Genomic DNA, 56,529 nt, shown 5'->3' with positions numbered 1-56,529 from the left:
AGGCGCTGACCGGCTTGGTCGTCGTGTACATCAGCCGATACATCGGGTGGTTCTGCAGGTTCTGACCAACCTCGTAACGGTCGGCGGCAACCTTGATACCGAGGCGTTGCAAGCTGGCCGCGTTGCCCACGCCCGACAGCATCAGCAATTGCGGCGAGTTGACCGCGCCGCCGCTGAGGATCACTTCCTTGACCGCGCGCGCCACCCGAGGCCGCCCCTCATGAACGAACACCACGCCAGTCGCGATCCCCGCCTCTATCACGACCCGCTTTACCGGCGCATTGACGATCAATGTCAGGTTAGGCCGCTTCAGCGCCGGATGCAGGAATGCGGCAGCCGTACTCGACCGTCTGCCACGGCCTATGGTCAGGTCGACATGGCCGAAGGCTTCGGCCGCATTCTTGTTGAGGTCATCGGTCAGCGGCAGGCCTTCCCCGGCCGCCGCATCGAGGAACATGTCGCAGACGGGTGCGGTGCCCTGCCCCTTGGAAACCTGAAGTGGCCCCTTGTCGCCATGGATGTCGTTGGCGCCACGCTCGTTGGTTTCGGATTTTTTGAAATAGGGCAGGACGTCGTCATAGCCCCATCCATTGTTGCCGAGCGCCTTCCACCTGTCATAGTCCCGACGGTGGCCTCGCATGTACATCATGCCGTTGATCGAGCTCGACCCGCCGACGATCTTCCCCTGTGCCCAGTAGAGCTTGCGGCCGCCCAGCGCTTCCACGGGCTCACTTTCGTAGCTCCAGTTGTAGGCCGGATGCGTGCCGGTCACGATATTGGCGCCGGGAATGCGGATCAGCATGCTCTTGTCCAGCCCGCCGGCTTCGATCACCGCGACCCGCACATTGTGGTCCTCGGACAGCCGGGCAGCGAGCACGCAGCCGGCCGCACCAGCGCCAACGACGACATAGTCGAATTCGAGGTCGCTGAACGTCACGTCCTTGCCCTGAAGTCTCGCCGCGCCACGCCCTTGGGCCACGGCAGGCGCGCGTGCTCCTGGGCAAGCCTTGTCAGCGGATCGGCCACGGCAGCCTCGACGATCCTGGCTGCCTTGCGCAGCCGCAGGTCGACATGGATCGACAAGCCTTCGACGGTCGCCGCACGATAGTTCTGGTCGACATTCCACAATTCATGAAAATGGTGGACGCGCTTGAGGTCGGTCCACAGCACGACGCTGCGTGCTTCAAGCCTTGCATCAGGCATCAACTCGCGCTCGTACCGAACGCTCTTCTCCAGCCGGAAGAAGCTGAAACTTGTGCGCCTGATATAGTCGTCATGGATGCCGAAGACTTCGAACAGGTCGCTTTCGGCGGTGTCGAAGACATGGTCGTACCAGGACACGTTCATATGCTGGTTGACGTCGAGCCAGCGCGGCTCGACCTTGCCCCGGAAACTGATGTAGGGGCGTGGCCCGCCTTCAGGGTCTCCGGCATTCGCACCCGAAACCTCGTCGCTGACCACGCCCTCGTCATTCATCGCTGTTACTCCGCCGCGTCAGCCGGAGCGTTCAGCTTTTCGTCCAGTTCGGAAGCGAGGCAGGAGAACTTCACCTGACCGCGCTCGATGATCATGGCGCGGTCGGCATAGGGCGCGGTTACAGCCAGATGCTGCTCGACGATGACAACCGCCGTGCCGGTCTGCGCCCAGCGACGCAGGAAGGCGAGGATCGGCGGCAACAGCGCCTGAGCAAGACCCATCGACGGCTCGTCGCAGAGCAGCACCTTGGGCTGGGCAATGAAGGCCTGTCCGAGCGCCAGCATCTGCTGCTGGCCGCCCGAGAGATCACGGGCGTAGAGTTTCTGCTTCTCCTTGAGGATCGGGAAGACCGAGTAGATCTCCTCGACCGCATTGTTGAAGCCCGCGCGATCACCGCGTCGGGCCGCGGCCCCCATGCGCAGATTGTCGAATACACTGAGTTCGGGAAACACCCGATGCCCGTCGAGCACCAGCCGCAAGCCCGACTGCGCGATCTTTTCAGGGGCCTGCCCGCCGATCGACTTGCCGTCGAGCTGGATCTGGCCGCTGTCGGGTTTGTTGAAGCCGGCGATAGCCCGCATCAGCGTCGACTTGCCAGCGCCGTTTTCACCGCCGACGAGCAGGATTTCGCCCGCCTTGGCAGTCAGCGACACATCGCGCAGCACCGGGATGGTGCCATAGCCTGCAACCAGATTCTTGACCTCAAGCATGGCGCGACCCCACGAACATATGTTGCACTGCCGGGTCCTTGGCGACCACGTCCGGCTTGCCAGATGAAACCACGCGGCCCTGTTCCAGCACCGTGATGGTGTCGGCAATGCCCCACACCAGGTCGAGATCGTGCTCGACAAGGATGACGGTCTTGCCCATCTGGCGGCTCAGGAACTTGACCAGATTGGCGAAGTTGGTGCGTTCGCTCTGCGACAGGCCAGCGGCCGGCTCGTCGAACAAGACGATGGTCGCTTCCTTGAGCACCGTGCGCATCACTTCCACCAGACGCCGCTGGCCATGCGAGAGAAGGTTAGCGCTGTCCTGGCCAAAGCTCTCCTCCATCGCCTTGGCGAGTGCGGTAACATCGGCGCTGGCAGGGCCGACACGAGCGTCCATGCCGATCTTCAGATTGTCCCACAGAGACAGCTGGGTGAAGATGCGCGGCGCCTGGAAGGTGCGGCCGAGGCTCATATTGGCGATGCGGTCGGCGGCCAAGTTGGTGGCGTCGACGCCATTGATCATGAACGAGCCGGTGTTCAGGCGCGACAGGCCGCTCAGCACATTGAGCAGGCTGGTCTTGCCCGAGCCGTTGGCGCCGATCAGCCCATGGACCTCACCCTTGCGGACCTTGAGGTCGACGGCGCTGACGGCCACCACCTCGCCGAACTTCTTGGTGCCGTTGCGCACCTCGACGGCGATTTCCTCGCTCGGTTCGCGCAGCGTCTTGCCTGCCTGCAGGTCGGCCAGAAAGCCGTCGATGCGGAAGGCCTGCTCGCCACCGCCTGATTGCTTGCGCTTGGCGCGCAGGCGCTCGACGGAGCCGACGATGCCATCGGGGAAAGCCATCACGGCGAGAAGCGTCAGGCAGCCATACATCAGCAGGCGGTATTCAACGAAACCAGCCAGCAGGATGTTCGGCAGGATGTAGACGATCCAGATACCGATGATGGGCCCGAGCATCTGTCCGCGTCCGCCGACGACCACGGCGAAGAAGAAGACGAAGGACAGCTCGATGTTGAAGCCCTGGGGGCTGACGAAGGCCACCGTCGGCAGGTAGAGGATGCCGCAGATGCCGGTGCCGATCGACGCGACGATGAAGGCAAGGAAACGCATCACGCCCGGCTTGATGCCGAGTGAACGTGCTGCCTCCGGGCTCAGCGCCGCTACAAACATGCTGCGGCCGAGCTTCGAACGGCGGATACCATAATGCGTGAACAGCGCGATCATCGGGAACACGGCGACTGCGATCGCCAGCGGCGACATGCCGAATATGACGGGGTTGGTCAGCGCCGGAACCGTGACGCTGATGCCATTGATGCCGTTGGTCCATTTGTCGAGCGTCACCAGCAGTTGCGGGAAAACGATCGCCGCACTCATGGTGACGAAGCCCAGGTGGAAGCCCTGGACGCGCAGCGCTGGCAAGGCAAACAGCAGGCCGCCGAGCATGGCAGCGACGATGCCGCCCATCGAGGCCGCGGCAAACGACCAGTCATGCAGGCCGTAGAGGATCGCCGCGACATAGGCGGCGAGGCCAAGGATGGCGCCCTGCCCGAACGACTTCTGGCCGGCATCAACGAACAGCATGTTCTGGAAGATGGCGGCGGCGATATAGATGTTGACCAACTGGAAGGTGTGGATCCAGTAGGAGTTGCCGGCGATCACCGGGCCGAAGCCGGTGATCGCGATCAGCGCCACGCCGATCCAGACCTGTGTCAGATCGGAGTTAAAGCGGCCTTTCGGCTTGGTTTGAGCCATGGAAACAGGTCCGGTTTGTACGTTTGCGGTCGCCTGCATGGTCACACCCGCCTTGCGCCGACGCGCCCGAACAGGCCTTGCGGCCGGAACATCAGGATCAGCACCAGCACCAGCAGCGACGCCAGGTCCTGATAGGCGCCGCCGACCTTGTAGGCCGTCAGCATCGCCACCACACCCACGAGCGGCCCGCCGATCAGAGTGCCGGCGTTGGAACCGATGCCGCCGACCACGGCAGCGACAAAGCCGTTGAGCACGTATTTCAGGCCGGCGTCGGGGCTGACCGAGATGACCGGCGCCACCAGGAAACCGACGGTTCCGACCATCAGGCCGCTGATCGCAAACGAGATGAGCTGCAGTCGGCGCACCGGCAGGCCAGCGGCGCGCGCGGCGTCGAAATCCTGTGACAGCGCGCTGATGGCAAGGCCGATGAAGGTGCGGCGCAGGAAGTAGCGCAGCGCGAAAAACCAGAAGAACATCGCGCCAATCGCCAGCGCATAGGCACCCGGCGTGCGCGTACCAAGGACACGGAAGCTCGGAACGATGCTTTGCACCGAATAGGCGAATGGCCCCTGCGTGATCATCAGCAATGCTGCGACAATGACCGACACCGACACTGTAGAGATCAGCCAGCTGTCCTGCTCGACGGACGAGCGCAGCGGCAAAAGCGTGATGTAGCCCTGGAAGGCGACGATTGCGGCAATGCCGAGCCCCGTCAGCAGCAGCATCAGGCTCCACTGGCCGAGCCCGACCTGATTGGCCAGGAAATAGGCAGCGAAACCGCCGAGGATGAACATGTTGCCCTGGGCGAAGTTGAAGATGTTCGTCGCGCCATGGACGATATTGAAGCTCATCGCGATGGTAGCGAAGATCGACCCGATGGCCATTCCGCGTATCACGATGATCAGTATTTCGCTGAGCATAAGCTCGCCTCCCTGACTTCACTTATGAACCCGCCTTGCCTGCACTGCGGGCAAGCCCGGCACACCGACGAGGAGGGGTATTTTGAGGTCAGCTTATGCGTGCCAGTGGCGGCCGCAACATCGTTCGAACGGACTAACGACAATTGCAGGCAAACGCAGCTTCCGGCTGCCGTTCCAAGGGTCTGGATGGGGTTGGTCGACTGCAACACGACCGCCACCATCGAGCGCCAGATTTCAATGCGACGGCACCTTCAGGAAAAGCAATCTCTCGCCGTGTCGAACGACGTTCCTGCCGCCTCATTCAGGCTGAGAGCAGCAAGGTCAGGCGAGATCACCTCCACACTGAACGGGACGGAGACGCCCATTGCTTCAAGCGTCGCCGCGAAACCTGCGAGGTCGAAGCCACCCTGCCCGCAGAGCCTGCGGTTCATGGTCTCCGTCGAGGGTTGGCCGATCGGCATCCTGTCTGCGTCGTTCACCTGCACGCACAGGATTTTGTCGGCGCCTATCCGCCTGAGATCGGCCAACGCCACGCCGGCGCGGAAGATGTGCCACGAATCGATGACCAGCCCAGCATTGGGAGCGTCGCCTATGATCGCCACTGCAGTCTCCACGTCCCGGACATTGCCCCAGGCCACCAACTCCAAAGCGATCGTCACGTCATGTTCGGCCGCCCGGCCGCATAGCTCGCGGAATTTCTGCTGCATGGTCGCAAGCGAGATGCCCCGCTCGCCGAGATCGGGCCCGACATTGACCACCTTGGCGCCGAAGGCGGTGGCCGCCCGAAATGCCGTCTCCTCGTTGCGGCGCGAGATGAGTCCCGCCTCGCCGTCCATGAACCAGTCGGTCAGGAACTCGACCGACACATGCTTCATGCCATGCGCATCCAGGATGGCACGAAGCTCACCGTCGCCGAATCCGCGTGCCCGCTGCTCGGCATAGTCGCGGAAATGCAGGCACATGCCGGTGTAGCCGGCCGCAGCACAGGCCTCGACTCGCTCGACAAAGCCATGGCGCGAAGCAACGGGGTTGCCTGGCATGACGCCGCTGATCGTGTGCGAGCTGCAGATATATTCGCGCGTCTTCATTGGTCGTCCCGAGGCTGGCTGCAATCGGCCCAAAATGTCCTTGCGGCATCAGGCATACAGGTCCATTCGGACTAGGCGCGAGATGCATGGCGCCTGAAACGAAAAACCCCCGGCATAACCGGGGGCTTTCCTTGAACCGCGAGACGTCTCGCCGCCGTCATCGATCCGCTTACTGCGGCAGCTTGTCGTCCACGCCCTTGACGTAGAAGTTCAGGCCGAGCAGCACCGAATCTTGGGCCACTTCGCCGGCCTTCAGCCATTCCGTGCCGTCCTGCTTGGTGACTGGGCCGGTGAACGGATTGAAGGAACCCGACTTGATCTTGGCTTCGGTTTCCTCGGCCAGCTTCTTGGTCTCGTCCGACATGTTGGCATAGGCCGCCATGACGACGTGGCCTTCCTTCATGCCGCCCCAGACGTCGCTCTGCTTCCAGGTGCCGTCGATGACTTCCTTGATGCGCTCGATATAGTACGGACCCCAGTCGTCGACGATCGAGGTCAGCTGCGTGGTCGGCCCGAACTTGATCATGTCGGAAGCCTGGCCGAACGCCTTGATGCCGCGCTCGGTCGCAACCTGCATCGGTGCGGTCGAGTCGGTGTGCTGGGTGATGATGTCGACGCCCTGGTCGATCAGCGCCTTGGCAGCGTCGGCTTCCTTGCCGGCGTCGAACCAGGTGTTGGCCCACACCACCTTGACCTTGAAGTCGGGGTTGACCGACTGCGCGCCGAGCATGAACGAGTTGATGCCCATCACCACTTCCGGAATCGGGAAGGAGGCGATGTAGCCGGCAACACCGGTCTTTGATTCCTTGGCGGCGATCACGCCCTGGATATAGCGGCCTTCATGGAATTTCGAGTTGAAGGTCGCGACATTCGGATGCTCGCGCTTGTAGCCGGTGGCATGCTCGAACTTCACGTCGGGGAACTTGCCGGCGACCTTGTTGAGCGGGTCCATGTAGCCGAAGGACGTTGCGAAGATGATGTTGCAGCCCGAACGCGCGAAACGCTCGATGGCACGCTCGGCGTCGGCACCTTCCGGCACGCTTTCGAGATAGGCGGTTTCGAGTTCGTCGCCAAACTTGGCCTTGGCTTCCAGCAGACCCTGATGGTGCTGGTAAGAGTAACCGAAGTCACCGATCGGACCGACATAGATCCAGCAGGCCTTCACCTTGGCCTCGGCCGCCACGGTGCCGAACGACATGACGGCGGCAGCCGCTGCCAACGACAGAATTGTCTTCTTCATACTTTTGTTCCTCTAGTGGTTGCCCGGGGCACTATCCCATCATTTTATAGTCCCACAGACATGATCTTTACTTCAAACCGCCATGCAGGTTCGAGTCGAAATCATGTCCTTAGCGATCTGGCACAAACGGCCGCCCCAATGAAGCCGGTGTGTTCACCATCGTCAGTCGCCTGTTGCGCGAAATCAGCACAAGGACAACGATGGTCGCCAGATAGGGTAGCGAAGAAAGCAGTTGCGATGGCACGCCGATGCCTAGTGCCTGGGCATGCAGCTGGCCGATCGAAACCGCCCCGAAAAGATAGGCGCCCGCAAGCACCCGCCATGGCCGCCAGGACGCGAAGACAACAAGCGCCAGCGCGATCCAGCCGCGCCCGGCCGTCATGTTCTCGTTCCATTGCGGCGTATAGACCAGCGACAGGTAGGCGCCGGCGAGACCGGCGCAGGCGCCTCCGAACATCACCGCCATATAGCGGATGGCGATCACCTTGATGCCGAGCGCATGTGCCGAGCTATGGTTGTCGCCGATCGAGCGCAGGGTCAGGCCGGCGCGGGTGCGGAACAGGAAGTAGGCCACGCCGGCGGTCAGCGCGATCGAGACGTAGAACAACGGATCCTGGCCGAACAGAAGCTTGCCTACCACGGGCAGGTCGCTGAGGCCGGGAATGTAGAGATAGCTCATCTTGATGCCGGGCAGGCCGACGAAACTCTCGCCTAGCATGCCGGCAAGGCCGAGACCGAGCAGCGTCAGCGCGAGGCCGGTCGCCACCTGGTTGGTCACCAGCGTCAGAGTCAAGAAGCCGAACAGCAGCGAAAACAGCGCGCCGACGATGATGGCGGCGAGCACGCCGAGCCATGGAGACTCAGTGGCGAGCGCCACGCCGAAGCCGGTCACCGCCCCCATCACCATCATGCCCTCGACGCCGAGATTGAGCACGCCGGAGCGCTCGACCACCACTTCGCCGACGGCTGCGATCAAGAGCGGGGTTGCCGCCGTCGCAATCGTAATCAGGATATCTTCAAACATTTTGCCTGGCCTCCACGGTCTTTGCAGCAGAGGCGCCGACAAAGCGGATGCGGTAAAGAATGAGCGTGTCGCAAGCGAGCACGAAGAACAGCAGCATGCCCTGGAAGGCGCGAACCACCTTGTCCGACACGCCGATCGATATCTGCGCCGCCTCGCCGCCCAGATAAGACAGCGCCAACACCAGGCCAGCGGCGATGATGCCGAGCGGGTTCAGGCGTCCGAGGAAGGCAACGATGATCGCCGCAAAGCCGTAGCCGGGCGAAATAGTCGGCCGGAGCTGGCCGATGGCGCCGGAGACTTCCGAGATGCCGGCAAGGCCTGCAAGGCCGCCAGAGACCAGGAAGGCGAAGAACACCATGCGCGATTGCGAGAAGCCGGCAAAACGTCCCGCGCGAGGGCTCTGCCCGAGCACCAGCACCTCAAAGCCTTTCAAGGTACGCGACAGCATGAACCAAAGCGCGATAGCCGCGACGATGGCGAAGACAAAACCCCAGTTGGCACGGCCAGATGCCGACCAGATCTCGGGCAGCACGGCACTTGGGCTGAAGGTGCGCGTCTCCGGGAAGTTCATGCCTGCCGGGTTGCGCCAGGGTCCGCGAACCATCCAGTCGAGGAACAGCTGCGCGACATAGACAAGCATCAGGCTGGTCAGGATCTCGTTGGTGTTGAACCGCACCTTGAGATAGGCCGGAATGGCGCCATAAGCGGCACCGCCGGCAATGCCCATCAAAAGCATCAGCGGCAGCACGATCCACGACTGGAAGTCGGGGAACATGACCGGCAGGATCGAGCCGGTGATGGCGCCAATGATGAACTGGCCTTCGGCGCCGATGTTCCAGTTGTTGGAGAGGTAGCAAATCGACAGGCCGACGGCGATCAGGATCAGCGGCGCTGCCTTGACCGCCAGTTCATGCAGCGACCAGACCTCGCGCAGCGGGTCGATGAAATAATAATAAAGTGCCTCGACCGGGTTCTTGCCGAGCAGGCTGAACATGATCGCGCCGGCAATAAGCGTCAGCCCGAGCGCGATGAAGGGTGAAAGTGCCGCAAACAGCTTGGAGCGTTCGGGACGCTTGACGAGTTCGATACGCATCACGCCACCTCCTTCGCATGGTCGAGGTGGCCGGGTTCGGCACCGCCCATCAACAGGCCGATGCGTTCGAGCGTGGCGTCAGCGATCGGGATCGGTTTGGACAGCTCGCCATTGTGCATGACGGCGATGGCGTCCGAGATTTCGAACAATTCGTCGAGATCCTGGCTAATCACCAGCACAGCCGACCCGTTGCGGGCAAGTTCGATCAGCGCTTGGCGAATGCGTGCGGCGGCACCGGCATCGACGCCCCATGTCGGCTGGTTGACCACCATCACGGCCGGGTTGCGGTCGAGCTCGCGACCGATGATGAATTTCTGCAGGTTGCCGCCCGAAAGGGCTGCGGCTTCCGGATCGGGCGCGCTCTTGCGCACGTCCATCACCTCGATGATGCGCTGCGCCGCCTTCTGGATCGCACCCGACTTGACCAGCCCGAGATCACCGACAAAAGCTTTGCCGTCGGTGGCGTGGCGCGACAGCAGGAGGTTGTCGGAAAGCCGCATGCGCGGCGCCGCACCATGACCCAGGCGCTCCTCCGGCACGAAGGCCGCACCAAGCAGCCGGCGCGCCGATATGCCCATGCGCCCGGCCGACTTGCCGCGAATGCGGACGGCATCCGCACTTTCCTGCAGCGCCTCTCCCGATATCGACTCGAACAGCTCGCCCTGGCCGTTGCCGGCGACACCGGCAATGCCGATAACCTCGCCGCCGGCGACACTCAGCCAGATGTTCTTGAGCGGCATCGAGAACGGCCCGGCCGGCTTGCGGCTCATGCCGCAGATGCTGAGCAGGTCCTCGCCGCGCACGGAAGCAGTGGTGCGCTCGGCATTCTTGACCTCGGTGCCGACCATCATGCGCGCCAGCGAGGACGGCGTCTCGAGCCGGGGATTGCAGTGGCCCACAACCTTGCCGTGTCGCATGATCGTGGCGCTGTCGCAGAGCCGGCGGACTTCGTCGAGGCGGTGCGAGATGTAGAGGATCGACTTGCCCTCGGAGCGCAGGCGCTCCAGCGTCTCGAACAGCTTGTCGGCTTCCTGCGGCGTCAGCACCGAAGTCGGCTCGTCGAGAATGATCAGGTCAGGTGTCTGCAGCAGGCAACGTATGATCTCGATGCGTTGGCGTTCGCCGACCGAGAGATCGCCGACAAGGGAGTCCGGATCGAGCGGCAGGCCGTAGCTGTAGGACAGCGCACGCGCCTTGGCGGCAATGGTCCCGATGGGTGTATCGTCGGCCAGCGAGAGCGCGATATTCTCCGCGGCTGTCAGCGCCTCGAACAGAGAAAAATGCTGGAAAACCATGCCGATGCCGAGTTTCTTTGCAACGCCCGGGCTGGTGATCCTGGCGGGCTGGCCGTTCCAGTGGATTTCGCCGGCATTGGGCTCCAGCGAGCCGAACAGCATCTTTACCAGCGTCGACTTGCCGGCGCCGTTTTCACCGAGCAGGGCATGGATTTCGCCCTTTGCGATGGTCAGGTCGACCTGGTCGCACGCCTTCAGAGTGCCGAATATCTTCGTCAGGCCGCGAACCTCAAGCAGGTTCCGACCATTGGCTAAAGGGGTTGTGTCCACAACGCCTCCCATGTCAGTTCTTTATTATGTTCCCGGGAGCATGGTAGGCGCGTCCTGCTCCCGGCGCAAAGCATGTCAGAAGTTGAAAGAGCTTCAAGAATTCTAGCGAAAACTCAAGGGATAAGTACGGTCGTCCCCGTCGTCTTGCGGCCTTCCAGATCGGCATGAGCCTGTGCCACGTCGCGTAGCGCATAACGCTGGTTGATCCTGATATCGACCGCCCCCTTGAGCACGACATCGAACAGCGCCTCGGCCGAGCGGACCAGATCTTCACGCTTCGCATTATAGGCGAAAAGTGTCGGTCGCGTTGCATAGAGCGAGCCCTTTTGCGCGAGCAGCGAAATGCTGAATGGCGGGATCGGCCCGGACGACTGGCCAAAGCTGACGAATGTTCCCAGCGGCCGCAGGCAATCGAGCGAACAGGGAAAGGTATCGTTGCCGACTGAATCGTAGACCACGTCGCATTTCCTGCCGCCGGTGATGGCGGCAACCTCAGCGACGAAATCCCGATCGCGGTAATTGATAATGTGGTCGAAGCCATTCGCCCTGGCAAGCTCACCCTTGTCGTCCGAGCCCACCGTGCCGATGACCGTTGCACCAAGGTGTTTCGCCCACTGCCCGAGGATCAGGCCGACGCCGCCAGCCGCGGCATGATATAGAACGGTGTCCCCGGCCTTGACCTTGAACGTACGCAACAACAGGTATTCGGCGGTCATGCCCTTCAACATCATCGCCGCGGCCTGCTCGTCGCCGATGCCATCGGGCACCCTGACCAGCCTGTCGGCAGCAATCACCCGTTCCTCGCAATACGCACCGGTCGGCACGGCATAGGCAATGCGATCGCCGACCTTGAGCCAGTCGACGCCGTCACCCAGTTCGACCACCACGCCGGCTGCCTCGCCACCCGGAATCACCGGCATGCCTGCCGGCGCCGGGTAAAGCCCGGTGCGGAAATAGACGTCGATGAAATTCAGGCCGATGGCGGTGTGGCGGATGAGCGCCTGACCGGGGCCTGGCCGGCCGACGTCCGCCTCTTCGTAGGTCAGCGCTTCGGGACCGCCATGGGCATGGACGCGTATGGCTTTGGGCACGTCTTCAGTCCTTCTATGTCTCGCTTGCCGGCTTGCCGCCGAGATTGGGGAAGAACTGCATCACGCCGCCAATGAAGAACAGGTAGAGGCCGCTGATCGCAATGCCGATCTTGACCCATTCGCTGGCATCCATGTGTTGCCATAGCGCCACGCCGCCAAACGCGCACCAGATCAGTGTCATCGGCAGGTTTATGTTCCTGAGCCTGACGACGCGAACCGGGTGGAGGAAATTCATTGGCACGAAGGTCAGTATGCCTGCGATGACGACCACCGCGAACGACACCCATTGTCCAGGCTCGATGACGAACAGCGTGAACACCACCATGTTCCAGACGACGGGAAAACCCTTGAAGAAGTTCTCCTTCGTCTTCATGCCGGTGTCGGCATAATAGATCGCGCTCGACACCACGATGATCGCGCCTGACAGGAACGACAGCCCCTCGCCCATGAAGCCGCTCTGGTAGAGCGCAAAGGCCGGGATCAGCACGTAGGTGACGTAGTCGATGATGTTGTCGAGCAGTTCGCCCGACCATGTCGGCAGGATTTCCTTGACCTCGAGCTTGCGCGCGATCGGCCCGTCGATGCCGTCGACGAAAAGAGCGAGCCCCAGCCACCAGAACATCGCCGTCCAGCGCTCTTCACTCGCCGCAACCAGCGACAGGAAGGCGAGGAACGAACCCGATGCGGTGAGAAGATGGACCGAAAAGGCCCGCGCCTGTGGCCATGTGACTTTCTTAGGCTTCACGTTTCCCGCCAATCATTTTGCAGAATTGAGCCGAATGGACAAACATGACCAAGCATATGGTGACAATCTGTTGCCACACGACTGCACGAATTCTCCAGTCATCGTGCCGTCCTGTTTGCCACTGAAAGTCTCCCTGCCATTCGGCACTTAATAGCAGCACCGCTTTCCAGACAAGACGAAAGCCAAGCTGAAAATGTCCCGTTGCAGCACCAGACCTGCTTCATCCACTGCGGCGTGAGCGGACGACGCCATGCCAGGCCGGTTGAAATTGGGCCGGGATGTGCGATTGCGACCGAATGGGATGAATCGCCGCGTTGATCAATGGCTTAGCTCTGCAATATACGGGATAACTGAGGTGCCGGAATGGCACCGGGACACAGCATGGACGGCCGATGAGCGTCGACACGAGACACCACATTCTGGTGGCCGGAACGGGTCCGGTGGGGCTGATATCTGCGCTGGCCTTTGCAGAGGCTGGCTTCGGCGTCGTCCTTGCCGGACCGCCGGCCCGCGCCGACGACGGCCGCACCACGGCTCTGATGGTGCCCGCCCTGAAATTCCTGGCCAGGCTCGGCGTGCTCGAATCGATCGAAGCTGACGCCGCGCCGCTGAAGGTGATGCGCATCATCGACGGTACGTCGCGGCTGATCCGCAGTCCCATCGTCACATTCCGCGCCAGCGAGATCGGCGAAGAGCATTTCGGCCTCAATTTCCAGAACCGCGTTTTCAACGCCGTTCTCGAAAGAACGGTGGAGGCCCATCCAGCCATCGAATGGCGCCGAGCAATGGTCGACAATTGGGCGCTCGGGCAGAACAGCGCGATTGCCGCGCTGTCAGACGGCACCACAGTCGAAGCGACATTGGCTGTAGCCGCTGACGGCCGCAATTCGCCTGCCCGCCAGGCAGCCGGCATTTCGGCGTCGGCGCACTCGCTGCCGCAGGCCGCTTTGGTGCTGAATTTCGCCCACAGCCGCGACCACGCCTTCACTTCGACCGAGTTCCACACCGAAACCGGGCCGTTCACCCAGGTGCCGCTGCCCGGCCGCCGCTCCAGCCTCGTCTGGGTGCTCAGGCCCGAAACGGCCGAGGAATTCGCCAGCCTCGACGACGATGCACTGTCGCCACGCGTCGAACAGCAGATGCAGTCGATGCTCGGTCGCGTCACCGTCGAGGGCGGTCGCCAGATCTACCCGTTGTCGACATCCTTGCCGCAGCGCTTCGCCCAGAACCGTGTTGCCCTTGTCGGCGAAGCCGCGCATGTGTTCCCGCCGATCGGCGCGCAAGGGCTCAATCTCGGCATCAGGGATGTCGATCAGCTCGTTGAAATCGCATCGAAACACCGCGACGATGCTGGCTCTGCAGAAGCACTGGCAGCCTACGATTCGGCGCGGCGCCCCGACATTCTCGCCCGCACCAGCGCGGTCAACCTGCTCAATAGGTCGCTGTTGTCAGACATGCTGCCGGCACAGCTGGCGCGCAGCGCCGGCCTTAACGTGCTCGGCGGTTTCTCGCCGCTCCGCGCTTTCTTCATGCGCGAAGGCTTGCGTCCGGGCAGCGGATTTTCGTCAGTCTTCGCGGGTCTGCGTTCGCCGCGCCGTACGCACGAGGCTTCCACCGACTGAGTTTTATGGGAAAAGATCCGGCGGCAAGATGCCGTGCTGGATCATATACAACAGTCCGGTCACGGTCAGCACCGACGCGCAGGTTGTGACGAGCACACTCGCAGACGCGCGCTCGACCCATACGCCATATTGCTGGGCGATGACGAAGACATTGGTCGCCGTCGGCAATGCTGCCATGAGCATGGCCGAGAACAGCCAGACGGGCGAGAAATTGCCGACCCAGCTCAGAACGACATAGCACAGCAGCGGATGCACGATCAGCTTCAGCAGCGCGATCGGCACCATCTCGTGCGGCACCCGCTTCAAGGGTCGCAGCGCCAGCGTCACGCCCATGGCAAACAAGGCGCATGGTGCGGCCGCCCGCGAAAGGTACTCGAGGAACCGCTCGACCGGCAGCGGCGGCCGGAACTCCGTATAGGCCGCGAGCACACCGACCGCGGTCGCGATGATGAAAGGGTGGAAGGCGATCTTCCTGACCACGTCGATTGCAACGCTCGACGGCGAGCGCGGCTCGTCGCCTGCCAGCGCCATCATCATGGGCGCTATGGTGAAATGCATGATGTTTTCGAAGCAGAAGATCAGCGCAACAGGCACCGCTGCTTCCTCGCCGAAGGCAAGCAAGGCAAGTCCGGGCCCCATGTAGCCGATATTGCCATAGGCCGAGGCCAGCCCCTTTATCGTCGATTCGGCGATCTCACCGCGCGCCCTGATGCAGGAAGCCGCAAACATCAGCGTGAAGATGACGAAGGTCGAGAACACTGCGCCTGATATGTAGCTCCATTCGGTCAGCCGCTCGAACGGCGTCTTGGCCAGCAGTTGGAAAAACAGCGCCGGCAGCGCGACATAGACGATGAAGGTCGTCATCCAGCCGAGTGCCTCCAGCGGCTGCCTGGTGATGCGGGCAACGACAAATCCCATGAAGATCAGCCCGAAGAAGGGCAAGACCAGACCGATCACCTCAGACATCGGCACTTTCCCGCTTGGCGTGCTGGAAAAGGCGCATTCGCCGCCTGGCGGGCAACGGCTGCGCGATGGAGCATAATGACAACAGCCGGTATCGTGCGGCCGAACCGCCCGTCAAGCCGCTATGCCATTGAAATAGCTGCCTTGCTGCGCCAAATAGGAAGTTGGAAGGACACGATCGGCGGGGGCGGAGAGCTCTATCCACCTCAAACGTGTCCTAAGCGATTGAAAGCGCGTGTGATTTGGCAGATCTCGCGCGGCGCAGGTGATCCATGAAGACGGCAAAGTTCTCGATCGGACAGGTGGTGCGGCACCGGGTCTTCCCGTTCCGCGGCGTGATCTTTGACGTCGACCCCGAATTCGCCAACACCGAGGAGTGGTACGACGCGATCCCCGCCGCAGTGCGGCCGCGGCGCGACCAGCCTTTCTATCACCTGCTGGCGGAGAATTCGGAGACCGAATACGTCGCCTACGTTTCCGAGCAGAACCTGCTCGAGGACAGTTCCGGTGAGCCGCTCCGGCATCCGCAAGTGGGCGAGTATTTCGACAAGACCGCGGACGGCCACTATGCACCTAAAGCGCGCAGCAGCCACTAGACGCAAGCACTTGATATCAAACAAAAAAAGCGGGGCCAAAACCCCGCTTTTTCATTGCAGTCAGGTCAGGTCGATCAGTTGGCCGTCTTGGCCTTGTCCTGCTCTTCCTTGAGCTTCTTGGCGAAGTCCTCGTTGTTCTTCGAGACGAACTCCTGAAGCTTCTTCTGGCGGTCTTCCAGATCCGACTGCTTCAGCGGCTCGCCGTCGAAGGCGCCAGTGAAGCCCGACAGCGAAACCTTGATCGGGTTCGGCTGATTCTGGAAGTTGATCGAGGTCAGCGTCAGGTCGGTGCCCTTCTTGAACGAGCCGACGAGCGCGTCGGTCAGGGCGATCTCGGCGACGCAACGGTCAGGGAAGCAGATCACATATTCCAGCTTCTGTGCCTTGGCGCCATCGACCTGCAGGCCGATTCCCGGAGGAATGAGGCGGCCGCTCGGCACGGTGACCTGGAACACCTTGCGATTGACCTTGCCCTTGAGCTCGATCATCGAGATGCCGGTGACCAACTGGCCGTTGCTTGCGGTCAGGATGTTCTGCACGTTGCAGATGTCGACGTCAGCCTGCTTGGAGCAGGCCTTGAACCAGCCCTGCGGCACCTGCTGCTGCTGTGCAGCGGCCGGCGCAAGGCCCGACGCCAGCAGACCGGCAACGCCAGCCGCCAAGGCCGACAGGCGGAGACCGTCGAATTTCTGGCTCGTCATCTTCATGAATTCCTCTCAAACAATCCCGGAACCGGCCCAAGCCGTGTGTCGACGCTACCTGTTGGGCAAATGAGGCAACAGCATGACTTCGCCGCGCGTGTTACACTGCCGCGAGCCGCGAATCCAGCCTGTTTGCACGCATTTCTTGTGCCTTGAGCCAGCAATGGACGGGCCGCATAAGCCTGCGCTACGCTTCGAATCATCAAAGCTTCCCCGAATTCGTGGAGAATCGTCGTGAGACGCACTCTTTCGCTGCTGGTCGCAACCGCCGCCATAGCAATCCTGGCGCCGCGCGCCGCCCTGGCCGAGCCCGTTCACGGCCTGTCCATGCATGGTACGCCTGCCCTGCCGGCCGATTTCAAGAACTTTCCCTACGCCAATCCGGATGCCCCAAAGGGCGGCAAGATCACCTATTGCGTCATCGGCAGTTTCGACAATCTCAACCCGTTCATCATCAAGAGCCTGCGCACCACAGCGCGCGGCATGATCGACACGATCTACGGCAATCTCGTCTTCGAATCGCTGATGCAGCGCAACGCCGACGAGGCCTTCAGCATCTACGGGCTGACTGCCAAATCGGTCGACATCGACCCCGAGCGCAAATGGATCGAGTTCAACCTCGACCCCAATGCCAAGTGGTCTGACGGCCAGCAGATCACCCCCGACGATGTCATCTTCACCTATGAGGTCTTCACCGAAAAAGGACGCCCTCCCTACAGCGACCGCATGGCCAAGATCGAAAAGATCGAAAAGACTGGCGACAACAGCGTCCGCTTCACCTTCAACGACAAGGCCGATCGCGAATTCCCGCTGATCATCGCACTAACGCCGATCGTGCCCAAGCATGCCTTTTCCAAGGATACCTTCGACCAGACCACGCTGAAGCCGCTCGTCGGCAGCGGCCCCTATACGGTTGCCGAGGTCAAGCCTGGCGAACGCATCGTCTTCAAGCGCAATCCCGAATACTGGGCTCGCGACATCCCGTCCAAGCGTGGCTTCGACAATTACGACCAGATCACCATCGAGTATTTCCTCAACGCCGCAGCCCAGTTCGAAGCGTTCAAGAAGGGCATCTGCGACACCTTTACCGAGGCTGATCCGGTCAAGCGCGAACGCGGCTTCGATTTCCCCGCCTTCAAGAACGGCGACATCGTCGCCGAGACCTTCAAGAGCGGCCTGCCGCCCGTCGTCACCGGCTTCATGTTCAACACCCGGCTGCCAAAATTCGCCAACCCGCAGGTTCGCCAGGCGCTCGGCATGCTTTACGACTTCGAATGGGCCAATCGCAACCTGTTCGCCGGCAAGTACGAACGCACCGTCAGCTACTGGCAGGGTTCGGAACTTTCGGCCTATGGCGTGCCCGCCAACGACAAGGAAAAGGCGCTGCTGGCGCCCTTCCCCGACGCGGTGCGCCCCGACATCATGGACGGCTCCTGGCGCCCGCCCGTCACCGACGGCTCCGGCCAGGACCGCAAGGTAATGAAACAGGCCTTCGAGCTGTTCAAGAATGCCGGCTACACCTTGCAGGGCGGCAAGATGTTCGATGCCGAAGGCAAGCCCTTCGCCTTCGAGATCCTGACCTCGTCCGAAGCCGAGCAACGACTTGCCGCGCTTTATCAGCGCACGCTGGAAAAGCTGGGCATCGCAGTTACCATCCGCGCACTTGAGGCCGACCAGATCCAGTCACGCAAGCAGGCCTTTGAATTCGACGCTCTGATCGGTGTGACAGGCTTCACCGGCACGCTGTCGCCAGGTATCGAGCAGATCGGCCGCTGGGGCTCGTCCGCCGCCCAGAAGCCCGGCTCGTTCAATCTGGCTGGCGTTTCCAGCCCCGCTGTCGACGCGATGATCGACGCTATGCTCAAGGCGCGCGAGAAGGAAGATTTCGTCGCCGCAGTGCGCGCGCTCGACCGTCTATTGATCTCCGGAAACTATATGGTGCCGTTCCAGCATAACTCCGAGCAGTGGATCGCATTTGCCAAGAGACTAAAACATCCGGAAAAAACACCCATATTTGGCTATCAATTGCCGGTCTGGTGGAGTCAGGGCGGTTAAATCGAACTGCTGAGCTAAGGACTTTTCCATGACTGAACAGAACCGGATCACCATCGACGTCGTCTCGGATGTCGTCTGCCCGTGGTGTTTTCTCGGCATGAAGCGCCTCGAAAACGCCCTCGCCAGCCTGGCCGACATCAAGGCCGAGGTGCATTGGCGCCCGTTCCAGCTTGATCCGACCATCCCGCCGGAGGGCAAGGAGCGCAAGGCTTACATGCTGGCGAAGTTCAACGACGAGAACCGGCTGAAGCAAGTCCACGCCAACCTGGTCTCGCTGGGCGCGATCGAGGGCATCTCTTTCGATTTCGACGCCATCACCGTCGCCCCCAACACGCTCGACGCCCATCGCCTCATCCGCTGGGCGGCGGCATCGGGATACGGCGTTCAGGACAAGCTCGCGCGTTCGCTGTTCAGCCTCTATTTCGAGCAGGGCAAGAACATCGGCGACCATGCCGTGCTGGTCGAAGCGGCGCGTGAGGCCGGCATGGATACGGCAGTGGTCGAATCGCTGCTCGCCACCGATGCCGACCGCGACGACGTCACCAACGAGATCGTCACCGCCTCGCGCATGGGGATCACCGGCGTGCCTTGCTTCCTGCTCGACGGCAAATACGCCGTTATGGGTGCCCAGGACTCGGCCACTCTGGCCGATGCCATTCGCCAGGTCGCAGCCGAAAAGACTGCCGGCGAGCCGACGCTCAACTAAGCCCGCTCGGCCGCTGCGCCGGAGAGTGTGATACAAAGTATCCAAAGGCCCCTTCGCTTCGGCGATCGGGGCTTTTTTCGTGTAGGCGATGAGCAGTGCCGGCGATGGAGCGCCAGTGTCCGTGGCGCCGGCATTGGGCCCTAATGGCTTCATCGACGTCACGGCATGGAGCGGCCAAGAGCCTTCGCGACGACGCGTGAGCGCCACACCCATCGCCTGCTAAGGCCACTCTTGGCCCGAAACAGCAATTGGGCTGCGCAAACAACCGCGATCCTTCGAGGCAATTTAGGCAATGGACGACATAACATCCCGGCCCTACGTGGCCGAAGACTTTGCCGCCTGCCTGGCGATATTCGACAGCAACGTGCCGACCTTCTTTGCACCGGAAGAGCGCGCGGACTTTTGCCAATTTCTGGAAAGCATCGATACCGAAGGTTGGCCCTATCTGGTGCTCACACACCATGGCTCGGTCATCGCCTGTGGCGGGCTGTCGGTCGAGCCAGAACGCAAGCGCGCCAGTTTGGCGTGGGGGATGGTCGACAGGGCGTTTCACGGACGGGGTCTGGGGACCAGACTGACGCAGACCAGATTGGCGCAGGCACGAGCTATCCCTGGCATCGCAGAACTGATCCTGGACACGAGCCAACACACCCACGGCTTCTATGAGAAATTCGGCTTCACCGCCTCGAAAGTCACGCCCGATGGTTTCGCGCCAGGGCTGGACCGCTGGGACATGACTTTGCGTCTTACGGACACCTGATCCAATCCAACGGCTTCTCCGGCATCGCGTCCTGGCGATGCCGGTGCCTATCCAGGCGCTCGGCGCCTCAAGCTGCCTGTTCGGCGAGCTTGGCCAGTTGCGTCATGATGACGGCCGAGCCGGCCAGGCGCTTTTCCGGGTTCGGCCAGTCGCGAGCGAACACCACCGAGTGGTCCGGCCTGATCTTGGCCAGCGAACCCTGCTCGGCGATGTAGCGCACCAGACCCGCCGGATTGGCGAACTCCTTCTTGCGGAACTGCACCACCACGCCCTTCGGCCCGGCATCCAGCTTCTCGACATTGGCCTTGCGGCACAAAGCCTTGATGAAGACGATCTTGAGCAAGTGCTTGACCTCTTCCGGCAGCGGCCCGAAGCGGTCGATGAGCTCGGCGCCGAAGCCGTCGATCTCCTCGGTGTTTTCGAGATCGCCAAGTCGACGGTAGAGCGCCAGCCTGAGCTGCAGGTCCGGCACATAGCTTTCCGGAATCATCACCGCCGTGCCGACCGCGATCAGTGGCGACCAGCCGGTGTCGATCGCCTCGCCGCTGCCGCGCAGTTCGGCCACCGCCTCTTCCAGCATCTGCTGGTAAAGTTCGAAGCCGACCTCCTTGATATGACCCGACTGCTCCTCGCCCAGAAGGTTGCCGGCACCGCGGATATCAAGGTCGTGGCTGGCAAGCTGGAAGCCGGCGCCCAGCGTGTCGAGCGACTGCAGCACCTTGAGCCTGCGGTCGGCAGTCGCCGTCAGCGTCCGGTTGGCCGGCAGCGTGAACAGCGCATAGGCGCGCACCTTGGAACGGCCGACACGCCCGCGCAGCTGGTAGAGCTGGGCTAGGCCGAACATGTCGGCGCGGTGCACGATCAGCGTGTTGGCAGTTGGAATGTCGAGGCCCGATTCGACGATGGTCGTCGACAGCAGCACGTCGTACTGGCCGTCATAGAAGGCGTTCATGATGTCGTCGAGCTCGCCTGGCGGCATCTGCCCATGCGCCACCGCCACCTTCAGCTCAGGCACCGATTCCTGCAGGAACTGATGAATTTCGGCAAGATCGGCGATGCGCGGCACGACATAGAAGCTGTGGCCGCCGCGATAGCGCTCGCGCAGCAGCGTCTCGCGGATGACCAATGGGTCGAAGGGCGAGATGAAGCTGCGCACCGCCATGCGGTCAACCGGCGGCGTGGCGATCAATGACAGTTCGCGCACCCCCGTCAGCGCCAGCTGCAGCGTACGCGGGATCGGCGTCGCCGACAGCGTCAGCACGTGCACGTCGCTCTTCAGCTCCTTGAGCCGTTCCTTGTGCTTGACGCCAAAATGCTGCTCTTCGTCGATGATCAGCAGCCCGAGGTTCTTGAACTGTATCGACGAGCCCAGCAGCGCATGTGTGCCGACGACGATGTCGACCGTGCCGTCGGCGATGCCTTGCTTGGTCTCGGCCAGTTCCTTGGTGCCGACAAGCCTGGAGGCTTGCCGCACCTTGACCGGCAGGCCGGCGAAGCGCTGTGAGAAGGTCTTGAAATGTTGGCGCGACAACAGCGTCGTCGGCACAACCACCGCGACCTGGAAACCTTCCATGGCGGCGATGAAGGCCGCACGGAGGGCAACCTCGGTTTTTCCAAAGCCGACGTCGCCGCAGATCAGGCGGTCCATCGGCTTGCCGGCGCCAAGGTCCTCCATCACCGAGTCGATGGCGCTCTGCTGGTCGTCGGTCTCCTCATAGGGGAACCGCGCCGCGAATTCGCCATAGACGCCGTCAGGCGGGTTCATCGCCGGCGCTTCGCGCATATGCCGTTCGGCGGCAAGCTTGATCAGTTGGCCGGCCATCTCCAGCAGGCGCCGCTTGAGCTTGGCCTTGCGCGACTGCCAGGCGCCGCCGCCTAGCTTGTCGAGCTGGGCCTCGGCCGAGTCGGAGCCATAGCGCGACAGAAGCTCGATGTTCTCGACCGGCAGGAACAGGCGGCCGTCGGAGGCATAATGGATTTCAAGGCAGTCATGCGGCGCGCCGGCCGCCTCGATGGTCTTGAGTCCGACAAAGCGTCCGATGCCGTGGTCGGCGTGGACGACGATGTCGCCCGACGACAGCGACGACGCCTCGGCGATGAAGTCGGCGGCGCGCTTGCGCTTCTTCGAGCGCCGGATCAACCGGTCGCCGAGTATGTCCTGCTCGGCAACGACGACGAGGTCGCCGGACTCGAAGCCGGCCTCGATCGGCAGCACCGCGAGGCCCGCTTCGCCCGGCTTCAGCGCTTCGACCTCAGCCAGATTCGCCACCCGCTTGAGGTTGCCGAGTTCGTGCTCGTCGAGGATCTGCGTCAGTCGGTCGAGCGAGCCTTCGGTCCAGCCGGCGACGACGACGCGGCGCTTGGCCGCCCGCTGGTCGGCAATGTGCCGGGCCACCACGTCAAAGACGTTGGCATTGGGGTCGGCGCGTTCCTCGGCAAAGCTGCGGCCGGCATGCGAACCGGCGTGCAGCACCTTGCGTCCGCTCGAAAACGGCGTGTCGAACGGCGTAAGCTCAGCGTTGACCTGGTCGGCTAGCGCAGTGAACACCTCTTCGGGCGACAGATACATCTGATCAGGCGCCACGGGCTTGTAGGGCACGGCGTCCTTGAGGCCCTTGCCTTCACCCTGTTTGCGCCGGGAATCGTAGTGATCGAGGATCAGCGCATGGCGCTCGCCCAAAGCCTCGCGGGCCAGATGGTCGAACACCACGGGTGCGTCAGGCAGATAGTCGAAGATCGTTTCGAGATGCGAATAATAGAAGGGCAGCCAATGCTCCATGCCGGCAAAACGCCGGCCTTCGCTGACCGCCGCATAAAGCGCATCGTCGCGTGACGGCGCGCCAAAGGCCTCGATGTAGCTGCGGCGGAACTTGCTGATCGTCTCGGGCGTCAGCGCCACTTCGCTCATCGCCTGCAGCACCACCTGGTTGCGGCTGCCTATCGTGCGTTGGCTGGCGACGTCGAAGGCGCGGATCGTCTCCAGCGTGTCGCCGAAAAAGTCGAGCCGCAGCGCATCCGCAGCACCTGGCGCGTAGAGGTCGAGGATGCCGCCGCGTACGGCGAATTCGCCGACGCCGCGGACCGTCGGCACACGCTCGAAGCCCGCCCGCTCGAGTCGCGCCACCAGGCCGTTCATCTCGACCTGATTGCCCGGCTTGGCACGGAATTCCTGCGCTTCAATGGCCGCAGACGGAGGCACACGCTGCAAAAGCGCATTGGCAGTCGTCAGCACGATCGCCCGGTGCGGCTCTTTCCTCAATGTGATCATCGCCGCCAGTGCATCAAGCCGGCGCGCGGCCGTGTCCGATCCCGGCGACACGCGGTCGTATGGCAGGCAGTCCCAGGCCGGCAGTTCGAGCACCGGCAGGTCGGGCGCGACGAAAGCCAGCGCTTCGACGATTTGCGGCAGCCGCTGGCCGTCGCGCGCGACAAACAGCAGCGGCCTGTCGGGCGCCGTCTCGGCTGCCGCAATGGCGAGCGCGAAGGCCTCGTAGCCGTCCGCGACGCCGTCGACGATGAACTGTCCGGCGCGACCCTTGGGCAGGCCGATTGCTTTGGTCAGGCTCATGATTCCACTCAAGCTGTGAACGCGCCGCGCGATGCCACGATCTGGCGGTAGACGTCATGGTCGACTTCAGCCGGCACCGGATGTTCGCCGATGATCCACGACAGCAGCTCCTTGTCGGTAATGTCGAGCAGCACCTCGTAGTGGTCGAGCTCGGTATCGCTCAGCCTGTCGATGTTGGCATCGGCGAAACTGCCGAGGATCAGGTCCATCTCGCGCATGCCGCGATGCCAGGAGCGGAACAGCAGCTTGCGCCTGCGCGTATCAAGCCCTTCGCTCGAGCGTGTCGATCCGGTCATGTCAGCAATCCTCTGATGTCGAGGCGCATATAGCGTGGATAGCCGGCGATGTCAGCCTTTGCCCAGGCTGCAGCAGCGCATAAGCTGACACGATGCGTCCATCCCTTCTCGATCCCCTGTTCTCCCCCATCACTTCGCTCGCCGGCATCGGACCGAAGGTCGCCGTGCTGATCGAGAAGGTCGTGCCTGCCGATCTCGGCGATCGGTCCGCCCGCGTCGGCGACCTCGCTTTCATATTGCCCAACAGCGTCATCGACCGCCGCAACCGACCTGGTATCGCGCTCGCCGCCGAAGGTGCCATCGTCACGCTGGAGGTCCGCATCGACCGCCACCAGCCGGCGCCGCGCGGCAACCGCTCTGCGCCCTACCGCGTCTTTGCCCATGACGACACAGGTGAGATCACGCTTACCTTCTTCCATGCGCATGCCGCCTATCTCGAAAAGGCGATGCCCGAGGGCGAGAATGTCATCGTCTCGGGCCGCATGGAGTGGTTCAACGGCCGCCCCTCGATGGTTCATCCCGACCACATCGCGCTTGCCAGCGAGGCCGACAAGCTGCCGCTGGTCGAACCTGTCTACCCGCTGACGGCGGGCCTTTCGGCCAAGGTGCTGCGCCGCGCCATCGGCCAGTCGCTCGAACGGGTGCCGGTCTTGCCGGAGTGGCTGGACGCCGATGTCATGCGCCGGCAGAGTTTTCCCGGTTTCGCGGCAGCGCTGCTGCGCGTCCACAATCCGGCCGATCCGATCGACGCCTCGCCCGAAAATGCCGCCTGGCGCCGTCTCGCCTATGACGAGTTGCTTGCCGGCCAGGTGTCGCTCGCCCTCGTCCGCGCCCGCGTGCGCAAGCTGCATGGCCGGCCGCTGACCGGCGACGGTCGCCTCGTCAACGCGCTCCGCGCGGCACTACCTTATCAACTGACCGGCTCGCAACAGGCCGCGCTGGAAGAGATCGATGCCGACCTCGCCAAGCCGGAGCGCATGCTGCGCCTGCTTCAGGGCGACGTCGGCTCGGGCAAGACGGTGGTGGCACTTCTGGCCATGGCCCGCGCCGTCGAAGCCGGCGGCCAGGCCGCACTGATGGCCCCAACGGAGATCCTCGCCCGCCAGCATCTCGCGACCATTACTCCGCTGGCCGAGCGCGTCGGCATGCGCGTCGCCGTGCTGACCGGCCGCGAAAAGGGCCGTGACCGGGCCCAGACGCTGGCCGGGCTCGAAAGCGGTGAGATCGACATCGTCATCGGCACCCACGCTTTGTTCCAAGAAACCGTCACCTTCCGCGACATGGCGCTCGCCGTCATCGACGAGCAGCATCGCTTCGGTGTGCACCAGCGCCTCGCCATGAACGCCAAGGGCCAGGCGCCGGACATGCTGGTCATGACCGCGACGCCGATCCCGCGCACGCTGGTGCTCACCGCCTTCGGCGACATGGACGTATCGCGGCTGACCGAAAAGCCGGCCGGACGACAGCCGATCCGCACCGTCACCATGCCGCTCGAGCGCTTGGAGGAACTCGTCGGCCGCATGCGCGACGCCGTGGCCGACGGCCAGAAGGTCTACTGGATTTGCCCGCTGGTCGAGGAATCCGAAGAGATAAAACTGATGTCTGCCGAGGATCGTTTCGCCTCGCTACAGCCGGTCTTCGGCCAACGTATCGGCCTCGTCCATGGCCGGATGAAGGGTGCGGAGAAGGACGAGGCGATGCGCGCCTTCAAGGAGAGCGAGACGCGTGTGCTGATCGCCACCACCGTCATCGAGGTCGGCGTCGACGTGCCCGACGCCACCATCATCGTCATCGAGCACGCCGAGCGCTTCGGCCTCGCCCAGTTGCACCAGCTGCGCGGCCGTGTCGGCCGCGGTTCGAAACCGTCTTCCTGCGTGCTGCTCTACAAGGACCCGCTCGGCGAAACCGCAAAACGCCGCCTTTCGGTCATGCGGGACACCGAGGACGGTTTCCTCATCGCAGAAGAAGATCTGAAACTGCGCGGCGAAGGCGAATTGCTGGGCACGCGGCAGTCCGGCACACCGGGCTTCCAGATCGCGCGCATCGAGACGCATGCCGACCTGCTGGAGATCGCCCGCGACGACGCCCGCCTGATCCTTGCGCGCGATCCCGAGCTCGTGTCGCCACGCGGGGAAGCGTTGCGCCTGCTGCTTTACGTGTTCGGCAGGGACGAGGCCGTGCGCTTGCTCAGGGCCGGCTGAGGCAGCGCGCCGGCAGGAGGGTTGCCGATGGGCCCTTCGATCGCCTTGCTCTTGGCTGCTGCGCCCGGCGCCGGTTCTGGCACCACAAGGCCAGCCGAGACGATCAGCTTGGCGCCGTCCTCGATGCTCATGTCGAGCAGCACGACCTCGGAGCGATGCACATACATCAGGAATCCCGTGGTCGGATTGGGCGTGCACGGCATGAACACCGCAATCAGCGGGTCGCCTTCCTTGTCGAGCTTGTCGTTGATCTCCGTCCGCTTTTCATTGCCGACGAAGACGATCGACCAGACACCCTTGCGCGGATATTCGACCATGCCGACGGTCCGGAACATGTCGCTCTTGTTCGACAGCGCGGTCTCGAACAGCTGCTTCAGCGTCTTGTACAGGCCGCGCACCAGCGGGGTCCTGTTCAGGAGCCGCTCGCCGAATCCGACGATGGCGCGTCCGATGAAGTTGGCCGTCAGGAAACCGATCAGCGTGATCATCACCAGGGCGACGATCAGGCCGAAACCCGGCACCCGAATCGACAGATAGGTATCGGGATTGTAGCTCGCCGGAATATACGGCTTTACCCAGGAGTCGGCCCAGCCGATGAACGACCAGACGATATAGATGGTCAGCACCAGCGGCGCGCAGACGATGAAACCGGTGAGGAAATAGTTCCTCAGCCGCGTCATCCCAGAAGTCTTGTGGCCATCCGACATCGTTCACCGCCGCACCGTTTGCAGCGCAACATTAGTCAAGCGCGCGACGCTTTGGAACACCGATCTTGGTAGGGGGCAGAAGCCCTACTCGACCGTCACCGACTTCGCCAGGTTGCGCGGCTGATCGACGTCGGTGCCCATGAACACGGCGGTGAAATAGGCCAGCATCTGGATCGGCAGCGCGTAGATGATCGGCGCGATGAACTCCGGCACGTCGGGCAACACGATGGTCTCGAGTGTCTTCACCGTCGCCTGCGCGGCACCCTTCTGGTCGGTGATCAGGATGATCTTGCCGCCGCGGGCCGCCACTTCCTGCATGTTCGACACGGTCTTTTCAAAGATGCGGTCATGTGGAGCGATGACGATGACAGGCATGTTCTCATCGATCAGTGCGATCGGGCCGTGCTTGAGCTCGCCGGCGGCATAACCCTCGGCATGAATGTAGGAGATTTCCTTGAGCTTGAGCGCGCCTTCCATGGCGAGCGGGAAATTGGTGTCGCGGCCGAGATAGAGCACGTGCTTGTAGGAAGCCAGCTCACGCGAAACCTTCTCTATCTGCTTGTCGAGCTTGAGCACCTGGGCAGCATAGCGCGGCGTCTCCGACAGGCTGCGCACCAGCGCCCTTTCTTCTTCCGCCGTAATCGTCCCGCGTTGCGAGGCGGCCCGTATGGTCAACGCAGCCAGCACCGAAAGTTGGCAGGTGAAGGCCTTGGTCGAGGCAACGCCGATCTCGGGGCCGGCAAGCGTCGGCATCACGACGTCGGATTCGCGCGCCATCGTCGATTCGCGTACATTGACGATCGCGCCGATCGGCACGCCTTCCTTACGGCAGTAGCGCAGCGACGCCAGCGTGTCGGCGGTTTCACCCGACTGCGAGACGAAGAACGCAGCACTCTTCTTCGAGATCGGCATCTCGCGGTAGCGGAACTCCGAGGCGACATCGATGTCGACCGGCAGCCGTGCGTGGCGCTCGAACCAGTATTTGCCGACAAGCCCGGCAAGATAGGCCGTACCGCAGGCCGAAACCGCGAGGCGGTCGATGTCGGCGAAGTTGAACGGCAGGTCGAGCGGCTTCGACGTCCCTTGCGTGAAGTCGAGATAGTGCGCCAGCGTGTGCGAGATCACCTCCGGCTGCTCATGGATTTCCTTTTCCATGAAATGGCGGTGATTACCCTTATCGACGAGATAGCTGGTGCCGACCGATTGGCGCCGCTGGCGCTCCACCGGCGTGCGGTCCATCGTGTAGATCTGGAATTCGTTCCGGCGCACCACCGCCCAGTCGCCGTCTTCGAGATAGGTGACCGAATTGGTGAAGGGCGCAAGCGCAATCGCATCCGAGCCAAGAAACATCTCGCCGTCGCCATGGCCGACAGCAAGCGGTGGGCCGTTGCGGGCACCGACGATCAGATCCTCGTCGCCCTTGAACATGATGGCGAGCGCGAAGGCGCCGTTGAGGCGCTTCAGCGCCGCATGCGCGGCATCGATAGGCTTGGTGCCGCGCGCCAGTTCACGCGCGATCAGATGCGCCACGACCTCGGTGTCGGTCTGCGACGTGAACTCATAGCCATCGGCCATGAGCTCATGACGCAGCTCGGCAAAGTTCTCGATGATGCCGTTGTGGACGATCGCCACGCCGTTGGAAAAATGCGGATGCGCATTGGTCTCGTTCGGCACCCCGTGCGTTGCCCAGCGCGTATGGCCGATGCCGATATTGCCATCCAGCGGTTCGGCCTTGAGCCGGCGCTCGAGATTGACCAGTTTGCCCTCGGCGCGGCGGCGCGCCAGTTCCCCATTCTCGATGGTGGCGACACCGGCGGAATCATAACCGCGATATTCCAGCCGCTTCAGCGCATCCACGATCAGCGGCGCAACCGGCGTCTGGCCGACGATACCAACGATTCCGCACATGATTTCGCCCCGTCCAATCCCTCAAAACCCTGTCGGTCTTTTAGGCAGCGCAGCAGCCAAGCGGAAGTCACATTCCGTTTCGCAACGTATCAGCCGCCCGGCCGGGTAAGAAGGACCATCCATGGCACGGCAGGATTGAAATGCCGTTACTTTGCATTCGCCTTTTTGGCAGCGGCGGCAGCGGCGAAGCGTTCGCGCAGTTCCTTGCCCTTGCCCGCCAACGTCTTCTGGCGCGCCCGACCAAAGGCCAGCGCATCCCCGGGCACTTCCTCTGTTATGACGCTGCCCGAGGCGACATAGGCGCCGGCGCCGATGACGATCGGCGCCACCAGCGACGAATTGGAACCGATGAAGGCGCCCTCGCCGATGTCGGTGAAGAACTTGGAATAGCCGTCATAGTTGCAGGTGATCGTGCCCGCCCCGATGTTGGCGCCGGCGCCGACGCGCGCGTCGCCGATATAGGTCAGGTGGTTGACCTTGGCGCCCTTCTCGACCGTCGCCTTCTTGACCTCACAGAAATTGCCGACCTTGGCTTTCTCATGCAGTTCCGCACCCGGGCGCAGCCTGGCGTACGGCCCGACCTCGGCCCGGGGTCCGACAGCGGCCCCTTCGAGATGGCTGAACGCATGGATGACGGCGCCGTCGGCCACCTTCACATCAGGACCGAACCAGACATTCGGCTCGACCAGCACGTCGGCGCCGATATCCGTGTCATGCGAAAAGTACACGGTTTCGGGCGCAATCAGCGTCGCCCCATCAAGCATTGCCTGCCGGCGGCGGCGCTTCTGCCAAATCGCCTCGGCCTCGGCGAGTTCCGCCCGGTTGTTGATGCCGAGAACGCTTTCGAAGCTCGCTTCTGAAGCAACGACCTGCAAGCCGTCCTTGTCGGCGATCTCGACGATGTCGGTAAGGTAGAATTCGCCCTTGGCGTTGGAGTTGCCGACCTGGTCGAGCAGCTTCAGCGCATCCTTGCCCGCAATCGCCATCAGCCCGGCATTGCAGAAGCCGATCTTGCGTTCCTCGTCGGTGCAGTCCTTGTCCTCGCGGATGGCAACCAGCCGGCCATCCTTCTCGATCAGGCGACCATAACCTGCCGGGTTCGGCGGCCGGAAGCCGATGACGACGACAGCTGCACCTTCGGCAAGCTTTTGCCGCGCCAAGGCAAGCGAATCGGGCTCGACCAGGGGGGTGTCACCGAACATTACAAGAATGTCGTCATGGCCCCTGGCGATCGCCGGCCGTGCCGCCAGCACTGCATGGGCAGTGCCCAGGCGCTCGGACTGGACGAAGACATCGGCCTTTGGCGCGAACGCTTCGGCGGCCTTCCTCACCGTGTCGCCGCCATGGCCGACGACCAGCGCGACGGCATCGGTGCCCGCCTTGTCGGCGCTCTTCGCGACATGCGCCACCATCGGCAAACCGGCGATCTGGTGCAGTACCTTGGGTGTCGCGCTCTTCATCCGTGTGCCTTCGCCGGCAGCAAGGATGATCGACAGGCAGGTTCTCGGGGTCATGGCGTCGTCCGGATTGGGAGAAGGCGGCTGGATTCGGCCACCTTTCTAGCATTGCTGGCAATCGCCTCCAATGCACACAGATTTCGACGGTTTGAAGGATCAGCCGAGCTGGCCGAGAACCGGAAAGCGCTCAAGCAACCAGTAGGACGCGGTCTGCACACCGCCGGTCACGAACAGCACGCCGGCGACAACCAGGAGCGCGCCGATCGCCTTTTCGACCTTGCCGAGATGGACGCGGAACTTCTGCAGGAAGCGCATGAACGCGCCGGAAAACAGTGCAGCGATCAGGAAAGGAATGCCAAGACCGAGCGAGTAGACAGCAAGCAGGGCAGCGCCCTCACCCACGGTCTCACGCCCACCGGCCAGCGTCAGGATCGGCCCCAGAACCGGTCCGATGCACGGCGTCCAGCCAAAGGCAAAGGCAAGACCCATCAGATAGGCGGCGAGATTGCTCGCCGGCTTGCCTTGCGACTGGAAACGCGCTTCGCGCGATAGCAGCGGAATGCGCAGGATGCCGAGGAAATTGAGTCCCATCAGGATGATCAGCACGCCGGCGGCCATGGCCAGCGGCTCCTGCCAGGTTCGCAGAAGCTGCCCGATGGTCGAGGCGCCGGCGCCCAGCGCCACGAAGACGGTGGAAAAGCCGAGCACGAAGGAGGCAGACGCCGTCAAAAGCGCGCCGCGAGCGCGGGAAGCCGTGGCCGACCCGCCCTCGGCTCTGAAATCATCGACGGAAACGCCGGCCATGTAGCAGAGATAGGGCGGCACCAGCGGCAACACGCAAGGCGACAGGAAAGACAGGGCGCCCGCCCCCAATGCGCTGAGATAACCGACGTCCAATGCCATTCAATGCCGCTCCACAATGTGCAGGGCCGCTATAGCGGCAGCGGCAGTCAGGTACCAATCACCATTTTGTGGCAGACGGGCCGGTTGCTTCCGGCCCGGTGCGGTTATCTTCGGCGTTCCTGTGCCGTGCATTGCCGATCGCCACTCTGTTAAGGTTCGACGCAACCGGCGCCGAATCTGTTCGCAGCGTGACCAGCGTTGTTCCTGGCCGACCCTGAGCGCGGCCAGCCCTATTCGTGGATCGTGTATTCGCCGAGTTCGCAGAGGTTCTGCTTGTCCTCGGTCGTGTCGAGGTCGGAGCCTTCCTCGAATTCGAAGCGCATGTCGTATTGGCAGACGCTGCGGCCGTCGGCGATGGTGATCTGCATGCTTTCGCCTGCACCCAGCGTGTCGCGGCCGAAGATATCGTCTTCCCACTGGTCGACGCCGACGGGCGAGGCATAAAAATTGGTCAGCACCGAGGTCGTGCCATTCTTCAGCGTGAAGACAAGGTCTTCTGCCTGGGCAACGGCAGGAATAACGGAAGCCGCGACAACCGTAGCAACGGCGAGTTTCAAAAGCATGCGCATCTATCAAATTTCCAAAACGAATTCGCCCGATATTGGGCCACCGATGTCTAGCAGCGCGCCCCAACACCAGCAATATCACCACCAGGTAATATTAGGCGGCTGAACCGACGCTTCGGAGGGGCCCAACGCCCCTCATCCGACAGGCTGTTTGCAATGAAGTTTTTCCGGTTGACCCGCCGGGACACTCTCCCTATGTTCCGCCGCAATTTCGAGGTCGCCGCGCGGCCTTCGGGAGCGCGTAGCTCAGCCGGTAGAGCAACTGACTTTTAATCAGTAGGTCCAGGGTTCGAATCCCTGCGCGCTCACCACTGCTTCCAGTTCATTGCCCTGATCGATCCGCCAATGCCATTTGCAGCCTGTTGCCGCCATCAGGAACATTTGGCCCTCAACGCCGTTATGCCCCTGAAGGAACAATCCGAATTCGAGGAGACGAGCATGAACAAGATGATCTCAAGCCTGATGGCCACAGCCATCGCGGCGTCGTTCGCGATGATGCCCGTGGCCGAAGCCGCGTCGGTTTCGGGCTACGTCCCCAAGGCCCCGCAGGCCGACACGGCGGTCCAGCAGGTGCAATATGACGGCTATTGGAAGAAGCGCCGTGTCATGCGCAGCGACAGTGCCAGCCATTTTCGCGCGCCGCGCAGCGGCTTCTATCGTGAGCGTGGCGATGTGGTGTATTTCAACGGCCATCGCGGCTATCGCGATTACCGGCCCGGCTTTCGTCGCCACAACAACTTCTGGTTCCCGGCCGGCGCCTTTATAGCGGGTGCAATCATCGGCGGCGCCATCGCCAACCAGCCACAGCCGCGCTACGTCCAGCCGAGCCGCTACGGCAATTCCCATGTGCAATGGTGCTACGACCGCTATCGTTCGTATCGCGCGTCCGACAATACCTTCCAACCCTATAACGGGCCGCGCCAGCAGTGCTATTCGCCCTACTAGTCCCGTTTGCGCCTGAAATCAGGCCGCGCCCACTAAAGACCCGCGCTCACGGCGCGGGTCTTTTCGTTTCGACGAGCTGCACGTCCGATTCCGCACAGATCTTGCGGATGCTGGGAATGTCGCAATGGTCAGTGATGAAGGTGTCCATCTGCGACAGATGCGCGATGCGCACCGGGGCCGTGCGCTCGAACTTGGTCTGATCCGACACCAGGATGACGTGGCGCGCATTGGCGATGATCGCCTGCGCCACCTTGACCTCGCGGAAGTCGAAGTCGAGAAGCGCGCCGTCATGATCGATCGCCGAAGCGCCGATCACCGCATAGTCGACCTTGAACTGGCGGATGAAGTCGACGGCCGCCTCCCCGACAATGCCGCCGTCCGAGCCGCGAACCACACCACCGGCAATCACCACCTCCATGTCAGGATAGACCCGCATCCTGTTGGCGACATTGATGTTGTTGGTGATGACCATCAGTCCCTTATGGTCGAGCAACGCCTTGCCGACGGCTTCCGTGGTGGTGCCGATATTGACGAACAGCGAGGCGTTGTCGGGAATGAGGCGTGCCGCGGCCTGACCGATCGCATCCTTCTCGTCGGCGGCAATCTTGCGGCGCGCCTCGTATTCCAGGTTCTCAATGCCGGAAGGAAACAGCGCCCCCCCATGGATGCGGCTCAAAAGCCGCTGGTCGCACAGGTCGTTGAGATCCTTGCGGATCGTCTGTGGGGTCACCTGGAAGTGCGTCGCCAGGTCGTCGACCAGCACACGCCCATTGTCCTTGGCCAGTTGGATGATCTCGGACTGGCGTGGCGACAGATACATGATGAGCGTTCCCTGAATTTCGTTTTGAGCAACGATAGGCCAGAACGAAAGCAGTGAAAAGGCACTTCGAAAGTCACATCGAAGCCGCATTGGTCGAATATCCCGCCTCCGCGGGATGTGGAACAAATGCGGTTTCGGCCTTGAAATCCGCGCAGCGATCGATTACCAACCTGCCACCCAGGCCGGGCCCCTCTGGCAGTCACCATGGCTGCGATGTCGGACTGGAGTTTCCAATCCGGCGGCCTGGCTCAACATGCATTCACCACTCAGCACGTCCTGATTCTTGCTAGACCGGAGCCATCCCGGTGCGGCAGATCATGTCTGCAAGCCACGCCGCCCTTGCTGAAAGCAAAGGGTGCCATATGACAGAATTCTTTACCCCCGAGGCCCTGACCGCCCTCTTCCAGGTCATCATGATCGATCTGGTTCTGGCCGGTGACAATGCCATCGTCATCGGCCTCGCCGCCGCGGGCCTGCCCAAGGACCAGCGCGCCAAGGCGATCTTGGTCGGTATCATCGCCGCAACGGTGCTCCGTATCGGCTTTGCCGCTGCAACGACCCAGCTTCTCCAGATCGTCGGCCTGCTGCTCGCCGGTGGCGTGCTGCTTTTGTGGGTGTGCTGGAAGATGTGGCGTGAACTCCGCCACAGCCATGCCGAGGAAACCCAGGCCGTCGAAGCCCTGTCCGACCGGGATATCGACAAGGACGGCAAGGTCGCGGGTACCGCGCCGCGCAAGACCTTTGCCCAGGCCGCCTGGCAGATCCTCATCGCCGACGTCTCGATGTCTCTCGACAATGTGCTGGCCGTCGCCGGTGCCGCGCGCGACCATCCCAACGTTCTGATCTTCGGCCTCGTGCTGTCGATCGCGCTGATGGGCGTTGCAGCGAGCTTCATCGCCAACCTGCTGCAGAAGTACCGTTGGATCGCCTATGTCGGCCTGGTCATCATTCTCTATGTCGCGGGCGAAATGATCTATCGCGGCACGATCGAGGTGCTGCCTTACATCCGGGGCGCCTGACACGCTTAAACAAAAGCCGGCCGGGACGTCATGTTCCGGCCGGCTTTAATGCCACTACCGGATGATCATCCCGCGGTTCGGGCAAGCTCGACGATTACGTCGAACGCCTTGTCGACATCGGCCTCGGTCGCTTCGAACTCCCCGGCCTGGAAGCGGATCACGGCGCGCCCGTCGAGCCGCGTCTGCGTCAGATAGATCCGTCCATCCCGATTGATCGCCTCGACCAGCGCCAGATTGTGGTCGTCGAGATCGTCAACGCCCGGCGGCGCATGACGGAACGAAAACAGCGACAGCATAGGCTCGCTGGTGATCTCGAAATCGACCTCACGACCCAGTCGCTGAGCCAGCCCCTCGCTCCATCTGACATGATTGCGGATCATCCCGCGCAAGCCATCCAGCCCATGCGCACGCAGCAGAAACCACAGTTTCAGCGCCCGGAAGCGTCGACCGAGCGGTACCGACCACTCGGAATAATTCGTGATGCCGTCGCGGCCATGCGTCTTCAGGAACTCCGGCCGGATCGCCAGCGTGCGTACGAGGCTTTCGGGATCGCGGATGAACTGGATCGAACAGTCGAACTGCGCCCCCAGCCACTTATGCGGATTGAAGACAATGGAATCCGCGCCCTCGACACCTGCCCAGAAGTGGCGAAACTCCGGACAGATCATCGCCGAGCCGGCCCAGGCCGCGTCGACATGGACATAGAGGCCGTGGCGCATGGCCACCTCCACGACCGCCGCCACGTCGTCGGTGCCGCCCACGCTGGTGCCGCCGACACAGGCAATGATGCCGGCCGGCAGCAGGCCATTCTTGCGGTCCTCTACGATTGCCGCATCCAGTGCCTCGGGCGACATGGCGCGAAAGCGCCCCTCGCTCGGAATGCGCACGAGATTGTCTTCGCCAATGCCTGATATCCAGATGGCGCGATCGATCGACGTGTGCACGTGCTCCGAGCAATAGACGCGAATCCCAGGCGCAGCCGACAGGCCCGATTTGTTGCCCTGCCAGTCGAGTGCGCGTTCGCGCATGGTCAGAACGGCGGCGAGCGTTGCCGACGAAGCCGAATCCTGGATCACACCGGTAAAGCTTTCAGGCAGCCCGAGGGCCTGGCGCATCCAGTCGACGACGCGGGTCTCGAGTTCGGTCGCCGCCGGCGAGGTCTGCCACAGCATACATTGCGCCGCCATGGCGCTGACCAGATATTCGGCCACCACCGACACCGGTGCCGCATTGGCCGGAAAATAGGCGAAAAAGCGCGGATGCTGCCAATGCGTCATGCCCGGCACGATCTTGGCCTCAAAGTCAGCGAAGATCGCCTCCATCGGCTCGGCGGTTTCGGGCGGGCTGGCCTCAATCGAGGCTAACACCTGACCCGGCTCGAGGCGCGGTCGCACCGGCAGGTCGCGCAGGCCGACGCGGTAGTCGGCTCCCCATTCGGCGGCCTTCTGCGACCAATGGCGAAACGCCTCGCTATCCATGGCAATTCTCTCTCCGCCATCGGCCTCAGGGCCGGCCAAGGCATTCGATTATTCGATGAAATCGGGCAAGCTCTGGAACGCGGCCTTCAAGGCATCCGACCAGCCTTCGGACACACTCCGGTAATAGGGATCGTCGGCGCCGATGCGCCTCTTCAGCCCGATCTTGAAACTGTCCTTCTCGTAGAAGGCCAGATCGAGCGGCAGGCCGACCGACAGGTTCGACTTCAGCGTCGAATCGAACGACACCATCAAGAGCTTCACGGTTTCGGCGAAGCTCATTGCACGGTCATAGGCGCGCACGATGATCGGCTTGCCATATTTGGTCTCTCCGATCTGGAAGAACGGCGTGTCGTCACTGCATTCGACGAAATTGCCTTCGGGATAGATCATGAACAGCCGGGGTTCGCTGCCCTTGACCTGGCCGCCGAGAATGAAGGAGGCGTTGAAGGCCGCATCCGCCGTCTGGCCGGCCGGGGCCGACTGGGCGATCACTTCCTTGACCGTGTCGCCGACGATGCGTGCGATCTGGAACATCGAAGGCGCTTCGAGCAGCGTCGGCGCCCGCTCGGCGGCAGCCTTGGTGCGCTCGTCGAGCAGGCTGACCACGGCCTGCGTGGTGGCCAGATTACCGGCCGACATCAAGACGACCACGCGCTCGCCTGGCTGCTCCCAGATGCGCATCTTGCGAAAGGTAGAGATATTGTCGACCCCGGCATTGGTCCGCGTGTCCGACATGAACACCAGGCCACGGTCAATTTTCATGCCGACGCAATAGGTCATCGATTCCAGTTCCGGCGAATGTTCTTATGCCGGATTACTGCTCTACCGTGATGTGGACTGCAAGCCGTTCCTGCGCATGCCCGATCAGAATGCCGGCTATCGGCATCGCCTCGCGATAGTCGCGGCCGACAGCCACGCGCACATAGCGTTCGTCGGGCGACATGCCGTTGGCTGCATCGAACCCGACCCAGCCGAGGTCGCTGACATAGGCCTCCGCCCAGGCGTGCGTGGCAACCTGGTCGACCCGGTCGTTCATCATCAGGTAGCCGCTGACATAGCGCGCGGGAAATCCAAGCAGCCGGGCCGAAGCGGCAAATACATGTGAGTGGTCCTGGCAGACGCCGGTCCCTTTCACCAGTGCTTCCTCGGCGGTCGTGCGCGAGTCCGTCGTGCCGGTGACATAAGCTATCCGCTGCTGGATGAGCGCCATCAACCCGTGCAGCCGCTGCAGATCGCCGCCATCGCCCACACTTGCCGCCAGATCGCGGATCGCTGTGCCGGGCGCCGTCAGCGGCGTCTGGTGTTCGAACAGCCAGAGCGGCGCAAAACCGCGATGTGGTCCCGAAACACCAGCCGTATCGTTGGTCTCTATCTCGCCCTCAGCCACCACGCTGATCGTATGCGGATCGCCATCGATGGACAGAAGCCGCGTGTCGTTGCCGAACTGATCGAGGAAACGCACCTCCTCCCGCGCGCCTTCGATGTGCAGCGCCCAGGTCAGCATCGTCTGCGCCGGTCCGCTCGCGGGCCACAGCCTGAGCCGCTGCAGGCCGTAGCGGATCGGCTCGTCATAGCTGTATTCTGTGCGGTGGCTGACCTTGAGCCGCATCATCCTATCCGATCAATAAAAGCCGAAATCCTGGGCGACCTGATCGCCCAGCCGATTATTTTCCCTGATGAAGTCGGCCAGGAACTCGTGCAGACCGGTTTCGAAGATGTCCTTGATCTCGGTGCCACGCAGACGGGCATAGATCCGCTCGGCGATCTCCTGCGCCGGATGCCGGGCGCCATAATCTTCGCCGAGGAACTTCAGATGCTCGGCAAGGAAGCGATAGCTGAACGACAGCGAACGCGGCATGCGCGCATTGAGGATCAGATATTCCGCGATGTTGGTCGGCTTGTATTCGGCCTCGTAGACCCAGCGATAGGATCGGTGCGCCGCCACCGAGCGCAGGATCGATTCCCACTGGTAGTTGTCGAGCGACGAGCCGACCCAGGAGACCGAGGGCAGCAGCACGTAATATTTGACGTCGAGAATGCGCGCGGTGTTGTCGGCGCGCTCGACATAGGTGCCGAGCTGGGCGAAGTCGAAGATCTCGTTGCGCAGCATGGTGCCATAGAACGAGCCTCGGATCAGCGCCGTCTCGCGCTTGATGGCGTCCAGCACGCCGGGCAGTTCGCGCTGGTCGATCGGGCTCGCCAGAACGCGCTTCAGCGACATCCAGGCTTCGTTGATGCTCTCCCAGGTTTCCCGCGTCAGCGCGGTGCGCACCATCCGCGCATTGTTGCGCGCGGTTTCGATCGCCGCCACAGCGCTCGACGGGTTCGACATGTCGCGCAGCAGGAAGTCGGCGACGTTTTCGGCCGTGTAGTCGCTGTGCTTGGCGGCGAAAGACGTTGCCGCTCCCGCCGACAGCAGCACCGATTTCCATTCCTCCGAGGCATCCTGGCTGCGGGTCAGCGCGATGCGAAGGCCGGCATCGATCAGCCTCGCCATGTTCTCGGTCCGCTCGATATAGCGGTTCATCCAGTAAAGGCCGTTGGCTGTGCGTCCCAGAAGCATGAAGTCTCAGCGTCCCCTCAGTCGTCCAAAACCCACGTGTCTTTTGTCCCGCCACCTTGAGACGAGTTCACCACAAGCGAACCTTCCTTGAGCGCTACCCGCGTCAACCCGCCGGGCACGATGCGGATGCGATCAGAGACCAGCACGAACGGCCTGAGGTCAACGTGGCGCGGGGCCAGGCCCTTCTCGGTCAGGATCGGGCAGGTCGACAGCGACAGCGTGGGCTGGGCGATGTAGTTCGACGGGCGTGCTGCGAGTTTCTTCGAAAACTCCTCGCGCTCTTTCCTGGACGCGGCCGGCCCGACCAGCATGCCATAGCCGCCCGAACCGTGCACTTCCTTGACCACCAGTTCGGCCAGGTGCTCCTGGACATACTTCAGGCTGTCGGGTTCCGAGCAGCGCCAGGTCGGGATGTTGCCGAGGATCGGCTTGCGTCCGGTATAGAACTCGACGATCTCGGGCATATAGGAGTAGATCGCTTTGTCGTCAGCGATGCCAGTGCCGGGAGCGTTGGCGATGGTGATGTTGCCGGCGCGGTAGACGTCCATGATGCCGGGCACGCCAAGCGCTGAATCCGGATTGAAGGTCAACGGGTCGAGATAAGCGTCGTCGACGCGGCGGTAGAGCACGTCGATCCGCTTGTAGCCTTCGGTCGTGCGCATCGCCACATGGCCGTCGACGACGCGCAAATCCTGCCCCTCCACCAGTTGCACGCCCATCTGGTCGGCCAGGAATGCATGCTCGAAGTAGGCCGAGTTGAAGCTGCCCGGCGTCAGCACCGCAATCGTCGGGGCGCCACTCACCCCGTTGGGCCGCACCGCGGCCAGCGACTGCCTGAGCAGTTGCGGATAGTTCTCGACCGGATGCACCTTGATGCGCTGGAACAGCTCGGGGAAGAGCTGCAGCATCGTTTCGCGGTTCTCGAGCATATAGGACACGCCGGAGGGCGTGCGCGCATTGTCCTCAAGCACGTAGAACTCGTTCTCGGAGATGCGCACGACGTCGACGCCGATGATGTGGGTGTAGACGCCCGCCGGCGGCCGGACCCCGATCATTTCAGGCAGGAAGGCCTCGTTGGCAGCGATCAGCTCCCGCGGCACACGTCCAGCGCGGAGTATCTCCTGACGGTGGTAGATGTCGTCTAGGAAAGCGTTCAGCGCCTGCACGCGCTGCTCTATGCCTTGTGTCAGCCGGCGCCACTCATTGCCTGATATGATGCGGGGGACGATGTCGAACGGGATCAGCCGTTCCGATGCTTCCTGCTCGCCATAGACGGCAAAGGTGATGCCGGTCTTGCGGAACACCCGCTCGGCATCGCGCATCTTCTCTGTAAGTCGGGCAGGATCCTGATTTTTCAGCCAGCCGTCATAGGCTTCGTAGGGTCTTCTCAGTCCGGCTTCTGCCGGCAGCATTTCGTCGAACGCAACCAATGGCAAACTCCCCTCATGGCCAGTGAAATGACCTCGTGAGAGAAAATCAAGCGCAATCGCCGGTTTCGATGCCAGCCGGCTTATTTATCAGGAAATTGCCCGTCTTTTTGGCAGCATGCAGGCGACATGGGCAGATACCTGCCGTTTCAGCGCTCAGAACGCGCGGAACGTCACCGTGGTGAAGGTGTCCTTGATGTTGCCTATGGCATGGACCTTCTCGTTGACGAAATGGCCGATGTCTTCCTCGTCATCGACATAGAACTTTGCCAGCAGGTCGAAATTGCCGGCCGTCGAATAGATTTCCGAAGCGATTTCGGCGTCCGCCAATGCACTCGCCACCTCATAGGCCTTGCCGAGCTCGCATTTGATCTGCACGAAAAAGGTCTTCATCGCTTCGTCCATTCCATCTTTGCCCGTCTTGTCGCAGAACGGGCCAGCCCTTTCAAGCGACAGCTTCGTTGTCGGCAGGGCAAAGAAATCTCCCTCCCGGCGCAACAATCGTCACGAGCCTGCACACCGATCTGATAATCTCGTTTCCAGATGCAACCATTTCGCGACATCCAGCGTGTCTGCTGGCAACGCCAATGGTTGGCGACCGGAGAACGCCATGCGCCGTGCCGCCCTGCTTGCCTGCCTGCTCATGTCGCTTCCGGCATTTGCCGGCGAGGCCGAAATCAAGGCCGCCCAAGACAGCATTGCCGGCCAGTTGCATGCCTTCCGCGCCGACGACAATGCCACCGCCTACAGCTACGCCGCACCCAATGTGAGGCGGATCTTCCCGACCGTCGACACCTTCATGAGCATGGTGGCAGGCGCCTACAAGCCGGTGCACAAGCCACAGAGCTTTTCATTCGGAAAATTCCAGGAAATGAACCCGACGTCGATCATCCAGCAGGTCATCATCGTCGGGGCCGACGGCAAGGACTACGAAGCCGTCTACACGCTCGAGCTTCAGCCCGACGGCATCTGGCGCATCACCGGCGTCAGCCTGCGCGCCTCGAATTCGCTCAGCACCTGATCAGAGCCGCGCCTCAATCAGAAACGGCCCGCGCCGCCTGAGCGCCGCTTCGAACAGATCCGCAAACTGCTCGCATGTCGTGGCGACTGCCGCTTCCACGCCCATGCCGCGCGCCAGCGATGCCCAGTCGAGCGCCGGGCTGTCGAGGTCGAGCATGCGCGTCGCATTCCGGCCCACCGTCGCCACGCCGACATTGCGCATTTCGGCATGCAGGATGGCATAGGTACGGTTCGAAAAGATGATCGTGACCACGTCGAGATTTTCGCGCGCCTGCGTCCACAGCCCCTGCAGCGTGTACATGGCGCTGCCGTCCGCCTGGAGATTGATCACCTTGCGCTCCGGGCAGGCCACTGCCGCTCCCGTCGCCAGCGGGATACCCTCGCCGATGGAGCCGCCAGTGGTCATGATGAAGTCGTGCGGTGCCGAAAAGGCCGACAACGGAAAGAAGCGCCGGCCGGAGGTGACTGACTCCTCGACGACGATCGCGTTCTCCGGCAACCTCGCCGCGACGGTGACGGCCACCGCATCGTCGGTCAGCGGGCCTGACGGCACGCCTTCGTCCATCGGCAGCGCCAGCGGCACGATCCCGCCGCGCGTCACGCCCAGCTCCTCGCGCAGCGCGTCGAGCGCAGCCAGCAGGTCGTCGCCATGCCGGGCAAGCGTCAGCACGCTGCAATCTGCGCGCACCAGCTTGCCCGGCTTGCCGGGATAGGCGAAGAAGGCGACCGGTTCCGGCGCACCGACCAGCACCAGAACGTCGATGTCGCGCATGAACTCCAGCGCCATGTCGATCGGATAGGGAATGCGCGCCGGCGCCATCCGCCCTCGCCCGCGCTGAGTATGAGCAACCAGCACCTCGTTGAACAGCGTCACGTCGCAGCCGCTGGCGATCCGCCCGGCAAGTTCGAGCCCCTCGGCCAGCGCCGCAGCGCCGCTCAACACCATGCCGGTCCTGCCGGGATTGGCGCGGATGGCCTTGGCAACATCACGAACGGCATCGGGATCGGGCGCACGTGGCGGATCGAGGACGACCTTCTGGAGCGGTCTTTGCCCAGCAGCCGGATGGCCCCAGGCAGAATCTGCCGGCAGGATCAGCGTTGCCACGCCCGGCGGCGTCAAAGAAGCGCGACAGGCGGCCTCCGCCGCCGGTCCGACATCATCGGGGCCGGTCACCCGCCGCACCCAGTTCGACATCGGCCGCGCCAGCCCGTCAATGTCGCTGGTCAGCGGCGCATCGAGCGGCAGGTGATACGAGGCATGGTCGCCGACGATGTTGACCATCGGCGTACGGGCTCGCCTCGCGTTGTGCATGTTGGCAAGGCCATTGGCCAGTCCCGGCCCGGTATGCAGCAGCGTGGCCGCCGGCCTGCCCGTCATCCTCGCATAGCCGTCGGCGGCACCGGTAACGACATTCTCGTGCAGCCCGAGAATGCAGCGCAGTTGCGGCTTGCGGTCGAGCGCAGCCACGAAATGCATCTCCGACGTGCCGGGATTCGCGAAGCAGACATCGACGCCATTGACCAGAAGCACGTCCGTCAGCACGTCGGCCCCGTTCCCGTGCGTCGTTCGGCCGGCTTCGCTCATCGTCCCATCTCCAGTGTTCCGCAGCCATCTTGGCCAGATACCGGTATGGCACAATCAGGCTCAACTCATCTGATGTTGGTGCAGGCCGCCATCTCCACCCGCCTGGTGATGCCGATGGCTTCGAGGAAGGCCTGGTCGTGGCTGACCACCAGCAACGCTCCGTCATAGGCACGCAATCCGGCCTCCACTGCCTCGATGGCGTCGATATCAAGATGATTGGTCGGCTCGTCGAGGATCAGCAACGCTGGCGGCACCTTGCCGCCGAGCACGCATGCGAGCCCCGCCCGCAGCAACTGGCCGCCGCTCAGGCTGCCCACGACCTGCAAGGCCGCATCGGCGCGGAACATGAAGCGCGCCAGCGCCGCACGACAGGCATTCTCGTCCGCCTCGGGATTGATGCGGCGGAAATTGTCACGGATCGACGCCTCGGCGTCGAGCAGGCCGACCTGCTGGTCGAGCATGGCATAGGCGGTCAGCACCGAGACGTTGCCTAGCCACGGCTTGAGCTTGCCCGAGATTGCCTTGAGCAGCGTGGTTTTCCCCGTGCCATTGCCGCCGCTTATGGTAACCCGCTCGGCGCCGGTGAGATCGAGTGAGAAATCGGCAATGATCGGCTTGCCCGCTTCATAGCCCGCCGTTAACCGGTAGATACGCAGCACGGCCTTTCCGGGCGGCAATCCGGTCGACGGCAGTTTCAGCGAGATGGGCTGCAGCACCTCGATCCGCTCGTGAGCGGCGGCGGCATCCGCTTCCGCCTGGGCGCGCCGGCGCTCGGCCAGCCGGATGTTCTCGCCTGACGTGTTCTCGGCGCGGTTCTTCAGCCCGCCTATCAAGATGCGCGGCATGTCGCCTTTGGCGGCCTTGCTTTTGCCGGCACCGTCCTTGCGCGCCTTGCGCTCGGCTGTCGCCTGGGCCTTCTGCGCAATGTCCAACACGCGCCTTTCGGCGTCGAGCAAATCGTGCCGGGCGGCAGCCAGTTCGGTCACCTTGCGCTCGCGATAGAGACTCCAGTTGCCGCCATAACGCGTGGCTCCCAGCGACGTCAGCTCAACGATGGCGTCCATCGTGTCCAGCAACTCGCGGTCGTGGCTTATGACGATGGCCCCTGATCGCCAGCCGGCCAGCAAGTCGATTACCGCCCCCCGCCCATTCCGGTCGAGATTGTTGGTCGGCTCGTCGAGCAGGATGAAATCGGGCGCGCCGAAGACCAGTGCGGCCAGCCCCGCACGCGTACGCTGGCCGCCGGACAGGGCCTTGAGCGCCGTCGCAGGCTCCGCGCTCAACCCGACGCGGGCGAGCGCAGCCTCGATGCGTGCCTCCAGCGTCCAGTCGGCACTGGCCAATTCCTCGACACTGGCAAGTCCGGCCTCAGCACGGCGCAGCAGGTCGAGCCTCTCAGATGCCCCGAACAGGTCGGCCACGGTTTCACCAGGCGAGACCTGCGCGGCCTGGCGCAGCAGCCCGAGCGTGCCAACGACGGATACCTTGCCGGCCTGCGGCTTTAGCAAACCCGATATCAGATGCAGAAGCGTCGACTTGCCGACGCCATTGCGTCCGACAAGCCCCGAGCGGCCGGTTTCGAAGTTCAGCGATAGATTGGCAAAGAGCGTCCGGCCTTCAGGCGTGGACCAGGCAATATTCGACAGAGAGATGGATGCAGGCATGGAATTCCCCAATGGCAAAGCGGTTCGGCGTTGCTGTCGGGCAAAAATCCATTGAGGCACACATCCTGTTCAAATTGCTGATGGCCGCTAGATAGTCGAGCTGCCGCCTTGGTTCAAGCCATCGATTTCATTCTGGCCGGCGCGCCTCGACGCTGATCGTCTCGCAGCCAGTGGCCGGCGCCTGGCCGTAGCGATAGTCACCAGAGGCGACGACGTCGACGAAACCCGCTTCGCGCAGCGCCATGGCAAACTCCTCGACGCCCCACCAACGCAGGCTGAACAGCTCCAGTTCGGTGTCGACGAGCTTGGTGTCCTTCCACAGTTCGTAGCGCAGATGCGTCACGGTGGTCTGCGCGACGTAGTCGGTTGAACCGCGCGCATCGGTCAGCGTCATCAGATCGCCGTGCTCGGTGGTCCAACTCCGCACCCGGCCACCCTCACCCAGGAAGCCGCCGATGGCGTCCAGGTCGATCATCAGCCGCCCGTCCGGCGCCAGATGATCGAAGAATCGCCGCAGAACGGCCTTCGCCACAGCCATGTCGGTGATCAGCTGGAACGAGCCAAGCGGCACGACGATTGCCGCAAAGCGGCGATCGCAAGCGAATGTCTCGAACGTCCCATGGCTGACCCGCCCCCCGTCGAGCGAGCGCTCCGCACAGGCCCTGCGGCAAAAGCCAAGCATCTCGTTCGAGGGGTCGAAGCCGCTGATGTCGAAACCGGCTTCCAGCATCGGCACGAAAAAGCGACCATTGCCGACAGCAGGCTCCAGGATGGAGCCGGCACAATCGGCAAGACGCCCGCGATAATATTCGATGTCTCCGAACGAGCGCCCAACCGGCTTGTCGAGATTGTAGACCCAGGAGGCGAGCGTTCCGTATCTGTTGTTCATGCGCGCTTGCCCCGTCTGATCTACAGCAATTCTTGCTGACCTTCGCGCGGCCAAGCATGTCCACGCCATAGGACGGACTTGCTTGCTACGTCCAGCCACCAAGTCTTTGGGACCGAGCTTTGCATTGTCCCTGTGGCGCGGACACAACGCCTTCGGGCGGGGAGTTGCGCCAAAGACTCAGGCCAGAAGTCAGGCGTCGGCGAAGAACCCGCTCAATGCCTTCAAGTCGACATTGCCGCCGCTGAGCACGATACCGACGCGTTTGCCCGCGCAGTCGACGACGCCGTTGAGCGCTGCCGCCGCCGCCAGGCAACCGGTCGGTTCGACGATCAGTTTCATGCGTTCGGCAAAGAAGCGCATCGTCGACACCAGTTGCGCATCGCTGACCGTGACGATGCCGTCAACCTTGGCTTGCAGGATCGGAAAATTGTGGTCGCCGACAAAGGTGGTCAGCGCCCCATCGGCGATCGACTGCGGCGGCGCGATGCGAACCACTTCACCCTTCAGCAGCGACTGCTGCCCGTCATTGCCGGCCTCCGGTTCGACGCCGATGACGCGACAGCCAGGCGCCAGCGCCTTGGCGCTGAGCGCACAGCCGGCAAGCAACCCGCCGCCTCCGAGCGGCGCGATGAGGATGTCGAGCTGTCCAACCTCGTCGATCAGTTCAAGTGCCGCCGTGCCCTGGCCGGCAATGATGTCGGGGTGATCAAAGGGCGGAATCATCGTCATACCGCGTTCCTCGGAAATCCCGCGCGCCATCGCCTCGCGATCATCCTTGTAGCGGTCGAAGAACACCACCTCAGCGCCATAGCCCCGGGTCGCCGCAACCTTGATCTCGGGAGCGTCCTTGGGCATCACGATGACAGACGGCGCGCCGAGCAGCGTCGCCGCATAGGCGAGCGCCTGGGCGTGGTTGCCGGAGGAAAAGGCGACGACGCCCTTCTGCCTGGCTTCCGGCGACAGCGCGGAAACGGCGTTGTAGGCGCCGCGGAACTTGAAAGCACCGGCGCGCTGCAAATTCTCGGCCTTGAAGAACAGCGCACCGCCAATCTTGGCATTGACAGTGCGCGAGGACAGCACCGGGGTTCGATGCGCCTCGCCTACGATGCGCGAAGCCGCCACCTTGACGTCTTCAAATGTTGGAACGCGCAGCGAAACAGTCATGGGATTCTCCTTGGATTGCGGCACCATAGTCGACGCCAGCGATTTCCATAAGCCCGCACCGGACGCCACCGCTTGCGCCAGCGCGCTTGACTTTTCGCATGTATGTTCCCTTTATGTTCCTAACATGCTCAACAGATCGCTTCCATGGAAAGCGCAGCCACCATCCTGCATGCCGACCTCGACGCCTTCTATGCGTCGGTCGAACAGTTGCTCGACCCGAGCCTGCGCGGACAGCCAATCGCCGTCGGCGGCGGGGTGGTGCTCGCCGCCTCCTACGAAGCCAAGGCGTTCGGCGTCCATGGCGGCATGCCGGGCCGGCGCGCCCGCGAACTATGCCCCGGCGTCATCTTCGTCGGCGGCAATTTCAGGGAGTACCAGCGTCTGGGCGACGCAGCGATCGCGGTGCTCGGCGATTTCACGCCGCTGGTCGAGCGCATCTCCATCGACGAGGCTTTTGCCGACGTCGCCGGCTGCACCCACCTGTTCGGTTCGCCCGAGGAGATCGCCCAAAAGATCAGGAACAGGTCCGCGCCGAACTCGGACTGCCGATATCGGTCGGCGTCGCCCGCACCAAGCACCTCGCCAAGATCGCATCGCAGGTCGCCAAGCCCGACGGCATCGTCGTGGTCGATGACGGTGCGGAAATCGGATTCCTGCACGGCTTGCCCGTCGGCCTGATGTGGGGTGTCGGCCCAGCCACAGAAATGCGACTGGCGGACGCCGGCATCACCACCATCGGCCAACTGGCCAACGCCAACCGGCATGTGCTCGAACGCCTGCTCGGTCACGCATCAGGCGAAAAGCTGGCGGCCCTTGCCTGGAACCGCGATCCACGCAGCCTCCAGCCGCATCGCCGCGCCCATTCCGCCGGCGCGCAGTCGGCGCTGGGCATGAAACCGGCACGGCCTGATGTCTACGTGCCGGCGCTGCGCCATCTCGCTGACCGGGTCGCCTCGCGTCTTAGGGCCAAGTCGCGTCCAGGACGCACCGTCACCGCCCGCGTTCGCTTTGCCGACCTGCGTTCGGTGACGCGGTCGATCACCTTGGACGCGCCAGTTTCGGCCACCGCAATGATCGCCGAAGTCGGCGAAGAACTGGTACGCGGCGTACTTGCCCAGTATCCCGGCGAGCGCACGATCTCGCTGCTGGCGATCTCGGTCTCGCATCTCGATGAACATTCCGTCCTACAGCTCGAATTGCCACTGGACCTTGCCGACGAGAAGCGCCGGCCGGGCACGCGAAAAGGCCAGGCGCGATGGAGCGCCGACTGCGCCATGGATGCCATCCGCGAGCGTTTCGGCTGGGAGGCGGTCGGTTACGCCTCGGTGGCTCTGGGCCGCGCAGGTTCCGTGCCCGATGCCTTCCGCCAGCTTGCCGAGAAGGAGCTCTAAAGAACCTCCAGTAAATGCGCGCAGCGGTTTTCCGCCAGGAATTGCGCAAAACAAGGAGATAGAGTGCTTCCGCGATAGGAAGAAAAGCGGAGACCCTCCAGGCTCAGCCGTTGTGCAGCGGGATGTCGCCGCGCGCCCATCCTTCGCTGATCTCGGCGGTCTGGTCAGCAAAGCGCCCCACCTCGATCGAGGCACGGATTTCGCTCATCAGGTGCTGGTAATAAGACAAATTGTTCCAGGTGAGCAGCATGGCACCCAGCGCCTCGCCCGATCGCACCAGATGATGCAGGTAGGCGCGCGAATAGTCGCGCGCGGCCGGGCAATCGCTTTCCTCGTCCAGCGGCCGCGGATCGTCGGCGTGGCGCGCATTGCGCAGGTTCACCTTGCCGCGGCGTGTATAGGCAAGGCCGTGGCGGCCCGCCCGCGTCGGCATCACGCAATCGAACATGTCGATGCCACGCGCCACCGACTTGATGATGTCGTCGGGCGTACCGACGCCCATCAGGTAGCGCGGCTTCTCCTGAGGCAGTTCCGGACAGGTGATGTCGAGCATGTCGAGCATCACCTCCTGCGGCTCGCCGACGGCGAGGCCGCCGACGGCATAGCCCTTGAGCTCCAGCGCCTTCAGCGCCTGCGCCGAGCGCACGCGCATGTCAGGGATATCGCCGCCCTGCACGATGCCGAACATTGCCTTGCCCGGCTGGTCGCCGAACGCGGTCTTGCAGCGCTCGGCCCAGCGCAGCGACATTTCCATGGCGCGCTGGATTTCCTTCGGCGTCGACGGCAGCGCCGTGCATTCGTCGAGCTGCATCTGTATGTCGGAATCAAGCAGCCCCTGGATCTCGATCGAGCGCTCCGGCGACATCTCGTAGGGCGCGCCATCGATATGCGAGCGGAAGGTCACACCCTTTTCGCTGATCTTGCGCAGCTTCGACAGCGACATCACCTGGAAGCCGCCGGAATCGGTCAGGATCGGATGCGGCCAGCGCGCGAAGTCGTGCAGACCGCCGAGCTTGGCCACCCGTTCCGCGCCGGGACGCAGCATCAGATGATAGGTGTTGCCCAGGATGATGTCGGCGCCGACGCCGCGCACCTGGTCCATATACATCGCCTTCACCGTGCCGCCGGTGCCGACAGGCATGAAGGCCGGCGTGCGGATGGTGCCGCGCGGCATGGTGATTTCGCCGCGCCGCGCCTTGCCGTCGGTCGCGAGCAGCTTGAAGGTGAACTCTGAACTCATCGGTCGTCCCTGAACAGCAGGCTTGAATCGCCGTAGGAATAGAAGCGGTAGCCACTCGAAATGGCATGCGCATAGACATCGTGCATGCGCTCCAGTCCGGCAAAGGCCGACACCAGCATGAACAGCGTCGAGCGCGGCAGATGGAAATTGGTCATCAGCGCATCGACGAATTTGAAGCGATAGCCGGGCGTGATGAAGATGTCGGTCGGGCCTGACCAGGCGGCCAAGGTACCGTCTTGGCGCGCGGCACTCTCCATCAGGCGCAGCGACGTGGTGCCGACCGCAACCACCTTGTTGCCCCGCGCCCGCGCCGCATTCAGCACGGTTGCCGTCTCTGCCGAAACGTGCCCGATCTCCGAATGCATCTTATGGTCGGCGGTGTCATCGGCCTTGACCGGCAAAAAGGTGCCAGCCCCGACATGCAGCGTCACGAACTGCTTTTCGACGCCTTTGGCCTCGAGTGCCGCAAACAGCTCCGGCGTGAAATGCAGGCCTGCGGTTGGCGCCGCGACAGCCCCCTCCTCCCGTGCATAGACGGTCTGGTAGTCCTTGCGGTCGCGCTCGTCATCGGCGCGCTTGGAGGCAATATAGGGCGGCAGCGGAATGTGACCGACGTCATGCAGCGCCTCGTCCAGCGCCGGCCCGGCGAGGTCGAATGCCAAAAGCGCCTCGCCACCCTCGCCCTTCTCCAGCACCGTGGCGTCGAGCTGGCCAAGCATGCAGGCCTCGGCATCATGGCCGAACTGGATGCGGTCGCCAACAGCAACACGCTTGCCCGGCCGCATGAAGGCAAGCCAGCGGTCGGGTGCGGTGCGCATGTGCAGCGTCGCATCGACATGGGCCACCGCTTCGCCACGGACGCGAACCCCCTTGAGCTGGGCCGGAATGACACGCGTGTCGTTGAGCACCAGCACATCGCCGGGCTCAAGCAGCGTCGGCAGGTCACGCACCGACAGATCGGCCAATTCCGCGCCCGGGCGAACGGTCAGCAGCCGCGCCGTGTCGCGCGGCTGAGCCGGACGCAGCGCAATGTTCGCCTCCGGCAGGTCGAAATCGAAAAGGTCTACACGCATCAGTAGATACGGATCATCAGCGCGCCGGCGAGCAGCAGCAAGGCGCCGACGATACGGCCCATGGAGATCTCGCGCACGGCAACACCCAAAATGCCGGCCTTGTCGACAAGCATGCCGGCCAGAAGCTGACCCGCCACCAGGAAGGCCATCAAGGCGGCGGCACCGATGCGTGGGGTCAGCAGCACCGTGGAGGTGACATAGACCGCTCCCAGCACGCCACCGGCCACGAACAACCACGGCGCCGGCGCCTTCCAGTCGATGACCAGCCCTTGCGTGCGGGTGGCTAGAAAGGTGATCACGCCGAGCACGATCGCGCCAGACAGAAACGAAATAGCAGCCGCCGCGACGGGCACACCGAGCCCGCGCGCCAGTTGCGCATTGATAGGAGCCTGAATGGCAATGAAGGCGCCCGCCAGAACGCCGAGAAGCGACCAGAGAGCGCCAGCCATTGTCAGTTATTCCGCAACGTCGGCCGCAACCTTCAGTGACACGATCTTGTCGGGATCCTGCACCGGCTCGCCGCGCTTGATCTTGTCGACATTATCCATGCCTTCGATGACCTGACCCCACACGGTGTACTGGCGGTTTAGGAAGCCGGCGTCCTCGAAGCAGATGAAGAACTGCGAGTTGGCCGAGTTCGGGTTCTGCGAACGGGCCATCGAGCAGGTGCCGCGGCCGTGATTCATGTTCGAGAATTCGGCCTTCAGGTCCGGCTTGTCCGAACCGCCCATGCCGGCACGGCCCGGGTTGAAGTCCTTGCCGCCCGACTTGCCGAACTTGACGTCGCCGGTCTGGGCCATGAAACCTTCAATGACGCGGTGGAACACCACGCCGTCATAGGCGCCTTCGCGTGCCAGTTCCTTGATGCGGCCGACATGGCCGGGGGCCAGGTCCGGGAACAGCTCGATGACCACATTGCCCTTGGTCGTTTCCATGATCAGCGCGTTTTCGCGATCCTTGATCTCGGCCATGATGAAATTCCTTCTCTTCGTTTTCGTTTACTTGGCGTCCGCGGCGATGCGGACCTTGATCATGCGGTCGGGGTCGCTGACCGACCCGTTATTGGCCGCGTCACCCTTCTTGATGGCATCGACCAGTTCCATGCCGCTCTCGACATCGCCAACGACGGTGTACTGGCCGTCGAGCGAGGACGCGGTGTCGAACATGATGAAGAACTGCGAATTCGCCGAATTCGGGTCCTGCGAGCGCGCCATACCGACGACGCCGCGCTTGAAATTCTCGTTGGAGAACTCCGCCTGGATGTCGGGCAGCTTCGAGCCGCCCATGCCGGCACGGTTGGCATCGTAGCCGTCCTTCATGTCGCCGAACTCGACGTCGCCGGTCTGAGCCATAAAGCCGCCGATGACACGGTGGAAGGCGACGTTGTCATAGGCGCCTTCGCGCACCAGCGTCTTGATCTGGGCGACGTGCTTGGGCGCGAGGTCGGGGCGCAGCGCCACCGTCACGTCGCCGCCCTTCAGCGTGATGATCATCGTGTTCTCGGGTTCGGCGGCGATGGCTGCGGCCGATCCGGCCAAAAGGCCGGCAAGGACGACGACGGACGAGGCAAGCTTCCTGAGCTGCATGTTTCGATACTCCGGAGAATTATTTCGCGAATTTGGCGTTGAGCGCGCCGGCAACCGCCGCCGGCACGAACGGACGGATGTCGCCGCCCATCGAGGCTATCTGGCGGACAAGTGTGGCGGTAATGGTGCGAACCGAGGGACTCGCCGGCAGGAAAACGGTCTGCAGTTCCGGTGCCATGGTTTCGTTCATGCCGGCCATCTGCATCTCATAGTCGAGGTCGGTGCCGTCGCGCAGGCCGCGGATCATGATCGAAGCGCCTTCCTTGCGCGCCGCGTCGATCACCAGCCCGTCAAAGGCCACCACCTTGATGCGTCCGCCATCCGCGCCGAATTCCGCCTTCGTCGCTTCCTCGATCAGCGCCACACGCTCTTCGAAGGAAAACAGCGGCTTCTTACCGGGATGAATGCCAATTGCGGCATAGACGACGTCGGCAACGGCCAGCGACGCCTTGAGCACGTCGAGATGGCCGTTTGTGAGCGGGTCGAACGACCCGGCATAGATGGCAATGCGATCAGTCATGGGCTGCTTCTAGAACATCGGCGCCAAAGGTGGAAGCGCGCATTGCCGCCAACCTGCCCCGTGTCCGACCGGAAATTGGTTTACGAGATGAATGCGAGATGAACGGCAATCTCATGATCAGTTCAAGCGGATGTGAATAGAACGTCATTATAGTGCGTGAAACCAAACAGCGTCTCGTCCGTTGTTTCCAGCAGGAGAACAGCGCCATGATGATCTACATGCTCGCCGCGGCCATGACTCTGGCCATGCTTGTCGCCACCGCCTTCAGCCTCCACCAAGAGGCTCACCGCGTCCGCACCAAGGTGCAGACCGCCCGCGTGCAGCTTCCGGGCTGGCGCAATCCGCGCGCCCCGCGCTGAACAGTTTCTGCCCCTCCAGGCAAAAGCGGCGCCACGGCGCCGCTTCTTTCTCTTTTTTTATGACCCGCACCTAACGCCTGAACAGCAAAGCCGTTCGGCGTCAGGACGTTTTGTCAGCTCTCGCTTGCCGGAGCTTCTCCGGCCGCAGCGTCCTCGCCTGACGCCTCGTCGGTCTCATCCTCGCCCTGCGGCTCGGAAATCCGCTCCACGGACACCACCTTCTCGCCATCGGCGGTATTGAAGATGGTGACGCCCTTGGTGGCGCGGCTTGCCGTGCGGATGCCGTCGACTGGCACACGGATGACCTGGCCGCCGTCGGAGACGAGCATGATCTGGTCGTCATTGCCGACCGGGAACGTCGCCACCAGCTTGCCGATTTCCGCCACCTTGGACACATCGGTGGCCCGGATGCCCTTGCCGCCACGGTTTGTCAGGCGGAAATCATAAGACGAAGAACGCTTGCCATAGCCATATTCGGTGACCGTGAGCACGAACTGCTCGTGCTCGCCCAGGAACTGGTAACGCTCCTCGGTGATGTCGGTTTCCTCGCCGACGTCCTCATTGGTCAGCGCGATATCCTCGTCGTCGCCGGCAGCGATGCCCGCAGCCAACCGCCGTTCGGCGACGGAGCGCTTGAGATAGGCCGCACGTTCCGCCGGGCTTGCCTCGACATGCTCGATGACCGCCATCGAGATGACGCGGTCGCCTTCGGCCATGCTGATGCCGCGCACGCCGACGGAGTTGCGGCTCTGGAACACGCGCACGTCGTCGACGCGGAAGCGTATGCACTGGCCGGAATCGGCGGTCAAAAGCACGTCGTCATTGTCGGTGCAGGTCTCGACGCCGAGAATCTCGTCGCCTTCTTCCTCCAGCTTCATGGCGATCTTGCCATTGCGCTTGACGTCGACAAAGTCGCTCAGCTTGTTGCGGCGCACGGTGCCGCGCGTGGTGGCGAACATCACATCGAGTTCGGCCCAGCTTGCCTCGTCCTCGGGCAGCGGCATGATCGTGGTGATGCGCTCGCCCTGTTGCAGCGGCAACAGGTTGATCAGCGCCTTGCCGCGCGACTGTGGATTGCCGATCGGCAGGCGCCAGACCTTTTCCTTGTAGACGATGCCGCGCGACGAGAAGAACAGCACCGGCGTGTGCGTGTTGACCACGAACAGCCGGGTGACGAAATCCTCGTCCTTCGTCGACATACCCGAGCGGCCCTTGCCGCCGCGGCGCTGTGCCCGGTAGAGCGACAGTGGGACGCGCTTGATGTAGCCGGAGTGGCTGACGGTGACGACCATATCCTCGCGCGGGATCAGGTCCTCGTCTTCCATGTCGGCGCCACCGTCGGTGATCTCGGTCCGGCGCGGCACCCCGAATTCGTCTCGCACGGCAACCAGTTCGTCCTTGACGATCTGCTGGATGCGGGCCCGCGACGACAAGATGTCGAGATAGTCGGTGATCTCCGTGCCGATCTTGTTGAGTTCGTCGGCGATTTCATCGCGACCCAGTGCCGTCAAGCGCTGCAGGCGCAGCTCGAGAATGGCGCGCGCCTGTTCTTCCGACAGGTTGTAGGTGCCGTCATCGTTGATGCGGTGGCGCGGATCGTCGATCAGGCGGATCAGCGACTCGACGTCGGATGCCGGCCAGCGCCGCGTCATCAACTGGTCGCGCGCCGTCTGCGGATCGGGCGCGGTACGGATCAGCTTGATGACCTCGTCGATATTGGCAACCGCAATCGCCAGGCCGACCAAGATGTGGGCGCGGTCGCGCACCTTCTTGAGCAGGTACTTGGTACGGCGGCTGATCACCTCTTCACGGAAGGCGACGAATGCCTTCAGCATGTCGAGCAGCGTCAGCACTTCCGGCTTGCCGCCATTGAGCGCCACCATGTTGGCGCCGAACGAGGTCTGCAGCGGCGTAAAGCGATAGAGCTGGTTGAGGATCACCTCGGCGTTGGCATCGCGCTTGAGCTCGATGACGACGCGGTAGCCCTGGCGATCAGACTCGTCGCGGATGTCGGAGATGCCCTCGATGCGCTTGTCGCGCACCAGTTCGGCCATCTTCTCGATCATCGTCGCCTTGTTCACCTGGAAGGGAACTTCGGTGATGATGATCGCCTCGCGGTCGCCGCGGCTTTGCTCGATATTGACCCTGCCGCGCATCATGACCGAGCCGCGGCCGGTCGAATAGGCGTTGTAGATGCCCGAGCGCCCGAGGATCAGGCCGCCGGTGGGAAAATCTGGGCCTGGAATGATTTCCATCAGGTCGGGCAGGTCGATACCGGGATTTTCCATGACGGCGATGGCGCCATTGCAGACTTCGACCAGATTGTGCGGCGGAATGTTGGTCGCCATGCCGACGGCGATGCCGCCGGCACCATTGACCAGCAGCGCCGGGAAACGCGCCGGCAGCACGCGCGGCTCCTGGCCCGACGCGTCGTAGGTATCCTGGAAGTCGACGGTGTCCTTGTCGATGTCCTCGAGCAGTTCATGCGCAACCTTGGTCAGGCGCGCTTCGGTGTAGCGCATCGCAGCGGGCGGATCGCCGTCGATCGAGCCGAAATTGCCCTGCCCGTCGATCAGCGGCACGCTCATCGACCAGTCCTGCGCCATGCGCACCAAGGCGTCATAGATCGACGCATCGCCGTGCGGGTGATATTTACCCATCACGTCGGCGACCGGACGCGCCGACTTCACATATTTGCGGTTCCAGTGGTAGCCGCTCTCATGCGAGGCGAAGAGAATGCGGCGGTGCACCGGCTTCATGCCGTCGCGCACGTCGGGCAGCGCGCGGCTCACGATCACGCTCATCGCGTAATCGAGGTAGGAGCGCTGCATCTCCTCGATGATGGAAATCGGCTCGATGCCGGAGGGACCGTCAGGTCCACGCGGTGATTTCTGGTCGGTCAACTCGGATCACGCATGTTGGGAATCATTTACCTTATATATAGGAACGGTCGTTGAATGACCAATTCCGGCGGCGCTTTTCCAATGCTGATTTGGGACGCGATTTCAAAAGGATAGCTTGCGCTTCCAACATTGCGTCGAGATGTCCCTGTCTGTCCCCACCGCCATTGCGCCGGCAACGGCCGGATGCCGCAGCAGAATCTGCCGGCAAGGGCAAAATGACTTCCGTACGGCCGAATTTGCCACTGGCGCGGCAACGGTCGCCGGGTTAGCCTGCACGCGCCGGGGAGATGCCTGATGCCGCTTTTCGACACTGTTTTCAATGCCTTCGTCACCATCCTCGTGACTATCGACCCGCCCGGCCTGGCGCCGCTGTTCCTCGCGGTGACACGCGGCATGAATCGCGAGCAGCGCCTGCAGGTTTCGGTACGTGCGAGTGTCATCGCCTTTGTCGTGCTGGCGGTCTTTGCCGTTGCCGGCGCCGCCATCCTCACCGTGTTCGGCATCACCTTGCCCGCCTTCCGCGTCGCCGGTGGCTTCCTGCTGTTCTTCATCGCCTTCGAGATGGTTTTCGAGAAGCGCCAGGACCGCAAGGAGAAGATTTCGGATGTCGCGATCACCCGCGACCACATCCACAACATCGCCGCCTTCCCGCTCGCTATTCCGCTGATCGCCGGTCCCGGCGCGATCTCGGCGACGGTGCTGCTCTCCGGCTCGTTTCAGGGTTGGGCCGGCCAGTTGGCACTGGTCCTGATCATCCTCGCCTGCCTCGCCGCCACCTATCTGGTGTTCGTTCTCGCCGAACGCATCGACCAGTTCCTCGGCCAGACCGGCCGCTCGATCCTGACTCGCCTCCTCGGTGTGATCCTGGCAGCCCTCGCTGTGCAATTCGTTGCCGATGGTATCAAGGCGCTGATGGCGAGCTAGGGCGCGACAGGCCACAAGACCGCTCTGCCCCCGTCGATCCAGGCCACCGGCATTCGTCAGCTGCGCAGCCGGCTGCGGGGCCGGAAGTCAGGCCGTTCGTCGAACGAAGCAGCCTTGATCCGGGCCTCGATACGGCTAAAGCAGCGCAAAAGAACAGCCCCTGGCATGAATCAGCCCGATACGCCGGACCATGACGCATGGTGCGCCTGGCATCCAACCGAGTTGGCGCGCCACCTGACCGG

The 56,529-nt window shown here is 63.0% G+C and carries 53 protein-coding genes and 1 tRNA gene (2 of these 54 only partly in view); 15 read left to right on the top strand and 39 right to left on the bottom strand.

What is annotated here, in order from left to right; translation table 11 throughout:
- From DY201_RS15505 to pcsA, 12 genes are all read right to left on the bottom strand, one after another.
- Window positions 1–937 carry the 5' portion of a GMC family oxidoreductase gene (locus tag DY201_RS15505; RefSeq protein ID WP_115731965.1) on the bottom strand. The gene continues 677 nt to the left of window position 1, outside the view, so 937 of the gene's 1,614 nt are visible here — the first part of the coding sequence; the start codon lies at window positions 935–937; its stop codon lies off the left edge, out of view.
- Window positions 934–1,476: a thioesterase family protein gene (locus tag DY201_RS15500; RefSeq protein WP_115731964.1), complete on the bottom strand. Its 543-nt coding sequence runs from the start codon at window positions 1,474–1,476 to the stop codon at window positions 934–936. Before DY201_RS15500 ends, DY201_RS15505 begins: the two co-directional genes overlap by 4 nt.
- Before the next feature lie 5 nt (window positions 1,477–1,481).
- Window positions 1,482–2,186: an ABC transporter ATP-binding protein gene (locus DY201_RS15495; protein ID WP_115731963.1), complete on the bottom strand. Its 705-nt coding sequence runs from the start codon at window positions 2,184–2,186 to the stop codon at window positions 1,482–1,484.
- Complete coding sequence (locus DY201_RS15490; protein ID WP_115733820.1) at window positions 2,179–3,942, bottom strand: branched-chain amino acid ABC transporter ATP-binding protein/permease; 1,764 nt, start codon at window positions 3,940–3,942, stop codon at window positions 2,179–2,181. The genes DY201_RS15495 and DY201_RS15490 overlap by 8 nt, the downstream gene beginning before the upstream one ends.
- Before the next feature lie 41 nt (window positions 3,943–3,983).
- Window positions 3,984–4,862 carry a branched-chain amino acid ABC transporter permease gene (locus DY201_RS15485; protein ID WP_115731962.1) on the bottom strand — a complete coding sequence of 293 codons (879 nt, stop codon included), beginning with the start codon at window positions 4,860–4,862 and terminating at the stop codon, window positions 3,984–3,986.
- Window positions 4,863–5,113: 251 nt separating this feature from the next.
- Window positions 5,114–5,950, bottom strand: a complete 837-nt coding sequence (locus DY201_RS15480) for a sugar phosphate isomerase/epimerase family protein (RefSeq protein ID WP_115731961.1) — start codon at window positions 5,948–5,950, stop codon at window positions 5,114–5,116.
- Between the two features lie 169 nt (window positions 5,951–6,119).
- Complete coding sequence (locus DY201_RS15475) at window positions 6,120–7,190, bottom strand: BMP family ABC transporter substrate-binding protein (RefSeq protein ID WP_115731960.1); 1,071 nt, start codon at window positions 7,188–7,190, stop codon at window positions 6,120–6,122.
- Between the two features lie 109 nt (window positions 7,191–7,299).
- Window positions 7,300–8,214 (bottom strand): ABC transporter permease, encoded by a 915-nt coding sequence (locus DY201_RS15470; RefSeq protein WP_115731959.1) that lies wholly within the window; start codon window positions 8,212–8,214, stop codon window positions 7,300–7,302.
- Window positions 8,207–9,307 (bottom strand): ABC transporter permease, encoded by a 1,101-nt coding sequence (locus DY201_RS15465; protein ID WP_115731958.1) that lies wholly within the window; start codon window positions 9,305–9,307, stop codon window positions 8,207–8,209. Before DY201_RS15465 ends, DY201_RS15470 begins: the two co-directional genes overlap by 8 nt.
- Complete coding sequence (locus tag DY201_RS15460) at window positions 9,307–10,884, bottom strand: ABC transporter ATP-binding protein (RefSeq protein ID WP_115731957.1); 1,578 nt, start codon at window positions 10,882–10,884, stop codon at window positions 9,307–9,309. The genes DY201_RS15465 and DY201_RS15460 overlap by 1 nt, the downstream gene beginning before the upstream one ends.
- A 101-nt stretch (window positions 10,885–10,985) precedes the next feature.
- Window positions 10,986–11,963, bottom strand: a complete 978-nt coding sequence (locus tag DY201_RS15455; RefSeq protein ID WP_115731956.1) for a quinone oxidoreductase family protein — start codon at window positions 11,961–11,963, stop codon at window positions 10,986–10,988.
- A 13-nt stretch (window positions 11,964–11,976) separates the two neighbouring features.
- Window positions 11,977–12,708, bottom strand: a complete 732-nt coding sequence (gene pcsA, locus DY201_RS15450; RefSeq protein WP_115731955.1) for a phosphatidylcholine synthase — start codon at window positions 12,706–12,708, stop codon at window positions 11,977–11,979.
- Window positions 12,709–13,100: 392 nt separating this feature from the next.
- Between pcsA and DY201_RS15445 the strand changes: the two genes are divergently transcribed.
- Entirely contained in the window at window positions 13,101–14,330 is a 1,230-nt protein-coding gene (locus DY201_RS15445) for a UbiH/UbiF family hydroxylase (protein ID WP_115731954.1), read from the top strand.
- 3 nt (window positions 14,331–14,333) lie between these two features.
- Here DY201_RS15445 and DY201_RS15440 read toward each other — a convergent pair whose 3' ends face one another.
- Complete coding sequence (locus DY201_RS15440) at window positions 14,334–15,296, bottom strand: AEC family transporter (RefSeq protein ID WP_115731953.1); 963 nt, start codon at window positions 15,294–15,296, stop codon at window positions 14,334–14,336.
- 269 nt (window positions 15,297–15,565) lie between these two features.
- Between DY201_RS15440 and hspQ the strand changes: the two genes are divergently transcribed.
- Window positions 15,566–15,889, top strand: a complete 324-nt coding sequence (hspQ, locus tag DY201_RS15435) for a heat shock protein HspQ (RefSeq protein ID WP_115731952.1) — start codon at window positions 15,566–15,568, stop codon at window positions 15,887–15,889.
- 74 nt (window positions 15,890–15,963) lie between these two features.
- On the opposite strand, the gene DY201_RS15430 is transcribed toward hspQ, so the two are convergent.
- Window positions 15,964–16,590, bottom strand: a complete 627-nt coding sequence (locus DY201_RS15430) for an invasion associated locus B family protein (RefSeq protein ID WP_067966575.1) — start codon at window positions 16,588–16,590, stop codon at window positions 15,964–15,966.
- Window positions 16,591–16,824: 234 nt separating this feature from the next.
- Here DY201_RS15430 and DY201_RS15425 point away from each other — a divergent pair, with 234 nt between their 5' ends.
- The 3 genes from DY201_RS15425 (at window position 16,825) to DY201_RS15415 (ending at window position 20,111) form a co-directional block, all read left to right on the top strand.
- Entirely contained in the window at window positions 16,825–18,645 is a 1,821-nt protein-coding gene (locus tag DY201_RS15425) for an extracellular solute-binding protein (RefSeq protein ID WP_115731951.1), read from the top strand.
- A 28-nt stretch (window positions 18,646–18,673) separates the two neighbouring features.
- On the top strand, window positions 18,674–19,351 hold the full coding sequence (locus DY201_RS15420) for a DsbA family oxidoreductase (RefSeq protein WP_115731950.1): 678 nt from the start codon (window positions 18,674–18,676) through the stop codon (window positions 19,349–19,351).
- 292 nt (window positions 19,352–19,643) lie between these two features.
- Complete coding sequence (locus tag DY201_RS15415) at window positions 19,644–20,111, top strand: GNAT family N-acetyltransferase (protein WP_115731949.1); 468 nt, start codon at window positions 19,644–19,646, stop codon at window positions 20,109–20,111.
- A gap of 67 nt (window positions 20,112–20,178) precedes the next feature.
- On the opposite strand, the gene mfd is transcribed toward DY201_RS15415, so the two are convergent.
- Together mfd and DY201_RS15405 are read right to left on the bottom strand one after the other, a co-directional pair.
- Window positions 20,179–23,679, bottom strand: a complete 3,501-nt coding sequence (mfd, locus tag DY201_RS15410; protein ID WP_115731948.1) for a transcription-repair coupling factor — start codon at window positions 23,677–23,679, stop codon at window positions 20,179–20,181.
- 8 nt (window positions 23,680–23,687) lie between these two features.
- On the bottom strand, window positions 23,688–23,975 hold the full coding sequence (locus tag DY201_RS15405) for an FAD assembly factor SdhE (RefSeq protein ID WP_115731947.1): 288 nt from the start codon (window positions 23,973–23,975) through the stop codon (window positions 23,688–23,690).
- 92 nt (window positions 23,976–24,067) lie between these two features.
- Between DY201_RS15405 and recG the strand changes: the two genes are divergently transcribed.
- Entirely contained in the window at window positions 24,068–26,176 is a 2,109-nt protein-coding gene (gene recG / locus DY201_RS15400; protein ID WP_115731946.1) for an ATP-dependent DNA helicase RecG, read from the top strand.
- Here recG and DY201_RS15395 read toward each other — a convergent pair.
- The 5 genes from DY201_RS15395 to DY201_RS15375 all read right to left on the bottom strand — a co-directional run bounded on the left by DY201_RS15395 (window position 26,128) and on the right by DY201_RS15375 (window position 31,720).
- Window positions 26,128–26,883 (bottom strand): DUF502 domain-containing protein, encoded by a 756-nt coding sequence (locus DY201_RS15395; protein WP_067962205.1) that lies wholly within the window; start codon window positions 26,881–26,883, stop codon window positions 26,128–26,130. The two genes, recG and DY201_RS15395, sit on opposite strands and share 49 nt — an antisense overlap.
- 84 nt (window positions 26,884–26,967) lie before the next feature.
- On the bottom strand, window positions 26,968–28,791 hold the full coding sequence (gene glmS / locus DY201_RS15390) for a glutamine--fructose-6-phosphate transaminase (isomerizing) (RefSeq protein ID WP_115731945.1): 1,824 nt from the start codon (window positions 28,789–28,791) through the stop codon (window positions 26,968–26,970).
- Window positions 28,792–28,937: 146 nt separating this feature from the next.
- Window positions 28,938–30,305: a bifunctional UDP-N-acetylglucosamine diphosphorylase/glucosamine-1-phosphate N-acetyltransferase GlmU gene (gene glmU, locus DY201_RS15385; RefSeq protein ID WP_115731944.1), complete on the bottom strand. Its 1,368-nt coding sequence runs from the start codon at window positions 30,303–30,305 to the stop codon at window positions 28,938–28,940.
- 99 nt (window positions 30,306–30,404) lie between these two features.
- Window positions 30,405–31,151, bottom strand: coding sequence for a cytochrome c biogenesis CcdA family protein (locus tag DY201_RS15380; RefSeq protein ID WP_115731943.1), 747 nt, complete (start codon window positions 31,149–31,151; stop codon window positions 30,405–30,407).
- A gap of 230 nt (window positions 31,152–31,381) precedes the next feature.
- The gene (locus tag DY201_RS15375) at window positions 31,382–31,720 is read right to left on the bottom strand and encodes a hypothetical protein (RefSeq protein ID WP_115731942.1); all 339 of its coding nucleotides are present in this window, start codon (window positions 31,718–31,720) and stop codon (window positions 31,382–31,384) included.
- A gap of 232 nt (window positions 31,721–31,952) precedes the next feature.
- Here DY201_RS15375 and DY201_RS15370 point away from each other — a divergent pair.
- Window positions 31,953–32,028, top strand: a tRNA-Lys gene (locus DY201_RS15370).
- A 127-nt stretch (window positions 32,029–32,155) separates the two neighbouring features.
- Window positions 32,156–32,662 carry a BA14K family protein gene (locus tag DY201_RS15365; protein ID WP_115733819.1) on the top strand — a complete coding sequence of 169 codons (507 nt, stop codon included), beginning with the start codon at window positions 32,156–32,158 and terminating at the stop codon, window positions 32,660–32,662.
- A 46-nt stretch (window positions 32,663–32,708) separates the two neighbouring features.
- On the opposite strand, the gene DY201_RS15360 is transcribed toward DY201_RS15365, so the two are convergent.
- Complete coding sequence (locus DY201_RS15360; protein ID WP_115731941.1) at window positions 32,709–33,482, bottom strand: DeoR/GlpR family DNA-binding transcription regulator; 774 nt, start codon at window positions 33,480–33,482, stop codon at window positions 32,709–32,711.
- A 362-nt stretch (window positions 33,483–33,844) separates the two neighbouring features.
- Between DY201_RS15360 and DY201_RS15355 the strand changes: the two genes are divergently transcribed.
- Window positions 33,845–34,501 carry a TerC family protein gene (locus DY201_RS15355; protein ID WP_115731940.1) on the top strand — a complete coding sequence of 219 codons (657 nt, stop codon included), beginning with the start codon at window positions 33,845–33,847 and terminating at the stop codon, window positions 34,499–34,501.
- Window positions 34,502–34,566: 65 nt separating this feature from the next.
- Here the strand turns inward: DY201_RS15355 and DY201_RS15350 are convergent, their stop codons facing one another.
- The 6 genes from DY201_RS15350 to DY201_RS15325 form a co-directional block, all read right to left on the bottom strand.
- The gene (locus DY201_RS15350; RefSeq protein ID WP_115731939.1) at window positions 34,567–35,979 is read right to left on the bottom strand and encodes a pyridoxal phosphate-dependent decarboxylase family protein; all 1,413 of its coding nucleotides are present in this window, start codon (window positions 35,977–35,979) and stop codon (window positions 34,567–34,569) included.
- 48 nt (window positions 35,980–36,027) lie between these two features.
- Window positions 36,028–36,759, bottom strand: a complete 732-nt coding sequence (locus DY201_RS15345) for a proteasome-type protease (RefSeq protein ID WP_115731938.1) — start codon at window positions 36,757–36,759, stop codon at window positions 36,028–36,030.
- Between the two features lie 34 nt (window positions 36,760–36,793).
- Window positions 36,794–37,588: a transglutaminase family protein gene (locus DY201_RS15340; protein ID WP_067966579.1), complete on the bottom strand. Its 795-nt coding sequence runs from the start codon at window positions 37,586–37,588 to the stop codon at window positions 36,794–36,796.
- Between the two features lie 12 nt (window positions 37,589–37,600).
- Window positions 37,601–38,542 (bottom strand): alpha-E domain-containing protein, encoded by a 942-nt coding sequence (locus DY201_RS15335; protein ID WP_115731937.1) that lies wholly within the window; start codon window positions 38,540–38,542, stop codon window positions 37,601–37,603.
- A gap of 17 nt (window positions 38,543–38,559) precedes the next feature.
- Window positions 38,560–39,972: a circularly permuted type 2 ATP-grasp protein gene (locus DY201_RS15330; RefSeq protein WP_165915866.1), complete on the bottom strand. Its 1,413-nt coding sequence runs from the start codon at window positions 39,970–39,972 to the stop codon at window positions 38,560–38,562.
- 153 nt (window positions 39,973–40,125) lie between these two features.
- The gene (locus DY201_RS15325) at window positions 40,126–40,362 is read right to left on the bottom strand and encodes an Lrp/AsnC ligand binding domain-containing protein (protein ID WP_115733818.1); all 237 of its coding nucleotides are present in this window, start codon (window positions 40,360–40,362) and stop codon (window positions 40,126–40,128) included.
- 217 nt (window positions 40,363–40,579) lie between these two features.
- On the opposite strand from DY201_RS15325, the gene DY201_RS15320 reads away from it, so the two are divergent.
- Window positions 40,580–40,990 (top strand): DUF4864 domain-containing protein, encoded by a 411-nt coding sequence (locus tag DY201_RS15320; protein WP_115733817.1) that lies wholly within the window; start codon window positions 40,580–40,582, stop codon window positions 40,988–40,990.
- Here the strand turns inward: DY201_RS15320 and DY201_RS15315 are convergent, their stop codons facing one another.
- From DY201_RS15315 to DY201_RS15300, 4 genes are all read right to left on the bottom strand, one after another.
- Complete coding sequence (locus DY201_RS15315; protein ID WP_115731935.1) at window positions 40,991–42,574, bottom strand: acetolactate synthase large subunit; 1,584 nt, start codon at window positions 42,572–42,574, stop codon at window positions 40,991–40,993.
- A gap of 65 nt (window positions 42,575–42,639) precedes the next feature.
- A complete protein-coding gene (locus DY201_RS15310; RefSeq protein ID WP_115731934.1) occupies window positions 42,640–44,238 on the bottom strand; it encodes an ABC-F family ATP-binding cassette domain-containing protein in 1,599 nt (532 codons plus the stop codon).
- A gap of 127 nt (window positions 44,239–44,365) precedes the next feature.
- Window positions 44,366–45,127 (bottom strand): class I SAM-dependent methyltransferase, encoded by a 762-nt coding sequence (locus DY201_RS15305; RefSeq protein WP_115731933.1) that lies wholly within the window; start codon window positions 45,125–45,127, stop codon window positions 44,366–44,368.
- Between the two features lie 189 nt (window positions 45,128–45,316).
- Complete coding sequence (locus tag DY201_RS15300) at window positions 45,317–46,291, bottom strand: threo-3-hydroxy-L-aspartate ammonia-lyase (RefSeq protein WP_115733816.1); 975 nt, start codon at window positions 46,289–46,291, stop codon at window positions 45,317–45,319.
- A 144-nt stretch (window positions 46,292–46,435) separates the two neighbouring features.
- On the opposite strand from DY201_RS15300, the gene DY201_RS29910 reads away from it, so the two are divergent.
- Together DY201_RS29910 and DY201_RS29905 are read left to right on the top strand one after the other, a co-directional pair.
- Complete coding sequence (locus DY201_RS29910) at window positions 46,436–46,969, top strand: Y-family DNA polymerase (RefSeq protein WP_245432006.1); 534 nt, start codon at window positions 46,436–46,438, stop codon at window positions 46,967–46,969.
- Between the two features lie 26 nt (window positions 46,970–46,995).
- On the top strand, window positions 46,996–47,682 hold the full coding sequence (locus DY201_RS29905; protein WP_245432005.1) for a DinB/UmuC family translesion DNA polymerase: 687 nt from the start codon (window positions 46,996–46,998) through the stop codon (window positions 47,680–47,682).
- 103 nt (window positions 47,683–47,785) lie between these two features.
- On the opposite strand, the gene tgt is transcribed toward DY201_RS29905, so the two are convergent.
- From tgt to coaD, 6 genes are all read right to left on the bottom strand, one after another.
- Window positions 47,786–48,922: a tRNA guanosine(34) transglycosylase Tgt gene (gene tgt / locus DY201_RS15290; RefSeq protein ID WP_115731932.1), complete on the bottom strand. Its 1,137-nt coding sequence runs from the start codon at window positions 48,920–48,922 to the stop codon at window positions 47,786–47,788.
- A complete protein-coding gene (queA, locus tag DY201_RS15285) occupies window positions 48,919–49,995 on the bottom strand; it encodes a tRNA preQ1(34) S-adenosylmethionine ribosyltransferase-isomerase QueA (protein WP_115731931.1) in 1,077 nt (358 codons plus the stop codon). Before queA ends, tgt begins: the two co-directional genes overlap by 4 nt.
- Window positions 49,995–50,444 (bottom strand): DMT family transporter, encoded by a 450-nt coding sequence (locus DY201_RS15280; RefSeq protein ID WP_115731930.1) that lies wholly within the window; start codon window positions 50,442–50,444, stop codon window positions 49,995–49,997. Before DY201_RS15280 ends, queA begins: the two co-directional genes overlap by 1 nt.
- 6 nt (window positions 50,445–50,450) lie before the next feature.
- Window positions 50,451–50,966 (bottom strand): peptidylprolyl isomerase, encoded by a 516-nt coding sequence (locus DY201_RS15275; protein ID WP_115731929.1) that lies wholly within the window; start codon window positions 50,964–50,966, stop codon window positions 50,451–50,453.
- Between the two features lie 27 nt (window positions 50,967–50,993).
- Complete coding sequence (locus tag DY201_RS15270; protein WP_245432132.1) at window positions 50,994–51,488, bottom strand: peptidylprolyl isomerase; 495 nt, start codon at window positions 51,486–51,488, stop codon at window positions 50,994–50,996.
- A gap of 112 nt (window positions 51,489–51,600) precedes the next feature.
- Window positions 51,601–52,101 carry a pantetheine-phosphate adenylyltransferase gene (gene coaD, locus DY201_RS15265; protein WP_115731927.1) on the bottom strand — a complete coding sequence of 167 codons (501 nt, stop codon included), beginning with the start codon at window positions 52,099–52,101 and terminating at the stop codon, window positions 51,601–51,603.
- A gap of 206 nt (window positions 52,102–52,307) precedes the next feature.
- Here coaD and DY201_RS29065 point away from each other — a divergent pair, with 206 nt between their 5' ends.
- Window positions 52,308–52,460 carry a hypothetical protein gene (locus tag DY201_RS29065; RefSeq protein WP_165915867.1) on the top strand — a complete coding sequence of 51 codons (153 nt, stop codon included), beginning with the start codon at window positions 52,308–52,310 and terminating at the stop codon, window positions 52,458–52,460.
- Window positions 52,461–52,573: 113 nt separating this feature from the next.
- Here the strand turns inward: DY201_RS29065 and gyrA are convergent, their stop codons facing one another.
- Complete coding sequence (gene gyrA / locus DY201_RS15260; protein WP_115731926.1) at window positions 52,574–55,363, bottom strand: DNA gyrase subunit A; 2,790 nt, start codon at window positions 55,361–55,363, stop codon at window positions 52,574–52,576.
- A 294-nt stretch (window positions 55,364–55,657) separates the two neighbouring features.
- Between gyrA and DY201_RS15255 the strand changes: the two genes are divergently transcribed.
- Both DY201_RS15255 and DY201_RS29850 read left to right on the top strand, forming a co-directional pair.
- The gene (locus DY201_RS15255) at window positions 55,658–56,287 is read left to right on the top strand and encodes a MarC family protein (RefSeq protein WP_115731925.1); all 630 of its coding nucleotides are present in this window, start codon (window positions 55,658–55,660) and stop codon (window positions 56,285–56,287) included.
- 165 nt (window positions 56,288–56,452) lie between these two features.
- Window positions 56,453–56,529, top strand: partial view of a nucleotidyltransferase domain-containing protein gene (locus DY201_RS29850; protein WP_425358733.1) — the 5' portion only. 85 nt of this gene lie beyond the right edge of the window; the window shows 77 of its 162 coding nt (coding positions 1–77); its start codon is at window positions 56,453–56,455; its stop codon lies off the right edge, out of view.

The organism is Aminobacter aminovorans (assembly GCF_900445235.1).
Taxonomy (GTDB): domain Bacteria; phylum Pseudomonadota; class Alphaproteobacteria; order Rhizobiales; family Rhizobiaceae; genus Aminobacter; species Aminobacter aminovorans.
This window is presented reverse-complemented; position numbering and strand designations above follow the sequence as displayed.

Bases quoted from the DNA above. Each gene is read 5' to 3' on its own strand.
- DY201_RS15255 (WP_115731925.1), top strand. From the start codon at position 55,658: ATGCCGCTTTTCGACACTGTTTTCAATGCCTTCGTCACCATCCTCGTG.
- DY201_RS15475 (WP_115731960.1), bottom strand. From the start codon at position 7,190: ATGAAGAAGACAATTCTGTCGTTGGCAGCGGCTGCCGCCGTCATGTCG.
- mfd (WP_115731948.1), bottom strand. From the start codon at position 23,679: ATGAGCCTGACCAAAGCAATCGGCCTGCCCAAGGGTCGCGCCGGACAG.
- DY201_RS15470 (WP_115731959.1), bottom strand. From the start codon at position 8,214: ATGTTTGAAGATATCCTGATTACGATTGCGACGGCGGCAACCCCGCTC.
- DY201_RS15440 (WP_115731953.1), bottom strand. From the start codon at position 15,296: ATGTCTGAGGTGATCGGTCTGGTCTTGCCCTTCTTCGGGCTGATCTTC.
- DY201_RS15315 (WP_115731935.1), bottom strand. From the start codon at position 42,574: ATGAGCGAAGCCGGCCGAACGACGCACGGGAACGGGGCCGACGTGCTG.
- DY201_RS15350 (WP_115731939.1), bottom strand. From the start codon at position 35,979: ATGGATAGCGAGGCGTTTCGCCATTGGTCGCAGAAGGCCGCCGAATGG.
- DY201_RS15500 (WP_115731964.1), bottom strand. From the start codon at position 1,476: ATGAATGACGAGGGCGTGGTCAGCGACGAGGTTTCGGGTGCGAATGCC.
- DY201_RS15465 (WP_115731958.1), bottom strand. From the start codon at position 9,307: ATGCGTATCGAACTCGTCAAGCGTCCCGAACGCTCCAAGCTGTTTGCG.
- coaD (WP_115731927.1), bottom strand. From the start codon at position 52,101: ATGACTGATCGCATTGCCATCTATGCCGGGTCGTTCGACCCGCTCACA.
- DY201_RS15445 (WP_115731954.1), top strand. From the start codon at position 13,101: ATGAGCGTCGACACGAGACACCACATTCTGGTGGCCGGAACGGGTCCG.
- DY201_RS15405 (WP_115731947.1), bottom strand. From the start codon at position 23,975: ATGACCGGATCGACACGCTCGAGCGAAGGGCTTGATACGCGCAGGCGC.
- DY201_RS15375 (WP_115731942.1), bottom strand. From the start codon at position 31,720: ATGCGCATGCTTTTGAAACTCGCCGTTGCTACGGTTGTCGCGGCTTCC.
- DY201_RS15345 (WP_115731938.1), bottom strand. From the start codon at position 36,759: ATGACCTATTGCGTCGGCATGAAAATTGACCGTGGCCTGGTGTTCATG.
- DY201_RS15320 (WP_115733817.1), top strand. From the start codon at position 40,580: ATGCGCCGTGCCGCCCTGCTTGCCTGCCTGCTCATGTCGCTTCCGGCA.
- DY201_RS15300 (WP_115733816.1), bottom strand. From the start codon at position 46,291: ATGACTGTTTCGCTGCGCGTTCCAACATTTGAAGACGTCAAGGTGGCG.
- DY201_RS15395 (WP_067962205.1), bottom strand. From the start codon at position 26,883: ATGTCGGATGGCCACAAGACTTCTGGGATGACGCGGCTGAGGAACTAT.
- DY201_RS15495 (WP_115731963.1), bottom strand. From the start codon at position 2,186: ATGCTTGAGGTCAAGAATCTGGTTGCAGGCTATGGCACCATCCCGGTG.
- glmU (WP_115731944.1), bottom strand. From the start codon at position 30,305: ATGACCCCGAGAACCTGCCTGTCGATCATCCTTGCTGCCGGCGAAGGC.
- DY201_RS15485 (WP_115731962.1), bottom strand. From the start codon at position 4,862: ATGCTCAGCGAAATACTGATCATCGTGATACGCGGAATGGCCATCGGG.
- DY201_RS15335 (WP_115731937.1), bottom strand. From the start codon at position 38,542: ATGCTTCTGGGACGCACAGCCAACGGCCTTTACTGGATGAACCGCTAT.
- DY201_RS15430 (WP_067966575.1), bottom strand. From the start codon at position 16,590: ATGACGAGCCAGAAATTCGACGGTCTCCGCCTGTCGGCCTTGGCGGCT.
- glmS (WP_115731945.1), bottom strand. From the start codon at position 28,791: ATGTGCGGAATCGTTGGTATCGTCGGCCAGACGCCGGTTGCGCCGCTG.
- DY201_RS15380 (WP_115731943.1), bottom strand. From the start codon at position 31,151: ATGGCATTGGACGTCGGTTATCTCAGCGCATTGGGGGCGGGCGCCCTG.
- tgt (WP_115731932.1), bottom strand. From the start codon at position 48,922: ATGAGTTCAGAGTTCACCTTCAAGCTGCTCGCGACCGACGGCAAGGCG.
- DY201_RS15460 (WP_115731957.1), bottom strand. From the start codon at position 10,884: ATGGGAGGCGTTGTGGACACAACCCCTTTAGCCAATGGTCGGAACCTG.
- DY201_RS15480 (WP_115731961.1), bottom strand. From the start codon at position 5,950: ATGAAGACGCGCGAATATATCTGCAGCTCGCACACGATCAGCGGCGTC.
- DY201_RS15355 (WP_115731940.1), top strand. From the start codon at position 33,845: ATGACAGAATTCTTTACCCCCGAGGCCCTGACCGCCCTCTTCCAGGTC.
- DY201_RS15360 (WP_115731941.1), bottom strand. From the start codon at position 33,482: ATGTATCTGTCGCCACGCCAGTCCGAGATCATCCAACTGGCCAAGGAC.
- recG (WP_115731946.1), top strand. From the start codon at position 24,068: ATGCGTCCATCCCTTCTCGATCCCCTGTTCTCCCCCATCACTTCGCTC.
- DY201_RS15490 (WP_115733820.1), bottom strand. From the start codon at position 3,942: ATGGCTCAAACCAAGCCGAAAGGCCGCTTTAACTCCGATCTGACACAG.
- DY201_RS15280 (WP_115731930.1), bottom strand. From the start codon at position 50,444: ATGGCTGGCGCTCTCTGGTCGCTTCTCGGCGTTCTGGCGGGCGCCTTC.
- queA (WP_115731931.1), bottom strand. From the start codon at position 49,995: ATGCGTGTAGACCTTTTCGATTTCGACCTGCCGGAGGCGAACATTGCG.
- DY201_RS15310 (WP_115731934.1), bottom strand. From the start codon at position 44,238: ATGCCTGCATCCATCTCTCTGTCGAATATTGCCTGGTCCACGCCTGAA.
- DY201_RS15270 (WP_245432132.1), bottom strand. From the start codon at position 51,488: ATGATCATCACGCTGAAGGGCGGCGACGTGACGGTGGCGCTGCGCCCC.
- hspQ (WP_115731952.1), top strand. From the start codon at position 15,566: ATGAAGACGGCAAAGTTCTCGATCGGACAGGTGGTGCGGCACCGGGTC.
- DY201_RS15305 (WP_115731933.1), bottom strand. From the start codon at position 45,127: ATGAACAACAGATACGGAACGCTCGCCTCCTGGGTCTACAATCTCGAC.
- DY201_RS29905 (WP_245432005.1), top strand. From the start codon at position 46,996: ATGCGACTGGCGGACGCCGGCATCACCACCATCGGCCAACTGGCCAAC.
- DY201_RS15340 (WP_067966579.1), bottom strand. From the start codon at position 37,588: ATGCGGCTCAAGGTCAGCCACCGCACAGAATACAGCTATGACGAGCCG.
- DY201_RS15325 (WP_115733818.1), bottom strand. From the start codon at position 40,362: ATGAAGACCTTTTTCGTGCAGATCAAATGCGAGCTCGGCAAGGCCTAT.
- DY201_RS29065 (WP_165915867.1), top strand. From the start codon at position 52,308: ATGATGATCTACATGCTCGCCGCGGCCATGACTCTGGCCATGCTTGTC.
- DY201_RS15420 (WP_115731950.1), top strand. From the start codon at position 18,674: ATGACTGAACAGAACCGGATCACCATCGACGTCGTCTCGGATGTCGTC.
- DY201_RS15365 (WP_115733819.1), top strand. From the start codon at position 32,156: ATGAACAAGATGATCTCAAGCCTGATGGCCACAGCCATCGCGGCGTCG.
- DY201_RS29910 (WP_245432006.1), top strand. From the start codon at position 46,436: ATGGAAAGCGCAGCCACCATCCTGCATGCCGACCTCGACGCCTTCTAT.
- DY201_RS15275 (WP_115731929.1), bottom strand. From the start codon at position 50,966: ATGGCCGAGATCAAGGATCGCGAAAACGCGCTGATCATGGAAACGACC.
- DY201_RS15415 (WP_115731949.1), top strand. From the start codon at position 19,644: ATGGACGACATAACATCCCGGCCCTACGTGGCCGAAGACTTTGCCGCC.